The organism is Amycolatopsis pretoriensis, assembly GCF_900107925.1.
Classification (GTDB): Bacteria; Actinomycetota; Actinomycetes; order Mycobacteriales; family Pseudonocardiaceae; genus Amycolatopsis; species Amycolatopsis pretoriensis.
This window is the reverse complement of the sequence record NZ_FNUJ01000014.1, coordinates 1-55,353: the sequence shown is the minus strand read 5'-3', so window position 1 is coordinate 55,353 and position 55,353 is coordinate 1. Positions and strand designations below refer to the sequence as shown.

General features: G+C 72.0%; 55 protein-coding genes (1 of these 55 only partly in view). 27 read left to right on the top strand and 28 right to left on the bottom strand.

Annotated elements, in window-relative coordinates:
• The 3 genes from BLV96_RS43815 to BLV96_RS43805 form a co-directional block, all read left to right on the top strand.
• Positions 1–749, top strand: the 3' portion of a protein-coding gene (locus tag BLV96_RS43815) for an ArsR/SmtB family transcription factor (protein WP_086677201.1). It extends 76 nt beyond the left edge of the window; the window shows 749 of its 825 coding nt (coding positions 77–825); its start codon lies beyond the left edge, outside the window; it ends in the stop codon at positions 747–749.
• Between the two features lie 115 nt (positions 750–864).
• Entirely contained in the window at positions 865–1,239 is a 375-nt protein-coding gene (locus BLV96_RS43810) for a hypothetical protein (protein WP_086677200.1), read from the top strand.
• Between the two features lie 71 nt (positions 1,240–1,310).
• Positions 1,311–1,733 carry a hypothetical protein gene (locus tag BLV96_RS43805; protein ID WP_086677199.1) on the top strand — a complete coding sequence of 141 codons (423 nt, stop codon included), beginning with the start codon at positions 1,311–1,313 and terminating at the stop codon, positions 1,731–1,733.
• A 126-nt stretch (positions 1,734–1,859) separates the two neighbouring features.
• Here the strand turns inward: BLV96_RS43805 and BLV96_RS43800 are convergent, their stop codons facing one another.
• Positions 1,860–2,963, bottom strand: a complete 1,104-nt coding sequence (locus tag BLV96_RS43800; RefSeq protein ID WP_086677198.1) for a serine hydrolase domain-containing protein — start codon at positions 2,961–2,963, stop codon at positions 1,860–1,862.
• A gap of 358 nt (positions 2,964–3,321) precedes the next feature.
• Here BLV96_RS43800 and BLV96_RS43795 point away from each other — a divergent pair, with 358 nt between their 5' ends.
• Complete coding sequence (locus BLV96_RS43795; protein WP_086677197.1) at positions 3,322–3,741, top strand: hypothetical protein; 420 nt, start codon at positions 3,322–3,324, stop codon at positions 3,739–3,741.
• A gap of 6 nt (positions 3,742–3,747) precedes the next feature.
• Here the strand turns inward: BLV96_RS43795 and BLV96_RS43790 are convergent, their stop codons facing one another.
• Complete coding sequence (locus BLV96_RS43790; RefSeq protein ID WP_244180932.1) at positions 3,748–6,546, bottom strand: AfsR/SARP family transcriptional regulator; 2,799 nt, start codon at positions 6,544–6,546, stop codon at positions 3,748–3,750.
• Positions 6,547–6,641: 95 nt separating this feature from the next.
• On the opposite strand from BLV96_RS43790, the gene BLV96_RS43785 reads away from it, so the two are divergent.
• Complete coding sequence (locus BLV96_RS43785; protein WP_086677195.1) at positions 6,642–7,115, top strand: hypothetical protein; 474 nt, start codon at positions 6,642–6,644, stop codon at positions 7,113–7,115.
• 155 nt (positions 7,116–7,270) lie between these two features.
• Positions 7,271–7,420 (top strand): hypothetical protein, encoded by a 150-nt coding sequence (locus tag BLV96_RS50135; protein ID WP_158104154.1) that lies wholly within the window; start codon positions 7,271–7,273, stop codon positions 7,418–7,420.
• On the opposite strand, the gene BLV96_RS43780 is transcribed toward BLV96_RS50135, so the two are convergent.
• Positions 7,409–8,359, bottom strand: coding sequence for an oxidoreductase (locus BLV96_RS43780; protein ID WP_086677194.1), 951 nt, complete (start codon positions 8,357–8,359; stop codon positions 7,409–7,411). The genes BLV96_RS50135 and BLV96_RS43780 overlap by 12 nt on opposite strands.
• 133 nt (positions 8,360–8,492) lie before the next feature.
• Between BLV96_RS43780 and BLV96_RS43775 the strand changes: the two genes are divergently transcribed.
• Positions 8,493–9,359 carry a helix-turn-helix transcriptional regulator gene (locus tag BLV96_RS43775; protein WP_086677193.1) on the top strand — a complete coding sequence of 289 codons (867 nt, stop codon included), beginning with the start codon at positions 8,493–8,495 and terminating at the stop codon, positions 9,357–9,359.
• Here the strand turns inward: BLV96_RS43775 and BLV96_RS43770 are convergent.
• On the bottom strand, positions 9,356–10,096 hold the full coding sequence (locus BLV96_RS43770; RefSeq protein ID WP_244180931.1) for a hypothetical protein: 741 nt from the start codon (positions 10,094–10,096) through the stop codon (positions 9,356–9,358). The genes BLV96_RS43775 and BLV96_RS43770 overlap by 4 nt on opposite strands.
• 79 nt (positions 10,097–10,175) lie before the next feature.
• Positions 10,176–10,961: an RICIN domain-containing protein gene (locus BLV96_RS43765; protein ID WP_143051119.1), complete on the bottom strand. Its 786-nt coding sequence runs from the start codon at positions 10,959–10,961 to the stop codon at positions 10,176–10,178.
• 65 nt (positions 10,962–11,026) lie between these two features.
• On the opposite strand from BLV96_RS43765, the gene BLV96_RS43760 reads away from it, so the two are divergent.
• Complete coding sequence (locus tag BLV96_RS43760) at positions 11,027–14,083, top strand: tetratricopeptide repeat protein (protein WP_086677191.1); 3,057 nt, start codon at positions 11,027–11,029, stop codon at positions 14,081–14,083.
• Positions 14,084–14,089: 6 nt separating this feature from the next.
• On the opposite strand, the gene BLV96_RS43755 is transcribed toward BLV96_RS43760, so the two are convergent.
• Positions 14,090–14,929 carry a dienelactone hydrolase family protein gene (locus tag BLV96_RS43755; RefSeq protein ID WP_086677190.1) on the bottom strand — a complete coding sequence of 280 codons (840 nt, stop codon included), beginning with the start codon at positions 14,927–14,929 and terminating at the stop codon, positions 14,090–14,092.
• A 35-nt stretch (positions 14,930–14,964) separates the two neighbouring features.
• Here BLV96_RS43755 and BLV96_RS43750 point away from each other — a divergent pair, with 35 nt between their 5' ends.
• Positions 14,965–16,002, top strand: coding sequence for a GlxA family transcriptional regulator (locus tag BLV96_RS43750; protein ID WP_244180930.1), 1,038 nt, complete (start codon positions 14,965–14,967; stop codon positions 16,000–16,002).
• Between the two features lie 55 nt (positions 16,003–16,057).
• On the opposite strand, the gene BLV96_RS43745 is transcribed toward BLV96_RS43750, so the two are convergent.
• Positions 16,058–17,017 carry a ketopantoate reductase family protein gene (locus tag BLV96_RS43745; protein ID WP_086677208.1) on the bottom strand — a complete coding sequence of 320 codons (960 nt, stop codon included), beginning with the start codon at positions 17,015–17,017 and terminating at the stop codon, positions 16,058–16,060.
• A 69-nt stretch (positions 17,018–17,086) separates the two neighbouring features.
• Between BLV96_RS43745 and BLV96_RS43740 the strand changes: the two genes are divergently transcribed.
• Positions 17,087–17,659: a TetR/AcrR family transcriptional regulator gene (locus tag BLV96_RS43740; protein ID WP_086677189.1), complete on the top strand. Its 573-nt coding sequence runs from the start codon at positions 17,087–17,089 to the stop codon at positions 17,657–17,659.
• A 201-nt stretch (positions 17,660–17,860) separates the two neighbouring features.
• On the opposite strand, the gene BLV96_RS43735 is transcribed toward BLV96_RS43740, so the two are convergent.
• From BLV96_RS43735 to BLV96_RS43725, 3 genes are all read right to left on the bottom strand, one after another.
• Positions 17,861–19,279 (bottom strand): M1 family metallopeptidase, encoded by a 1,419-nt coding sequence (locus BLV96_RS43735; RefSeq protein WP_244180929.1) that lies wholly within the window; start codon positions 19,277–19,279, stop codon positions 17,861–17,863.
• A gap of 55 nt (positions 19,280–19,334) precedes the next feature.
• The gene (locus BLV96_RS43730; RefSeq protein WP_086677188.1) at positions 19,335–20,042 is read right to left on the bottom strand and encodes an NAD(P)-dependent oxidoreductase; all 708 of its coding nucleotides are present in this window, start codon (positions 20,040–20,042) and stop codon (positions 19,335–19,337) included.
• Positions 20,043–20,142: 100 nt separating this feature from the next.
• On the bottom strand, positions 20,143–21,306 hold the full coding sequence (locus BLV96_RS43725; protein WP_086677187.1) for an epoxide hydrolase family protein: 1,164 nt from the start codon (positions 21,304–21,306) through the stop codon (positions 20,143–20,145).
• Positions 21,307–21,388: 82 nt separating this feature from the next.
• Between BLV96_RS43725 and BLV96_RS43720 the strand changes: the two genes are divergently transcribed.
• The gene (locus BLV96_RS43720; RefSeq protein WP_086677186.1) at positions 21,389–21,964 is read left to right on the top strand and encodes a CGNR zinc finger domain-containing protein; all 576 of its coding nucleotides are present in this window, start codon (positions 21,389–21,391) and stop codon (positions 21,962–21,964) included.
• Here the strand turns inward: BLV96_RS43720 and BLV96_RS43715 are convergent.
• Positions 21,948–23,051 carry an FAD-dependent oxidoreductase gene (locus tag BLV96_RS43715; protein WP_244180928.1) on the bottom strand — a complete coding sequence of 368 codons (1,104 nt, stop codon included), beginning with the start codon at positions 23,049–23,051 and terminating at the stop codon, positions 21,948–21,950. The genes BLV96_RS43720 and BLV96_RS43715 overlap by 17 nt on opposite strands.
• A gap of 76 nt (positions 23,052–23,127) precedes the next feature.
• On the opposite strand from BLV96_RS43715, the gene BLV96_RS43710 reads away from it, so the two are divergent.
• Complete coding sequence (locus BLV96_RS43710; protein WP_086677185.1) at positions 23,128–23,850, top strand: TetR/AcrR family transcriptional regulator; 723 nt, start codon at positions 23,128–23,130, stop codon at positions 23,848–23,850.
• A gap of 64 nt (positions 23,851–23,914) precedes the next feature.
• Positions 23,915–24,328 (top strand): hypothetical protein, encoded by a 414-nt coding sequence (locus BLV96_RS43705; RefSeq protein WP_244180927.1) that lies wholly within the window; start codon positions 23,915–23,917, stop codon positions 24,326–24,328.
• On the opposite strand, the gene BLV96_RS43700 is transcribed toward BLV96_RS43705, so the two are convergent.
• Positions 24,325–25,491 carry an MFS transporter gene (locus BLV96_RS43700; protein WP_086677204.1) on the bottom strand — a complete coding sequence of 389 codons (1,167 nt, stop codon included), beginning with the start codon at positions 25,489–25,491 and terminating at the stop codon, positions 24,325–24,327. The two genes, BLV96_RS43705 and BLV96_RS43700, sit on opposite strands and share 4 nt — an antisense overlap.
• Positions 25,492–25,590: 99 nt before the next feature.
• On the opposite strand from BLV96_RS43700, the gene BLV96_RS43695 reads away from it, so the two are divergent.
• Both BLV96_RS43695 and BLV96_RS43690 read left to right on the top strand, forming a co-directional pair.
• Complete coding sequence (locus tag BLV96_RS43695) at positions 25,591–26,658, top strand: DUF5937 family protein (RefSeq protein ID WP_086677203.1); 1,068 nt, start codon at positions 25,591–25,593, stop codon at positions 26,656–26,658.
• Complete coding sequence (locus BLV96_RS43690) at positions 26,655–27,233, top strand: hypothetical protein (RefSeq protein ID WP_086677184.1); 579 nt, start codon at positions 26,655–26,657, stop codon at positions 27,231–27,233. Before BLV96_RS43695 ends, BLV96_RS43690 begins: the two co-directional genes overlap by 4 nt.
• Position 27,234: 1 nt before the next feature.
• Here BLV96_RS43690 and BLV96_RS43685 read toward each other — a convergent pair whose 3' ends face one another.
• From BLV96_RS43685 to BLV96_RS43655, 7 genes are read right to left on the bottom strand one after another with little or no spacing between them, the layout of a single operon-like run.
• Positions 27,235–28,719: an FAD-dependent oxidoreductase gene (locus BLV96_RS43685; protein WP_086677183.1), complete on the bottom strand. Its 1,485-nt coding sequence runs from the start codon at positions 28,717–28,719 to the stop codon at positions 27,235–27,237.
• Positions 28,716–29,417 carry a class I SAM-dependent methyltransferase gene (locus tag BLV96_RS43680; protein WP_086677182.1) on the bottom strand — a complete coding sequence of 234 codons (702 nt, stop codon included), beginning with the start codon at positions 29,415–29,417 and terminating at the stop codon, positions 28,716–28,718. The genes BLV96_RS43685 and BLV96_RS43680 overlap by 4 nt, the downstream gene beginning before the upstream one ends.
• Positions 29,414–29,731: a lycopene cyclase domain-containing protein gene (locus tag BLV96_RS43675; protein ID WP_086677181.1), complete on the bottom strand. Its 318-nt coding sequence runs from the start codon at positions 29,729–29,731 to the stop codon at positions 29,414–29,416. The genes BLV96_RS43680 and BLV96_RS43675 overlap by 4 nt, the downstream gene beginning before the upstream one ends.
• A complete protein-coding gene (locus tag BLV96_RS43670) occupies positions 29,731–30,087 on the bottom strand; it encodes a lycopene cyclase domain-containing protein (protein ID WP_086677180.1) in 357 nt (118 codons plus the stop codon). The genes BLV96_RS43675 and BLV96_RS43670 overlap by 1 nt, the downstream gene beginning before the upstream one ends.
• Position 30,088: 1 nt before the next feature.
• On the bottom strand, positions 30,089–31,033 hold the full coding sequence (locus tag BLV96_RS43665) for a phytoene/squalene synthase family protein (protein ID WP_086677179.1): 945 nt from the start codon (positions 31,031–31,033) through the stop codon (positions 30,089–30,091).
• Positions 31,030–32,502: a phytoene desaturase family protein gene (crtI, locus tag BLV96_RS43660; protein WP_086677178.1), complete on the bottom strand. Its 1,473-nt coding sequence runs from the start codon at positions 32,500–32,502 to the stop codon at positions 31,030–31,032. Before crtI ends, BLV96_RS43665 begins: the two co-directional genes overlap by 4 nt.
• Positions 32,499–33,581 (bottom strand): polyprenyl synthetase family protein, encoded by a 1,083-nt coding sequence (locus BLV96_RS43655; protein ID WP_086677177.1) that lies wholly within the window; start codon positions 33,579–33,581, stop codon positions 32,499–32,501. The genes crtI and BLV96_RS43655 overlap by 4 nt, the downstream gene beginning before the upstream one ends.
• A 179-nt stretch (positions 33,582–33,760) precedes the next feature.
• Between BLV96_RS43655 and BLV96_RS43650 the strand changes: the two genes are divergently transcribed.
• Positions 33,761–34,771, top strand: coding sequence for a Rieske (2Fe-2S) protein (locus BLV96_RS43650; RefSeq protein WP_086677176.1), 1,011 nt, complete (start codon positions 33,761–33,763; stop codon positions 34,769–34,771).
• Positions 34,772–34,984: 213 nt separating this feature from the next.
• Here BLV96_RS43650 and BLV96_RS43645 read toward each other — a convergent pair whose 3' ends face one another.
• Positions 34,985–35,512 (bottom strand): MarR family winged helix-turn-helix transcriptional regulator, encoded by a 528-nt coding sequence (locus tag BLV96_RS43645; RefSeq protein ID WP_086677175.1) that lies wholly within the window; start codon positions 35,510–35,512, stop codon positions 34,985–34,987.
• Positions 35,513–35,677: 165 nt separating this feature from the next.
• Between BLV96_RS43645 and BLV96_RS43640 the strand changes: the two genes are divergently transcribed.
• Positions 35,678–37,690: a phosphocholine-specific phospholipase C gene (locus tag BLV96_RS43640; protein ID WP_086677174.1), complete on the top strand. Its 2,013-nt coding sequence runs from the start codon at positions 35,678–35,680 to the stop codon at positions 37,688–37,690.
• On the opposite strand, the gene BLV96_RS43635 is transcribed toward BLV96_RS43640, so the two are convergent.
• Positions 37,680–38,606, bottom strand: coding sequence for an AraC family transcriptional regulator (locus BLV96_RS43635; RefSeq protein ID WP_086677173.1), 927 nt, complete (start codon positions 38,604–38,606; stop codon positions 37,680–37,682). The genes BLV96_RS43640 and BLV96_RS43635 overlap by 11 nt on opposite strands.
• Positions 38,607–38,686: 80 nt before the next feature.
• Between BLV96_RS43635 and BLV96_RS43630 the strand changes: the two genes are divergently transcribed.
• Positions 38,687–39,463, top strand: a complete 777-nt coding sequence (locus tag BLV96_RS43630; protein ID WP_086677172.1) for a Rossmann-fold NAD(P)-binding domain-containing protein — start codon at positions 38,687–38,689, stop codon at positions 39,461–39,463.
• 70 nt (positions 39,464–39,533) lie between these two features.
• The gene (locus BLV96_RS43625; protein WP_091390332.1) at positions 39,534–40,859 is read left to right on the top strand and encodes an MFS transporter; all 1,326 of its coding nucleotides are present in this window, start codon (positions 39,534–39,536) and stop codon (positions 40,857–40,859) included.
• Here BLV96_RS43625 and BLV96_RS43620 read toward each other — a convergent pair.
• Positions 40,811–42,307: a DUF2235 domain-containing protein gene (locus BLV96_RS43620; RefSeq protein ID WP_086676852.1), complete on the bottom strand. Its 1,497-nt coding sequence runs from the start codon at positions 42,305–42,307 to the stop codon at positions 40,811–40,813. The two genes, BLV96_RS43625 and BLV96_RS43620, sit on opposite strands and share 49 nt — an antisense overlap.
• Before the next feature lie 111 nt (positions 42,308–42,418).
• Positions 42,419–43,117, bottom strand: a complete 699-nt coding sequence (locus BLV96_RS43615) for an ArsR/SmtB family transcription factor (protein WP_244180947.1) — start codon at positions 43,115–43,117, stop codon at positions 42,419–42,421.
• Positions 43,118–43,197: 80 nt separating this feature from the next.
• On the opposite strand from BLV96_RS43615, the gene BLV96_RS43610 reads away from it, so the two are divergent.
• Both BLV96_RS43610 and BLV96_RS43605 read left to right on the top strand, forming a co-directional pair.
• Positions 43,198–44,394 (top strand): MFS transporter, encoded by a 1,197-nt coding sequence (locus BLV96_RS43610; protein ID WP_086676850.1) that lies wholly within the window; start codon positions 43,198–43,200, stop codon positions 44,392–44,394.
• A complete protein-coding gene (locus tag BLV96_RS43605; protein ID WP_086676849.1) occupies positions 44,384–45,334 on the top strand; it encodes a threonine ammonia-lyase in 951 nt (316 codons plus the stop codon). The genes BLV96_RS43610 and BLV96_RS43605 overlap by 11 nt, the downstream gene beginning before the upstream one ends.
• On the opposite strand, the gene BLV96_RS43600 is transcribed toward BLV96_RS43605, so the two are convergent.
• The gene (locus tag BLV96_RS43600) at positions 45,324–45,818 is read right to left on the bottom strand and encodes a hypothetical protein (RefSeq protein ID WP_086676848.1); all 495 of its coding nucleotides are present in this window, start codon (positions 45,816–45,818) and stop codon (positions 45,324–45,326) included. The two genes, BLV96_RS43605 and BLV96_RS43600, sit on opposite strands and share 11 nt — an antisense overlap.
• Positions 45,819–45,922: 104 nt before the next feature.
• Here BLV96_RS43600 and BLV96_RS43595 point away from each other — a divergent pair, with 104 nt between their 5' ends.
• Genes BLV96_RS43595 through BLV96_RS43570 form a run of 6 tightly spaced genes read left to right on the top strand, consistent with a single transcriptional unit; the run spans position 45,923 to position 51,230 of the window.
• Positions 45,923–46,567 carry a helix-turn-helix domain-containing protein gene (locus tag BLV96_RS43595; protein WP_086676847.1) on the top strand — a complete coding sequence of 215 codons (645 nt, stop codon included), beginning with the start codon at positions 45,923–45,925 and terminating at the stop codon, positions 46,565–46,567.
• Between the two features lie 37 nt (positions 46,568–46,604).
• Entirely contained in the window at positions 46,605–47,750 is a 1,146-nt protein-coding gene (locus BLV96_RS43590; RefSeq protein WP_086676846.1) for an NAD(P)/FAD-dependent oxidoreductase, read from the top strand.
• A complete protein-coding gene (locus BLV96_RS43585) occupies positions 47,750–48,001 on the top strand; it encodes a (2Fe-2S)-binding protein (RefSeq protein WP_208608498.1) in 252 nt (83 codons plus the stop codon). The genes BLV96_RS43590 and BLV96_RS43585 overlap by 1 nt, the downstream gene beginning before the upstream one ends.
• The gene (locus tag BLV96_RS43580; protein WP_086676844.1) at positions 47,998–49,320 is read left to right on the top strand and encodes an FAD/NAD(P)-dependent oxidoreductase; all 1,323 of its coding nucleotides are present in this window, start codon (positions 47,998–48,000) and stop codon (positions 49,318–49,320) included. Before BLV96_RS43585 ends, BLV96_RS43580 begins: the two co-directional genes overlap by 4 nt.
• The gene (locus tag BLV96_RS43575; RefSeq protein WP_086676843.1) at positions 49,317–50,228 is read left to right on the top strand and encodes a dihydrodipicolinate synthase family protein; all 912 of its coding nucleotides are present in this window, start codon (positions 49,317–49,319) and stop codon (positions 50,226–50,228) included. Before BLV96_RS43580 ends, BLV96_RS43575 begins: the two co-directional genes overlap by 4 nt.
• Positions 50,229–51,230 carry a proline racemase family protein gene (locus BLV96_RS43570; protein WP_086676842.1) on the top strand — a complete coding sequence of 334 codons (1,002 nt, stop codon included), beginning with the start codon at positions 50,229–50,231 and terminating at the stop codon, positions 51,228–51,230.
• On the opposite strand, the gene BLV96_RS43565 is transcribed toward BLV96_RS43570, so the two are convergent.
• The 4 genes from BLV96_RS43565 to BLV96_RS43550 all read right to left on the bottom strand — a co-directional run.
• Entirely contained in the window at positions 51,227–51,577 is a 351-nt protein-coding gene (locus tag BLV96_RS43565) for a darcynin family protein (RefSeq protein WP_279627573.1), read from the bottom strand. The genes BLV96_RS43570 and BLV96_RS43565 overlap by 4 nt on opposite strands.
• On the bottom strand, positions 51,574–52,464 hold the full coding sequence (locus BLV96_RS43560) for an NAD-dependent epimerase/dehydratase family protein (protein ID WP_086676841.1): 891 nt from the start codon (positions 52,462–52,464) through the stop codon (positions 51,574–51,576). Before BLV96_RS43560 ends, BLV96_RS43565 begins: the two co-directional genes overlap by 4 nt.
• A 95-nt stretch (positions 52,465–52,559) precedes the next feature.
• On the bottom strand, positions 52,560–54,251 hold the full coding sequence (locus BLV96_RS43555; protein ID WP_425266218.1) for a glucuronyl esterase domain-containing protein: 1,692 nt from the start codon (positions 54,249–54,251) through the stop codon (positions 52,560–52,562).
• A gap of 124 nt (positions 54,252–54,375) precedes the next feature.
• Positions 54,376–55,353: family 2B encapsulin nanocompartment shell protein (locus BLV96_RS43550; RefSeq protein WP_091390330.1), on the bottom strand; the 978-nt coding region annotated here is incomplete at its 5' end.

Sequence of the window (55,353 nt, the reverse complement as noted above, 5' to 3'; positions counted from 1 at the left end):
CTGGGCTGGTCACCGATTTCGACGCCGGCTGTGAAGCGTTGACGCACACCTCGCAGGAACGCGTCACCGCGGACGTCATCGCGGCGTTCCGCAAGCGCTCGCCGCAGCTCTGGGTGCGAACGCTGGCAGCCGGCGACCGCGATGCCGTCAAGGTGATGTTGCGCGCGGTCCGCGCCGCACACGACCTGCTCCTCGCGCCGTACTGGGTCGAGGTGCAGGAGGTGGTCGCGGCGGAACGGGAGCGGCAGGCCGGAGTTCTGGCGGACCACGGGCTGGGTGGGGTGCTGCGGCGCATCCCCGGGGTGCTCGGCTGGGACGGAGGGGTGCTCCGGGTGCGGTATCCCGAAACGCGGACGGTGCACCTGGCGGGCCGGGGACTGGTTCTGCTGCCGTCCTACTTCTGCTGGTGCAGCCCGGTGACGTGGATCGATCCAGGACTGCCGCCCGTGCTGGTGTACCAGGCGAGGAGAGTGACCACCTCGGAAAAGGTGGGCGTGAAGCTGTCCGACGCGGTGATGACGCTGCTCGGCTGTACTTGCGCGGAATGTCTGCGGCTGTCGCTGACGCCGCGCAGCACCAGTGAAATCGCCGAACAGCTGGGTACTTCCGCGGGCACGGTGAGCAAGCAGACGGCCGTGTTGCGGGATGCCGGTCTGATCACCAGCACGCGCCGGGGCACGAGCGTGCTGCACGCCATCACCCCGCTCGGAACCGCTCTTCTGTGCGGTCGGATGCGAACGCCGTACTAAGTGGTGTGTTTGCCTCCCACGGAAAAGGCATCGCCTGGCGGGGTGTTTACCGGTGAGATTCCAAGCGTCGTCGAAGAAGTGTCACTGGCTGGCACTGCTCGGAAAGGATCAGTCGATGCTGGCGAAGATGGAACCGACGAGATCGGCTCTCCGCGTCGCCGCGGTGGCGAGCGCGCTGGTCGCAGCGACCGCCCTGGTACCGGCGCAAGCCGCACAGGCGATCGGGAACAACCGCGATGTCTCGCGCAGCTGCGGAGTGAACCACGTCGCCAGCGGCCGGTACTCCAACATGACGGCGTGGGCGCAGACCACGCGGGTCAGCGGCAACTGCTCGGGCACGTTGGGCGCCGGTCTGCGCGCGAGCGACGGCTACACCTGGCCGCGGGTGAACGGTACCCGGGACAGCGCGTACACCGAGCGGACCGACTCGGCGGGGTTCGGCTCCGGCATGCACTGGGGCTGCCTCGACTGCAACGTCACCTACAGCTGATCGATGAGCACCAGGGCGCCGCCCCGCAGTCGTATCCGGCAGCCCAGGCATGGGCCCTGAACGACGGCGTGGTGACCGAAACCGAGTACCGCACCTCGATCGACGGCTTCGTGTCGTGCATGCGGAACGCCGGGTACGCGGTGACGGATCCCGTGCTCAGCCCGATAGACGGGCTCACACTGCTGTACGACCTGCACCCGTCGGGTGATCCGGATGCGTGGAACAAGAAGGTCGACGAGTGCGACAGCGGCTTCGTCTCGCAGATAGAGCCGGCATACGTGGAATCCCGCGAACAGGTGATGGCACCGGTACTCCGGTCGGCGACCGCCACCTGCCTGACCGACGGGGGAATCCGGCTGAGCGGATCCGAACACAACGTCAAGGACTTCGTCGACGCCGCGGAAGGCGCCGGGGACAAGGTGATGCGCTGCATTTCGACGGCCATGAAGCGGCTTTTCCCGGACTATCCCGGTTTTCTGAAGGTTCGTTGGTGAGCGAGCCGGCTGGTCGTTCAGCCGGGCGCTCGCCGGGAAACTCATGCCCTGGGCACTCGCGAGGCAGTAGCGGAACCGACTTGCGGATGGTCGGCTCCGGCCATGGCAGCGTCCGGTTCGAGGTGTTCAGTCGGCGAGCTGGGCCCGCTCGGTGGAGAACACCGCCGTGATGAGCCCGCCCAACGCCGAGGGGAACACTCCTGCCGGGTCGACGTCGCCGGTGGTCAGCGTGGCGGTCAACGTCTTGCTGCCGTCGGGCGTGCTGATCATCAGCGCGCCGTAGCCTCCCGGGGCGCCACCGTTGTGGTGGACGATGGTGCCGGCGTCGGGGCCCAGTTCCTGCACCCAGAGTCCCAAGCCGAGCCCGAGCTTGCCGTGCGGCGTGCGCATTTCGTCCAGCAGGGCGGCGGGCAGGAGCCGGCCACCCAGCAGCGCGGCGATGAAGGTGCCGAGGTCCTCGGCCGTCGAGATGAGGTCGCCGGCGCCGGCGAGCAGGGACGGGTTCTGGCGGCTGACGTCGACCACCTTCCACTCGCCGGCGTCCTCGTAGCGGTAGTAGCCGTGGGCGTGCGGGCCGGGCAGCTGCGACGAGGTGGCCGACACGATGGTGTCGGCCAAGCCCAGCGGCCCGAGGATCCGCCGCTGCGCCTGCTCGGCGTAGGAGAGGCCGGTGACCCTCTCGATCAGCAGCATGGCCACCGTGTAGTTGGTGTTGGCGTAGCTCTGGTCGGTCCCCGGCTCGAACCGCGCCGGCTGGGACAACGCGAACCGCACGAGCTCCTCGGGACGGTACGTGTGGAACCGGTTGTCCACCCACGCTTTGCCGTGGGAGGGGAGTCCCATCTTGAACGCTCCGTCGGTGTCGAGTTCGCCGGTGTAGTTGTACAGCCCGCTGGTGTGCTGCAGCAGCATGCGCACCGTGATCCGGTCGTCCAGGCCGAGTTCGGGCAGGTGCCCGGCGACCGGGTCGTCCAGCCCGATCTTGCCCTCGGCCACCAGTTGCAGTACCAGGGTCGCGGTGAAGGTCTTGGCGACGCTGCCGGCCCAGGCCCGCCCGTCGGCGGGCGGCTCGGCGCTTCCGCCCAGCTCGCTGACCCCGGCGGTCCCGGTCCAGTCGCCGTGCTGGTCGTGCACGTGAACCTGCGCGCCGGCGAACCCGGCGTCGACGAACGCCTGGACGGCTTGCTGCAGCTCGGGGCGGGTCTCGGCGGGGGTGTCGAACTTCTGCATCGTGCTCTCCGAAGAGTCAGGCGTCCCCGCGGGTGGTGACGCATCCGGTGGCTGTGATCGATGACCTGATCACGAGAACCACGATGGCGTCCGGTCCTGACACCGGACGGCCACTGCACTGACACGGCCCCTGACACCAGTGACGGGTAGTCGCCCACGGCGGTCTCGAAGACTTTGCCGGCTATGCGCCGCGCCGCGGGCGTAGCGCCGTTGAGCGGGTTAACGGACGTCGCCGACGAAAATGGCGGCCAGAGCGACGACGGGCACTGCAGAAGTTCGGATGTAGTTCACAAGGGCAACGCCGCACGATGGTCGCCGGTCATGACGGAAGCGCCGTCACAGGCCGCGGGAGGAACTCATGCGCATCAGCAAGATCAGCGCCGTTGCCGCCGTTGCCGCTGCCACGATCACTACGGGCGTCCTCGCGCCCGCCGACGCCGCACCAGTGTCCGGCGTCCCGACGATGACGGTCACCCAGACCCCCGGGACAACGGCGCGGCCGGCCGCCGGCCCGGGGACGTGCTCGGGATCCTGGATCTACGTGGACACTTTGGGCGGCGAGATCGGGGCTCGCAGCCGGCCGGACGCGGACGCGGGCAGTACGATCGTCTTCATCGTGAAGGGCACCGGGTTGCTCCCGTGCCGCAAGGGAGTCACCAGCGGCCTGGCCAACGCGTGTGGAGTGACGGGATCGCATGCATGGGTCCTCGTCCAAAACGTCGCGAAGCCCGGATGGTCGGGATACATCCCGGCTGTGTGCACGTCCGACTATTCCTGACGCCAGTTACGAAACGTCCTTTTGGGCGGCCAACCGCTCGCGAATCCGCTTCTCCTCGTCGTGACGGCCCTGTAGTTCGTACCGGGCCAACGCCTCTTGCCACGCAATCCGGGCCTCGGCGACCTGGCCCGTGGCGAGGTACGAGTGACCGAGGGACTCCAGGGTGCTTGCCTCCTGGTACGTCTCGCCCAGGCGGCGGAACAGATGCAGCGCTTCTTCGTAGTGCTCGGCGGCGGTCCGGGGTTGGCCGGCTTGGTGGGCGATGTAGCCGAGGCTGTCCAGGGTGTGGGCCTCGGCTTCGGGGTCGGCGTTGGCCCGGTGCAGGGCCAACGCCGCCTCGCAGTGCGCGCGGGCTGTCTCGTGGTCACCGAGGCGGGCGCTGTACCAGCCGACCTGGTTCAGGGAACGCGCTACCCACACGGTGTCACCGACAGCGCGGTGCAGTCGCAGCGCGTGTTTCGCATGGGTCAACGCCTTCGCGTCGCCTTGCAACTGTTCCCAGACCCGGGCCAGTTCGTAGTGCGCGCGGGCCTGGTTCGTGCGGTCGCCGTGTTGTTCTGCCAGGTCGGCCGCCCGATTCAGGTGGTCGACGGCTTCGTCGTGGCGCTGGAGGTTCGTATACGCGCGCCCGAGCAGCCGGTGGGTACGGCCGGCAATCTCCGGATCGTCCAGGTGCTCGGCGGCGGCCAGCCCCGTCAGCCACGCCGCCAGCCGCTCGTGGACGTGTCCGCGACGCTGCTGATACGCCGTCAGCACCCACGCGAACTGCCACGTTGCCCGGTGCCACCCACGCTGTGCTGCCGCACGCTGCGCGGCCATCAAGTTCGCGTGTTCGGCGTCGAACCAGGCCAGTGCATCAGGCAAGATCGGCACGTCGACCTCGACCGGGTCGAACGCGATGCCCGGACGAAGCGGATTGAGCTGCAGGTCGGCCTTGCGAGCTGTGTGCAGGTAGAAGTCCACGAGTCGACGGAGGGCGGTGTCACGGACTTGGTCCGGCAGCTCGCGCGCGAGGTCGGCGGCGTGCCGGCGGACGACGTCGTGCATCCGGTACCGCCGCGGAGCGTGCTCGACGACCAGCGACGCCCTGGTCAGCCGCGCCAGCACCGCGTCGACGGGAAACCCGATGAGATGAGTGACGGCCGGCACGCCCAAGTCGGGCCCGGGCGCGATTCCGAGCAACGCGAACGCCGTGACGTCCGCCTGCGTGAAGGAGCGGTACGACCACGAAAGCACGGCCGGCAGGCTCGCGCCGGGGTCGTCGTCGGCGAGCGCGGCCGGTCCGCGTTCGTCCAGCTCGTCGGCCAGGACGTCCAGCGAGAGCTCGGGGCGGATGCTGGCGTTGGCCGCGACCAAGCTCAGAGCCAGCGGCAACCCGCCGCACAGGGCGACCATCCGGGCCACCGCCGGTGCCTCGGCAACCACCCGGGCTGGGCCGAGCCGGGCGGTGAGCAAAGCACGTGCTTCGGCGGCGGACAGCACGTCCAGCGACAGGTGCCGGGCGGCGTGCCTCGCGACCAATCCCGGCAGCCGGTTGCGGCTGGTGACCAGGACGGTGCACGTACCGCCGCCGGGGAGCAGCGGTGCGACATGGTCGGTGTCGACCGCGTTGTCCAGCACGAGCAACATCCGTTTTCCGGCGACCAGGCTGCGGAACAGCGCTGCCCGGCTGTGCAGGGCGACCGGCACGCGGCGGGGCTCGACGCCGAGTGCTTCGAGGAAGTCGCGGATGGCCTCGGCCGAGTCCATGGGCTGGTCGTCGGCCGCGAACCCCCGCAGGTCTACGAACAATTGCCCGTCGGGAAACCGGTCGGCGTGCTGGGCGGCCCAGCGCAGCGCGAGCCAGGTCTTGCCGATCCCGCCGGCACCGGCGACACACCAGACGCCGGCGGTGGCGTCGAGCTGGGCGAGTTCGCTGTCGCGGCCGACGAAAGACGCCGGCGCGGCGGGTAGTTGACGAGGCACCGCAGCCGACCCGGTAGGCGTTGGCGGCACCGGGTCCGCGAGCAACTGCCGGTGGATCTCTTGCAGGGCGTCGCCCGGCTCGGTGCCGAGCTCGTCGACCAGCCGTGCGCGGACGCGACCGTAGTGCTCGAGCGCTTCCGCGCCTCGGCCGGCCTGGCTCAGGGCGAGCAGGTATTGACCGGCGACCCGCTCGTCCAGCGGATGTTCGGCAGTCCGCGAGGCCAGGTCCGGCACGAGGTCCGGGCCGTGGCCCGAACGCAGCCGGATATCGGTCAGGTCGTGTTCGGCGGTCAGCCGTTCGCGTCCTAGCCGTTCCCGCTCGGATTCCGCCCATTCGCCGGGCAGACCGGACAGCGCGTCACCACGCCAGAGCGCCAGTGCCTCGGTCAGCTGCCGGGCGGACTCGACATCGTCGGGCTCGGCGCGGGCTTGGGCGACGAGGTCTCGGAAGAGTCGCAGGTCTACGTCTCCGGCCGAGCGCGTTTCCAGAACGTAGCCGCCGGCTCGCCGTGCGATGGTCAATCCATCGGCGGCCGCGAGGACCCGCCGCAGTCGGGAGATGTAACTGTGCACGGTGGCCCGCGCTCGGACCGGCAGATCGGCGCCCCATACCCGGACGGCGAGGCGATCCAGCGGTACCGGCCGGTTCGCGTCCACGGCGAGGGCGGCGAGAACACACCGCTGCTTGGCCGCCCCCAGGTCCAAGCCTCCGCTGTCGCCGTCCGCGCTCACCTCTCCCAGCAGGCGCAACACCCACCTCACCCCTCCCCAGAGCAACGCAGGTTCGGCCGGTTGGTCCACCGGCACGACCGACACCAGGCATAGCGCCTTGACCAGCACTGTGCAGGAACTCTGCAAGCAATTCACACGATCGGACCTGACAGTGGCATCCAAGGGCCGTCGGGCTCATCGCCGCAGATCACCGAGGAGGGACCGTGAACTACATCCGAAGCCTGCTGGTCGCACTGGGATTGATGACGATCGCCGTGACCATGTCCGCACCCGCGCAGGCACAGACGTCCGACACACGCGGCGCCGCGCCGGCCGTCGGTGCCGCGGCCGTTACCACCGAGTCGGCGCCGGCCACCACCACGTGCGAGACAGCCGGCGCGGGCTCGGTGACCCACTTCACCCTGTACTACTTCACCGGTTACGTCGGACGATGCATCACCTTCTACGGCTTCCAATCCTGCACGTCCGGCTACACCGACAACGAAGGTCTCTACGACCTCCGTCTCTACGACGGATGGGACAACGAAACCATGTCGGTACACACCTACCACTTGTGCGACGTCCGCTTCTACGACTCGTACAACTGTCCGAGCCAGGGTGTGCAGACGGGCTGGATCGACAACAGTGCCGACCTCGGCTCTTGGAGCAACCGGGCGAGCTGTGTCCTGGTCAGTTGAGCGACACCGATGTCCGGGTGAGGTCGCACTGCACGCGAGCTGAACGCCGGAGGCCGCTGATCCGGTAGCGGCCTCCGGCGGGACTTGCCAAGCCGCCCTCGAGCCGGCGCCGCCCAATGGGGACCGGACCTCGACCCCGGCGTGGCGGGGACCGGGTGGGCAAGCGCGACGACGGCTTCGCGATCATCGAGCGGTCAGCCCGCCAAGATCCCACTTCCCACGCCGCCTCCGGTAATGAGCAGGAACCAACCGATTGCACCGAGCGCATGATCCTGCGGCGCGGCGTCGCCCGCTCATCGGCATGAAAGTCCTTTCGGAGCGACGCCGTCGCCGGGTTCAGAGAGGTAACTGACCCCGGTCAGTCCCTGGGCCGCCGCCCAAAGCCGCCGGCCGAGGGACGGGTCGGCCGCTTTCGGGCTGAGCCGAGCCTCCGTGACGCGGCCGCGGGTCTCCGCGAGGCCGGCCGGTCCGAAGAACCCGCCGCTCCGCACCCCGGCCGCGGTGGCGGCGTACAACTGCGGCAGCGCGCCCCGTTCCACCGATTGGGTCGCCAGCAGACCGAGCCGTGCGATCACCCGCCCGAACCGGCCACGGTGTTCCCACGCGCGCGGGGTCAGGTTGGTGCGGGTGAGACCGGGGTGGGCCAGCACGCTCGTGATCGGCAGTCCCGCGGTGCGCAGACGGCGGTCCAGCTCGAGACCGAAGATCGTCGTGGCGAGCTTCGATCGGCCGTACGCGGTGGTGGCCCGGTAGCCGCGTTCGAACATCAGGTCGTCGAAGTCCAGGTCGGCCGTCTTGTGGGTGATGGAGCTGAGGTTGACCACCCGCGCTTCCCGCGCCGCGGCCAGGTTGTCCAGCAGCAGGCCGGTCAGGGCGAAGTGGCCCAGCATGTTGGTGGCCAGCTGCAGCTCGAAACCGTCGGCCGAGGTGCGGCGCGGGCCGAGCAGGACCACCCCGGCGTTGTTGACCAGCAGGTCCAGCGCCGGGTGGTCGACGGCCAGCTTGGCGGCGAAGGCGCGGACCGAGCCGAGGGAGGCCAGGTCCAGCTCGCGCACCTCGGTGTCGCCGTCGATCCGGCGGGCGGCCCGCTCGCCGGCGGCCGGGTCGCGGACGGCGAGGACGACGTGGGCGCCGTGGCGAGCCAGTTCCGCGGCGGTGACCAGGCCGAGGCCCGAGTTCGCGCCGGTCACGACGGCGACGCGGCCGTGCTGGTCGGGGATGCGGTCGGCGGTCCATCCGGTCATCTGCTGCTCCTGGAGGAGGTCGGGGTCGCTGTGCCGACGACGTTAGGAGCGGTCCGGGCGGACTCGGTCGGTCTCGGTTGCCTGGGTCTGCGCGACCTACCCTGGGCCCACGCGAAGCGGCCACACTGGGGGCATGAGCAGTCCGCATCCCTTCGCTCGCGAACTCGGGGAGTTCGTGCGTGCCCGGCGCACCCGGTTGCGTCCCCACGACGTCGGCCTGGAGCCGGGCGGCAGGCGCAAGGTCACCGGGCTGCGGCGGGAAGAGATCGCGCTGCTGGCCGGGCTGAGCACCGACTACTACCAGCGGATCGAGCAGGGCCGCGACGTCCGCCCGTCCGACGACGTCCTGGCGGCGCTCGCCGGCGCGCTCGGCCTCGGCGACGAGGAACGCCGGCACCTGTTCGCCCTGGGCCACGCCGCCCGCCGTCCGGCGCCCGCCCCGGTGACCCGCGAGCCGGAGCGCGTGCCGGAGCGCACCCGCCGGCTGCTGCGGGTGATCGACACCCCGGCGGTCGTCCTCGGCCGGCACCTCGACCTGCTCGACTGGAACCCGATGGCCGAGGCGCTGCTCGGCGACCCGGACACCTACCCGCCGGACCGGCTCAACATGCTCCTGCTGCTGTTCGACGATGTGCTGACCGCGCAGCGGAGCTGCCCGGACTGGGAGAAGCAGGCGCTGGACTACATCGGCATGATGCGTGCCGCCGTCGCCACCGATCCCACCCATCCCCGCGCGACCGCGATCGTCGGCGAGCTGAGCATCCGCAGCGCGGAGTTCCGCCGGTTGTGGGTCCGCCACGACGTCCGCGAGTCGGTGCGCGGCACCAAGACCTTCCGGGTGCCCGCGGTGGGCGACATCCGCCTGGACTGGGACACCTACCCGCTACCCGGCGACCCCGGACCGGTCATGCTGGTGTTCACCGCCGAGCCGGGCAGCCCCGACGCGGACCGGCTGGGGCTCTTGGCGTCGTGGCACGCGTCCCGCTCTGCACCCGCCTAGCCGCGTCGAAGATCGGCTGCGATGGCCCGTCGGTATTCCTGGTTCAGCCGGGCGAACCTCACCTCGTCGACCGCCGCCGGGTCGGTCAGCAACGCGATCACCGTTGCGCCACCGGGAGATCGGCGGACGTCGGCGTCCAGACCCGCGGTGACGGGCGCGAGCAACCGGTGGTGGTCGGCGTCGAAGTAGGTCCACCAGCTCAGCCAGTCCGGCCAGGCACCCCAAGCCGGCGGGGTGTTGCCCGCGAGCGGATCGGGTAGCTCGTTCCAGATCTGCTCCAGCGACCATTCGTCCTCGACGCGGCCGAACAGCGCGCCGGTCTCGTCCGCGATCGTGATCCACAGTTCGGTCAGCAGCCGGTGCAGCTGCCGGAACGGTTCGGCCCGGGCGTCGGGAGTCCGCCGGCAGTAGCACGCGTCCAACGACAGGTCCAGGGAGTCCCAGCCGTTTCCGCTGCCGGGTTTGGTGGACAGCCGGATGTCGTCTTCGGCCCTGGTCCACAGATTGGTCGACCACGACCCTTCGGCAAGGGCCTGCACCAGCTGCCCGCGGTCGAGCACCCGGTGTTCGCCTTCGCGGCCCGGCGTGTTGTCGAATCCGTTGATCCCGCCGTCCGGCCGGTGCGGCGACAGCCCGAACCCGCCGGCCACGGCCAGCAGCAGTTCGATCGTCGTGGGGGTCACCGTTCCGCCGGGCAGTGCCAACGTCCACGACCAGTCCGAGCCCATGATCGGCATCTTCGCACGGAACGCGGCACCGCCGAACCGAATAGGTGCCGGCCACTGGAGCAGCCCGCGGCCGCGTTGAGCCGTTGACTCAACCGACTTCCGCCATGCGGCCTTGGGGCAGCAACAGCATCCATTGTTGTGAGCTGCGCGAATGGCGGTCTTCGAACCACGGCCCCCACCCTCGCGCGGCGTCGTGACCGATCGTGAGGTAACGACAGCTGTGCACGGACTGGATCAGGTACCCGTTGCCGTCCGGGCTGTCTTCCAAACGCCAACGCTGCCGCGGTTCCCCGGTGTTCTCCGACGTCACCGGATGAACGTCGCCGGAAACTTCGAAGGTGGCGTCGAGGACCAGACCGTTGGCCATGGACACGATCAGCACCTCGTCCTTTTTGCCGCCCGCCTCCAACCGCCAGAGTTGATGCCGCTGGCCATGCGGTGTCCACACGGTCACGTCCCCGCCGGGCTCGGTGCCGATGGGGGTGTCGAGAGCGAAGCCGCACGCTCTGTTGACCAAAAGGAAAGGACCGTTCTTCGACACCTTCGCTCCCTTGAACCGAGCCTGAAAACCGCGATGTGAGAAGTCGGGTTCGCGTTGCGTCCGCCGTGACTGCAACGGCTGTGCCAGGACGGCGATGGCCAGCGCGCCGATTCCGGCGACCCAGCTCGCTCCTTCGACGATGGGGCGCCAGGGGTGCTGCGTGTCTCCGAGCCAGTTCAACAACCCGAAGCGGATCACCGCCCACGTCACGATTCCGCCGGCGACCAGCCACCCCATGCGACCAATTCGACCAGCCAAAATCGACTCCCACCCGACGACGACGTTCGTGTATTGCTCTAACAGATCGCGGGCGGCGGCCGATTCGCTACACACCGGCGGGAACCCCCCGCCCGGGCGGGACGTTGTCCGGTCTGACGCCGGCTGGAGGGGGTCGTCGCTTGACCGATGTCGTCGCCGTGGGTGGGGTGGCCGAGCCGCGCCTGCTGGATGTCGTTTTCCTGCACGGCCTCGACGGGGACGCGCGGGGTACGTGGACCGGCGGAGACGCGGGCACCTTCTGGCCTCGATGGCTGTCCGACGATTTCGACGGCGTCGCAGTGTGGTCGGTGGGCTTCGACGCCTGGTCGACGCAGTGGCGGGGCTCCGCGATGCCGATGCAGGACCGCGCCGTCAACTTGATGGCCGCGTTGCAGCTTCGCGGGATCGGGCAGCGGCCGTTGTGCTTCGTCACCCACAGCATGGGCGGCTTGCTGGCCAAGGAAATCCTCCTGCACGCCGCCCAGGGGCAGACCGAATACGCCGTCTTCGCGAAGGCCGCCAAAGGCGTCGTCTTCCTGGGAACACCGCACACCGGTTCGGCCTTGACCGGCTTCGTCGAGCGGCTGGGCGCCCTCTACCGGGCGACCGCCGCCGTGAAGGACCTCAGACACAACGCCGCTCACCTGCGGCACCTCAACGACTCCTACCGCGACTGGGCGGTCTCCGCCGAGGTCGGCAACCTGGTCTTCTTCGAGGCGCGCCCGACGAAGGGCGTGCAGGTGGTCGACGCGGCCTCGGCCAATCCCGGGCTCCCGCACGTCCGGCCCATCCCGGTCGACGCCGATCACATCGGGATCTGCAAGCCGGCCGACCGCGATTCGCTGGTGTACGGAAAGGTCAAACAGTTCGTCGGGCAGATCCTCGACGCGCGGAAGCGGCCGGCAGGCGAGAACGCGTTGCCCCTTCCCTCCAGCCACTTCACCGGCCGCGACGACGTCGCCGACGCGGTCGTGGACCTGGTGGAGCAGCGGCGATCGGCCGGTGTCCCCCTGGGTGTCCACGTGTTCGACGGCATGGCCGGGGTCGGCAAGACCGAGCTGGTCGTGCAGATCGGCCACCGGATCGCGGGCGGTTTCCCGGACGGCGTGCTGTTCCTGGACCTCGCCGGATACCGGCCGGACATGGAGCCGATCCCGCCGGCGCAGGCGTTGCGCCTGCTGCTGGCGCAGTGCGGTGTCGTGCCCGACGAGACGCAGCAGGCCGAGTCCTTCCTGCGCGCCCTGTGGCGCGATGCGTGCGCCGGGCGGCGGATGCTGGTCGTCCTCGACAACGCCCGTGACCAGGACCAGGTGACGCCGTTGCTGCCCGACGCCCGGGACTGCCTCGTGCTGGTCACCAGCCGAACCGCGTTGATCGGGCTGCGGGCCTGCACTCCTCGGAAGCTGGAAGAGCTCACGGCCGAGGCGGCGGAAGGACTGCTGCGGTCGATCGCGGATCTGCCGGCAGACCGGGCCGAAACCGAAGTCGCCGAGGTGGTCCACCAATGCGGCAGGCTGCCGCTCGCGATCGTCATCGCCGGGTCCATGCTCGTCCACCGGCCGGGGTACCGTCCGGGCGAGCTGGCCGAGGACCTGCGGCGCGAACGCGCCTTCCTGGACGACCTGGCCGAGGACGACGGTTCGCTGCACATCGCGGTGCACGCCTCGCTGCGCCTTTCGTACCGGTGCCTGCCGAAGAGCCTCATGACGGCGTTCCGGCTGTGCGCCTGGCACCCCGGTCCCGAGGTCACCGAGCCCGTCCTGGCCGCGATGCTCATCGTGCCGACGGACCACGACCACCCGGTCCGGGTCTCCGACCGCACGATCGCCGACGCACGCCGGCGTCTGCTCGCCCTCGCCGACCGCAACCTGCTGCGCCCGCACTCGGACACCCACCGGTTCCGCCTCCACGACCTGGTCCGCGCGTCGGGCAGGCTGCTCCCCGAAGACGGCACCGGATACGACCGCGAGCACGTGCTCAAGCACCTCCACCGGGCCTACTGGGCCACCCTCCAACGCGTCGAACTGTGGCGGTACGGCGGCCGGCAGCTCGGCGGGACCTTCACCGCACCCGACGGCGACCTGCCGCTCGTCCCGATCCCCGATGTGGACACGGGCGACGCCTGGGTGCTCCGGGAGCGCGAGAACCTCATGGCGTTCGTCGAAGCCCTCGGGGACCGGCCGTTCTTCGGCGCGTCGATGCTGGCCGCGCAGCTGCGAGACCTCGGGATGGCCGCCGACGCCGAGCGTTGCTACCTGTCGGCCGAGCGGTCCTCCGCCGCCATCGGCTTCGAAGACGGGCGCGCGCTCGCGGTTCGCGGATGTGCGGAGCTGGCCGCGAGAAGGGGCGACTACGCCACCGCGCGCCGGGAATACCAGCGGGCCAGGAAGATCAGCCGCCGGGCGGACGACACCATGGGGATCGCGCTGGCCTGGCGCGGTCTCGGAAGCCTCGCGTTCCTCGTCGACGACCTCGACGCGGCCGAGGACCACCTGCGCCGGGCGTCGTCGCTGCTCGCCGACCACCCGCGGACGCGAGAAGGTCATCCCGTCGCGGTGCGGGACCACGCGAACACCCTGGCCGCCCTCGGCGAGGTCGAGCACGCCCGGGGCCACCACCGGTCCGCGTTCGAGCTGATCGCACGCGCCCAGTTGAACCTCGTCCACGTCGGTGACCTGCGAGGAGAGCAGTCGCTGGCGATCCGGCTCGCCGAAGTGCAGCAGAACCTCGGCGACTTCGACGGCGCGCGACGCCGGCTCGACCTGCTCCTGCGCGAGCACCGGTTGCCCGCCGACAAACAAGCCGAGGCGTGGTGGCAGCTGGGCCAGATCGAGAAGGAGATCGGCGATCCGGTCGAGGCCGTCGCCTTGTTCGAGCAAGTCCTTCGCGTGCAAGAAAAACGCGAGGAACCTCTCGGCCTGGCGAGAGCGCTGCTCGGCTTGGCCGACGCGAAGCGGTTGGCCGGACGCCTGACCGCCGCGGCGGCCGACTTCGAGTGCGCCCTGGCGCGCAGTACCGAGCTGAGCGATTTCAGCGGCGTCGCCGACGCCACGCTGGGCCTGGGCGACGTCGCCCAGGCCACCGGCGATCATCCGCGGGCCTGCCGGCTTTGGTGGGAAGCGCTCGTCCTCGCCACGGAAGTCGACGCGGCCAAGGTCGCCTTCAAGGCCCGCGTACGCCTGGGTTCCGCGCGGTAGGGGCGGTCATCCCGGGCCTGGCTCGTCGCGGCCGAGCCGCTCGGTGAGGAAGGCCAGGATCTCGTCCCTGGCGCGCGTGGTGGGATGTCCCCGCTGATCGACGAGGTGGGCCGTGACGACGCTGTGCGGGCAGGCGACGACATCGCGGAAGAACGGGGGAGGGGCGGGGTTGGCCGTCTCGCCCGGGATGACGCGGCCGTCGAACGCGTCGCCCAGGAGCGCTCGGTAGGCGGCGAACCGCCGGCCGGTGCACCAGCGGTCGTCGTCGAAGCGGTAGGCGAGCACTTTCAGCCCGTCGCGCTCGATGCGCTCGCGGACCTTCGCCGCGTCCTCGGCGCTGATTTCCAGTCCGCCGGGGTCGTCCAGCGGCAGTGAGGGATGGTTGACGACGGGCGCGATGACGGCTGGTTCGAGGGTCATGGTGAGCGCGAAGTTGCCGGTGAAGCAGAGCCCGATCGCCCCGACGCCCGGTCCGCCGCACTCGGCCAGCGCCGTCCTCGCCAGGCCTCGCAGCCAGGTCACGACGGGGCTCGTACCGCCGCCGGCGAAGGCCCGGAACTCGGCGCTGACGCAGGCGCGGCGGACGATTTCCCGCCCCTCCTCGGTGGTGGGGAAGGTGCCGTCGACGCCGAAGAGCGACGGGAGGTAGACCGTGAACCCCGCGTCGCGTATCCAGCGCGCGAAGCGCAGGACGTCGGGGCTGATGCCGGGCATCTCCGGCATCAGCACGACGGCCGGCCCGGACCCGCCGACGTAGACGGTCTTGCCGACACCCCCGGTGTCGACAAGCCGTTTCGAGAAGTCCGCGAGCATGTCGTCGTCCGCCTGCGGTCCGGTGATCGCCATTGCGGCATCGTCCGGCGCGGCGCCCGGTCCTGACCATGGGCGAGATCGCCACGTACCCGGGTAATCTCGCCACCATGGTGCCCCCGCTGCGTGTCGGAGTGCTCGCCTATCCCGGCTGTTTCGCGTCGGAGGTGTTCGGGGTTCCCGACCTCCTCACGATGGCCTCGCACATCTCCGCGGGCGGGGATCCGTCCTACGAGGTCTCGATCTTGTCTTCGCGCCGGCGCGTGGTGGCTGCGGGCGGCGCGGTGGTCACCGTCGTCCCGGTGCGGCCCGTGGATGTTCTCGTCGTCCCGGGGTTCGAGCTGTTCCCCGGGCTGGACCTCGATGCGAAGCTCGCGTCGCTCCGGCCGGAAATCGAGACCATCAGGTCCGGTTCGGGATCGGGGGTCGCGCTGGTGTCGATCTGCGTCGGCGCGTTCCTGCTGGCCGACGCCGGCCTGCTGGACGGGCGGCAGTCGACGACCGCCTGGTTGTTCGCCGACCGGTTGGCCGACCGCTGCCCGGGCACGGACGTCCGGCCGGAGAAGCTCGTGGTCACCGACAGCGGGGTGACCACGACGGGCGCGTTCAGCGCGATGTACGACTTCGCCCTCGGCCTCGTCCGGGAACACAGCGGCAGCCGGGTGGCTCGCGCCACCGCGCGGGTCGCACTCCTCGACGACGCCCGGCCGAGCCAGGCGCCGTACGTCGACGCGGAACTGCTGCCGGCCACCGGCCGGGAGTTCTCCCAGGGCATCCGGCGCTGGCTGGACCAGAACATGGGCGAGCGTTACGACCTCGGGCTGCTCGCCGGGACGTTCCACGTCAGCACGCGGACGCTGCTGCGGCGGTTTCGCGGCGAGACCGGCCAGACGCCGCTCGCGTACCTGCAGAAGGCGCGGGTGCGCCGGGCGAAGCACCTGCTCGAGACCACCGGACGAACAGTCGCGAGCATCGCGGTGGAGGTCGGCTACCGCGACCCCGGCGCCTTCAGCGCGGTCTTCACCCGGCTGACCGGCCGGCGGCCACGGGACTACCGGACGACGTTCGGACGAGACCCCGGGACGACTTCCCGGCCGACCGCGCCCTAGCGTCCGACATTCGCCAGAAGTTTCAACCGAACGCGTTGCCGCCGAGCGTCGGTGCTCAGGTGTTTCCCTGCCCGGCGAAGCTCGGTTCCGCCGCTTCCAGCCGGGGTACCGCGATGCCCAGCCGCCGGGCTTCGGCCAGGGTGTCGCGGCAGACCTCCCTCGGCTCCTCGGCCGCGGGGTCGTCGTGGGACTCGAGACCCCTGCGTGCCATCGGGACGTGAGCGGTCAGCCACGCGAACGCGCGGGCGGTCAGCCACGTCGGTGCCCGGAAACCCAGCGTGCCGATCCGGTGGCGGCGCAGGTCGACGCCGCGCGCCTCGAGCACCGGTAGCAGCTCGCGGGAGGTCAGCAGCGCCTCGCGCAGATCGGCCGTCGCCCCTGCCAGTTCGGACAGCGTTCCCCGGCGCAGGCCCTGCGAATGCAGGCCGGCGTCCGCCACGAAGTGGAGCCACAGCCAGCCGCGGAAATCGCGTTTCTCCCGCACCCGGAGCCCGGCCTCGCGAAACGCCCGCCGCGCGGCCAGCTCGCGTTCGGTCGGGGGCCGGTCCAAAGTTCCGAAGACGACCGTGGGCAGCAGCGACCCGCGGAGCACGCCGTCTTCGCCGAAGCCACCGCCGCCCTGCGGGAAACCCCACGCGACCCGATCGACCGGAAGCGCGCCGATCGCGGCCAGGGGCTCGGCCCAGATGTTGCCGAACACCAGCACCGTGGCGTCGCCGACGCGCGGTGCCAGGAAAGCGGCCGCTTCCGTGAGGCGGTGGTGCGAAACGCTCAGCACGATCAGGTCGAAGTCGTGGTCGGGCGCCAGCTGCTCGCGGTAGCGCACCGGCCACGTCTCGACGACGCGCTGCCCCCACACCCGCTGGCGCGCGTCGAACAGGTCGAGGTCCACTGTCTCCCCGTAAGCCGACGCGCGGCCCGGCCGAACGTAGAACTCGACGTCATGTCCGGCCCGTTCCAGGGCCCAGCCGTACACCGTGGCGATCACGCCCCGGCCGAACATGAGGATCTTCACGTGCACCTCGTCGGGTATGATGAAATTGGAGGTCATCTCCACTTATCAACGTAGGGAGGTGGACGCGGGTTGTCAACGGAAGGCAAGCCGCTGCGGGCCGACGCGCGGCGCAACCGCGACGCGGTGCTGGCCAAGGCGCGCGAAGTCTTCGACGACGGAACGTTCTTCGAGCTGCGCTTCGACGACTTCGCCCGCTTGGCCGGAGTGGGCACGGGCACCCTGTACCGCCACTTCCCGACGCGGGAGGCGCTGGCCGAGGCTGTCTACCGCGAGGAAGTCGCGACGTTGTGCGACCGCGCTCGCCAGTTGCGGGCCACGCTGCCGGCGGGGGATGCCTTGGCGAGTTTCCTGCGGGGCATGGTCGCCTACATCGACACCTACCGGGGCCTGGCCCGGACGCTGGCCACGCTCATGGCGACCGGGGCGGGGACGTTGGCCGAGGGCAGCCGGGAATTGGAGCAGGCCGTCAGCGACTTGGTGGCGGCCGCGGTGGCGGAGGGCTCGATCCGCGACGACGTGAGCGCCGGCGCGGTCTTGGTGGCACTGCACGGCATCGGCGCGGCGCACGACCGTCCCGACTGGCGAGCCGAGGCCGACGGCGTCATCACCCTGGTGCTGGACGGGCTGCGCCGGTCGCTGTGAGGCGACGACCGGCGGCGTCGAAGCACGCACGGCTTGGATCGCCGTGCGGCAACACCGGCCGGGCTTGGGTGTTCAGCGTCCGGTTCGGACAGTCGCTGATCGAGGACGCGCCACTGGCGAACGGTTCGCCGAGTGCGAGACCCCACTGCGAAGCGAGCCGCGCGGCGAGGGAGGGAACCTCGTCGAGCCACGTGCGCAAGTTCAGAGCGCCGGCTTGCCCGGCTGGTACAGCCAGGTGCGGAAGAACGAGTCCAGGTCGCGGCCGGTCAGCTGCTCGACGAACTGGATGAACTGGCGCGTCGAGACGTTGCCGTACCGGTGGGTCGCCGGCCACTGCGTCAGGACCCGGAAGAACGCGCGGTCGCCGATCTTCATGCGCAGCGCCTGCAGGGCCATCGCGCCGCGGTTGTACACCAGGTCGTCGAAGATGTGGTCACGGCCGGGATCGGCGACCTTTCCGCTCCAGTCCTTCTCGTCGGCGTACGTCTTCGCGAAGGTCTGTTGCACGGGAACGTTGTCGAACTTCTCCTGGTAGAGCCATTCCGAGTAGGTCGCGAAGCCTTCGTTGAGCCAGATGTCCGACCAGTGCACGGGAGTGAGGCTGTCGCCGAACCACTGGTGGCCGAGTTCGTGGGCGAGCAGGTCGCCGTCGACGTCGCTGGTGCTCTGGTCGTAGACCGGCCGGCTCTGCGTCTCGAGGGCGTAGTCGACGCCGACGTCGGCGATGATGCCGCCGGTCGAGTCGAACGGGTACGACCCGTACAGCGAGGATTCCCACTGGATGATTTGCGCCGTGGTCTGGTTGAACACCTTGCCCTGACCGGGTTTCGTGTCGATGGACTTGCCGATCGCGGTGATGTCCGGCAGTCCGCCGGGCGTCACGCCGCGGGTGACGTCGTAATCGCCGATCGCGAGCATGGCCAGTTCGCTGGCCATCGGCCGGTTCATGGACCAGCGGAAGGTGGTCCGGTGATCGCGCGTGGTCGTGGGCCCGGGTTCGCCGTTGGCCAGCACGGTGAGTCCGGCCGGGACGGTGACGGTCTGCGTGTAGGTCGCTTTGTCGTCGGTGGTGTCGTTCACCGGGTAGTAGGTCGCGGCGCCGATCGGCTGGTTGAGCGCGACCGCGCCGTCCTTCGTGGCGACCCAGCCGGAGACACCCAGCGCGGGGTCGTCGATCTTCCGCGGGACGCCGGAGTAGGTCACCGAGACGACGAACGGGCTGCCTTTCCGCAGCCCGTGCGGCGGGGTGATCACCAGCTCCTGGGCGCCGCTTCGGGTGTAGGCGGCGTGGCGGCCGTTCACCGAGAGATCGCTGATCTTCAGCGGTCCCTGGAAGTCCAGGTCGAACCGGGACAGATCCTGGGTGGCCGTGGCGAGGATCGTCGTGGTCGCGTCGATCGCCCCGGTGCCGGGGTGGAACTCCAGCCGGATGTCGTAGTGGCCGACGTCGTAGCCGCCGTTGCCCATGTCGGGGAAATAGGGATCTCCGGCGCCCGGCGCACCGGCGGAGTACCGCGGTTCGTCGGGCGCCGCCGCCGCTGCCGGGCTCGCCGCGGCCAGCAGACCGGCGGACAGTGCACAGGAGATGATCACCAGGTGACCACGGTTGACGCCACGCATCGGTCCTCCTCGGCAAGCATCGACGCTGAAGAGTAGGTCCGACCCGACTCGCGAATCAAGCCTGGTGCGGCGGCTTCGAAGTCCGTGCGTTGTCGCGGAGCCACCCGAGCACGGTGGGATTGCCGACTGTCGTGACGACACCGACTGTGGCACCTGCGAACCGTTTGCCTGTCATCAGGTCCAGCATGCTCGCGGCGAGGTCGGCGCGGGCGGTGAACCTCCCGTCGGCTTGAGCTTCGGTGAGTGTGTAGCTCGTCGCGGCCGGCAAGTCGTACAGCCCGCTCGGACGCACGATCGTCCATTCGAGGTCGCTGGCGCGGACGAGGGCTTCCATCCGCCTCATGTCGTCGTACAACGTCTTGCCGAGGACGCGCGTCACGTACGGCACCAGTACCCGGTTGAACAGGAACCCGCCGTCGGAATACCGGCGCGGGGCGACTCCGCTCGAACTCACCACGATGAGCCTGCGCACGCCGTGGCGGCGCATCGCGGTGATGATGTGGGCCGTGCCGTGGGAGTACGTCGTGATCGGCGCTTTCCCGGCGGGTACGCCCAAGGCCGATAACACCGCGTCCTGCCCGGTCACTGCCTTCTCGACCGCTTCCGGGTCGAACACGTCGGCGCCGATGGTGCGGAGCCCGTCGCGCGACGGCATCGAGGCGGGATGGCGGGTGATCGCCGTGACCCGGTGGCCCGCGGTGAGTGCCTGGTCGATGAGGAGGCGTCCGGTCGGGCCGCCGGCGCCGAAGATCGCGATGCGCATCGCGTCCGTCCTTCCTGTCTCGGGAGTGGACGACCACGAGATGCCGTCCACTCCGTCCCCGTGACAGCGGCTCGACGTGACGGGCAGCACACCGCAGACGTCACAAATCGGCCAGTACCGCCGTGAGCCCCTCCCGCAGATCCCCGACGAAGTCCCCGGGAACCTCCAACGACGGGAAGTGCCCTCCGGTCTCCGGTGTCGACCACCGGACGATCCGCCGGAACCGCTCCTGCGCCCACGGGCGCGGGCACTTCTCGATGTCGCGGGGGTACACGCTGATCGCCGCCGGGACCTCGACCCGGAGTTCCGGGTCGAGTGAGTCGTGGCTTTCGCTGTAGATGCGGGCCGCCGAGGCGCCCGTGCGTGTCAGCCAGTAAAGCGTTACGTCGTCGAGGATGCGGTCGCGGGGGATCGTCTCGAATGGACTGTCCGAAGTGTCCGTCCACTCCGCGAACTTGTCGAGGATCCAGGCCAGGAGCCCGACCGGGGAGTCGACGAGCGAGTAGCCGATGGTCTGCGGCCGGGTCGCCTGCTGCTTCGCGTACGCCGCGCGGTACTGCCAGAAATCGCGGGTTTCCTCCGTCCACTCGCGCTCGGCCGCCGTCAGCCCGTCCGTGGACAACCCGGGTGGTGCCTGCGGGGTCACCGTGTGGATGCCGAGGACGTGCGCCGGGAACCGGCCGCCGAGGATCGTCGTGATCACGCCTCCCCAGTCGCCGCCGTGGGCCAGGAACCGTTCGTAGCCGAGCTTTCCCATGAGCTTGACCCAGGCGGCCGCGATCTTTTCGGTGCCCCACCCCGTGTTCGCCGGCTTGTCGCTGTAGCCGAAGCCCGGCAACGACGGCGCCACGACGTGGAACGCCGGCGCCGCCGCGTCCGCCGGGTCCGCCAGGTCGTCGAGCACGTCGACGAACTCGGCGACGCTGCCGGGCCAGCCGTGCGTCAGGAGCAGGGGAGTGGCGTCCTCGCGCGGGGAACGGCGGTGCAGGAAGTGGATTCCCAGGCCGTCGACGGTCGTGCGGAACTGGCCGATCCGGTCGAGGCGCGCTTCGAACGCCCGCCAGTCGTACCCGGTGCGCCAGTACTCCACGACGTCGGCGAGGTCGGCGAGGGGGACGCCCTGGTCCCACCGGCGGCGGCCGGACGCGGTGCGGGGGACCGTCTCGGCTTCCGGCAGCCGCGCCACGGCCAGCCGCGCGCGCAGGTCGTCGAGGTCGGATTCGGGTGCACGGGCTTCGAACACCCGCACGTCGCTGGTGGGCATGAGGCCTCCTGGTCGTCGTGGAACCGGCTAAGACGGTTCTAACACGGCCCGACGACGAGAAGCAACCTGCTAAGGTGGTTCCATGGGTGCTGGGTTCCCCGACTTCCGGCTGGGCAGCGTGCTGGCGACCAGCTTCACGGGGACGCTGTCGGAACGCCGCGGCACTCCCGTGGAACGCATCCCGACACCGCAGCGGCTCGTCGACTGGCTGGTGGTGAACGGCCTCGCCGTGACGTCCTGCACCGACGCCCAGCTCGAACTCGCCCGGGAACTGCGGGAGGCGATCCACGCCGCCGCGACCGCGGCCGCGACCCAAGAGGCTCTCCCCGCCGACGCCGTCCGGGTCATCAACGACCGCAGCGCCCAGGGCCGGGCCGCCGCGGTTCTGACGCCCGACGGCACCCGGCAGTGGCAGCTCGGATCGGCATCCGAGGTGGAAGACGCCCTGGGCGTGATCGCCGCCGACGCGATCGGCATCCTCGCCGGCGAACGGGACGGAAAGCTGGCCCTGTGCGCGTCGCCGACCTGTCAGGCCGCTTTCTTCGACACCAGCCAAAGCCGCACCCGCAGGTGGTGTGACATGAACACGTGCGGCAACCGGCAGAAGAAAGCCCGGTTCCTCGCCAACCAGCGCAAGAACCTCACCCAGCGGGGTTGACCGGAACGAAGGCGGGAAGCGCCGCGAGGCTGTGGCGCACGGCTTCGGCGCCGTACTCGAACATCTGCCGCTCGTAGTCGCCGACCGCGTCGAGGAGATCCCGGCGGCCCTCGGTCAGGCAGCGGCGCAGCAGATCGGCGTCGCGCAGGGCGGTGTTGGCCCCGTTGCCGCCGGTCGGGGACGTGGCGTGGATGGCGTCGCCGAGCAGCGTGACCGGGCCGGGCGCCCAGCGTTCGCCGGGCTCGACCACCCGGATGGACAGCAACGCGCTGTTGTCCGCGTCGGACTGCTCGATGAGCGCGCGCAGGTCCGGGTGCCAGCCGTCCATTTCGGACAGCACGGCCTCGCGCGCGGTGCCGGCCGAGCCGTCCGGCGGCAGGATCATCGCCCAGCGCACGTAGTCGCCGATGTCGGGGAGGGCCACTTCGGGCGCCAGTTCTTCGGCCGCTTCCTTCGGCGGCGTGCGGAACCGCATCGCGCCGAGCAGCAGGCTCACGCGGTCTCCGGCGATCTTCGAGCCGAAAGCCCGCTCCAGTCCGGCGAACTGCCCGGTCAGCGGTGTGCGGCCGAGGACGAACCGGACACCGGTGTCGGTCGGCGTCGTCCGCGGCGACAGGACCGCGCGGACCGCGGAACCGACGCCGTCCGCCCCGACGAGCAGGTCGGCGACCGCCGGATCGCCGTGGGCGAACCGGGCTTCGACCTTGCCGTCGGCCCGCACGTCGTAGCCGGTCAGCGCGGCTGAAGTGTGGACGGTGAGCCCGGTCAGCAGCAGGTGGCGCAGGACCTGGCGGTCGACCACGATCCCGGGTCTGCCGGGGCCGAGCTCGCCGATCTTGTTCAGCAGCGGGTCGAGGACCAGCCGCTCGCCGTAGGCGTCGCCGACGACCGCGTCCAGCAGAGGGTGCCAGCGTTGCGGCAGGCAACCGTGCAGTGCCGCCAGCCCCGCCGGGTTGAGCACGAGCCGGTAGCCCTGGAACCGTGCGGTGATGGCCGGGTCGCGCTCGTACACGTCGGCCGCGATCCCGGCCTGGCGCAGGCCCTGCGCCAGGCACAGGCCGCCCAGGCCGGCTCCGGCGATGGCCACTCGAAACTCGGGTGAACTTAGTTCGTCTCTCACGAACTAAGTTCTAACACGCGAACTTAGTTCGTCACAAGCTATAGTGACCGACGTGCCTTCCGACCCCCGGCGACACCGGGCCGCCCGTCACGCCCCGCCCGCCGGAGACCCCGCTGTGTCGCCCGCGCCCCGGAGACCCCTCACGGTCGACCGGATCACCGACGCGGCCCTGCAGGTCGTGGCCACCGAGGGCTACGACGCGCTGACCATCCGCCGGGTCGCCGCGGTGCTCGGCACCGGGCCGTCTTCGCTGTACGCGCACATCGTCAACAAGGACGACATCGACGACCTGCTCGTCGGCCGGCTCTGCGCGCAGGTCGTGCTGCCCGAACCGGATCCGGCCACCTGGCGGACGCAGATCCTCGACGTGTACGCGCAGATCCGCGACCAGTACCTGGCCTACCCCGGGGTTTCCCGCGCCGCGCTGGGCATGGTCCCCACCAACCTCGCCGCCCTGCGGGTCCGCGAAGGGCTCTTCGCGATCCTGCGCGCCGGCGGGATCGAACCGCGGACCGCCGCCTGGGCCCTCGACGCGCTGTCGCTCTACGTCAGCGCCTACGCCCTGGAGCAGTCGCTGGTCCGGCAGCGGCGGGAACACCCGGACGACGAATGGGTCGTCGGCCGCGACGAGCTGCTGAGCCGGTTCGCCGCCTTGCCGGCCGAAACGTTTCCGCACACCCGCCGTCACGCCGCCGAGCTGACCTCCGGGAGCGGGCACGACCGGTTCGAGTTCACGCTCGGGTTGATGCTCGGCAACCTCGGCTGACCGGACTCCGGGGTTCTGCACCGAAAGCACCGCGCGGAGCGTGGCCGCCCCCTACGATCGCCGCATGACACCCCTTGTGTTGATGAGCATCCAGGCCATTCCGCGGGTGCTGATGCTCGTGGTCGGCGTGCTCGGCTTCGTCTTCTCGGTCAAGGGCCGCGCCAGGGGAGTCTCCGGCCTGATGACCGGCGCGTTCGTCGTCATGCTCGTCACCACGGCGGCGGGCATCGCGTGGCAGTTCATTTCCCTGGACGCGCCGTCGTGGGTCCGGTCCAGTCACCTGAGCGTCGACGAGCTCAACGTGATCTTCCTTGCGGTGGCCGTCCCGCTGGACATCGCCGCGGTGCTGTCGTGGCTCTTGGTCGCGATCGGGGTCGTCAAGAGCGGCCGCCCGCGCCCCGGTTTCGCGCCGTACCCGGGGCCGGCCGGCTATCCGATGGCCCCGCCGCCCGGTTATCCCCAGTACCCGCCGAACTAACTCTCCTTCTCGGCGGCGACAGCGGAAGCGGAGACGAGCGTCGCCGCGGCGAGACCGCCCCAGAGGACAGCCGGGCCGCGGGCGGCGAGCGTGGTGATGACCGCCGGCGAGACGGCGAGCCCGAAGCCCGTGGAGAGCTGGAAACGGGCGAGCGCGCGGCCCAGGACGTGGGCCGGGGCGACGGCGGTGACGAGCGCGGTCGCGCTGCCCGCGTAGACGATCTCGCCGAAGGTGCAGACCACCGACACCGCGACGACGGCCGGCGCGCCCCACGATGTGGCCGCGAGGAAACCGAGGTAGGACACGGCGAGCACGACACCGCCGAGAGCCAGCGCGGTCCGCCGGGCGAAGCGGGACATCAGGACGGTGACCGGCACCTGCAGCGCGACCACCAGCACCGTGTTCGCCACGAAGACGGCCGCCGCCCACACCGGCGACGCGTGCAGCTGGGTCACCAGGACCAGGGGGAGCGCGACCTCGGGGACGTTGAGGCAGAAGACGTAGACGACGTTGGCGGCCAGCAGCGCGCCCAGCCTCGGTGCGGGTCCACCGGCCAGGGTGGTGACGGGCTGCGCGCGGAGGCGGACCGACCACGCCAACGCCGCCGCGACGAGGTAGGCGAGCCCGGTGCCGACGGCCAGCGCCCGCAACGCGGTGGTGCCGCCCGCCAGGCAAGCGGTCGCGAGGAGCCCGCCCACACCGAGGCCGGCGTTGCGCAGAGCACGGCCGCCGGCGAGCGCGGCGTCGCGCTCACGTCCGTGGGCGACCGTGGCGACGAGCGCCGCGTGGGCGGCCGGCCACGCCTGGTTGCCGATCCCGAGGAAGAGCGCCGCCGTCGCGAACAGCCCGACGTGCCCCGCGGGCGCGGCGAGCAGCAGCGCGACACCCACCACGCGCACCAGCATCGACGCGGCCACGGCCGTGCTGCGCGCGCCCCGGTCCAGCCAGCGGCCCACCGCGGGCATGCACACCAGCCCGGCGACGATGCCGGCCGTCATGGCGATGCCGGTGGCCGCCGCGGACAGGCCGAGCACCAGCACCCCGTAGAGCAGCAGGAAAGGCCGGAGCAGGCCGGTGCCGAGCGCGTCCACGGTCAGGGCGACGGCGTAGCGGGGCCCGCCGGAAGCCCGGACGAGGGCCCGCGGCCGGATCTTGGTCGTCATGGCGTCCACGATGGATTCGGCCGCCGGGATCGCCGCGTCGATTGACCGGCTCCGTCAACCGACGTGGTCGCCGGGCGGGTGACCGGCGAGAATGGCGGGATGACGGTGCGCATCGACATCGGCGGCCTGCCTGCCGGGCGGCTGCGGTTCGCGGCCTCCCCGCTGGCCGAGCTGACGGCGATGCTGCACGTCCTGGCCGAACCCGGGCACCACCCGCAGCTCGCCGGCTGGGCCGGGGACGTCTGGGCGGGGCTGCCGCCGGAGCTGGCCGAGCGGCTGCGGGAGGCGGAGTTCCTCTGGCGTTCGTCGCGAGCGGACTTCCTGGTGCCCGCCCGTCCCCGGCCGACGCTCGCCGAAGAGCTGGACGACGTGGACCGGATCGACGACGAAACCTACGTGACCGCCGCGCTCATCACGACGTGCGGCAGCAACCGCGTCCACTTCGGAGCACCGTCACCGCTCGCCGACGCCACGGCTCGCGAACGGGCGCTGGACCTCGCCCAGGCGCGTGGTGCGCTGCAGGAGGCGTTCGCGGAACGGCTGCTCGCGGACCCGTCGGCCGTGCGGGCGCGGGTCCGCCGGACGCTCGAGGAGTGCGCGGAGGCGTTCTTCGACGCCGCTTGGACGCGCATCGCCGGCCGGCTCGCTTCGGACATCCGGCTGAAGAACGACTTGCTGAAGCGTCGCGGCATCGGGGCGGCGCTCGCGTCGATCTCCGGCGCGGTCGTCTTGGACGGTACCTGCATCGTCGTGGACAAGCTGCAGGACAACGCGACGGCCGCCCGCGACGGCGTCACGTTCCTGCCGAGCGTGTTCGGCCGCCCGCACCTGGTGGCGGTCCACGCCCCGGGGTGGCGGCCGGTGCTGCAGTACCCGATCGCCGCACCGGAGCCGGTATCGCTGGAGACGGTCACGCTGCGGTTGGAGGCGCTGGCCCACCCGGTCCGGTTGAGGCTGCTGCGGACGTTGGCCCGAGGTCCGCACACGACCGGCGAGCTGGCCCACGCTTGGGGGCTGTCGGCGCCGGAGGTGTCCCGCCATTTGGCAGTGTTGCGCCGCGCGGGGTTGCTCACCGGTCGGCGGGAGGGGCGGTACGTCCGGTACACCGTCAACTTGCCCGATCTGACGGCGCTGGGGTCCGATCTGGTGGGGGCCGTGCTGCGATGAGCAGTTTCCCCGCCTCCGCCGACCGGGTTCGTGACGCCGGCCTCGCGTCCCGCGACCGGCTGCTCGCGCTGCGGGAATGCGTCCTCTGCTTCCAGCCGTACGGTTTCCGGGCCACCTGGCACCACCTGATCGTCAGCGCGGACGTCCCGCGGAACCTCGACGACGACCCGCGGTCCCTGACGCGCGCGGTGGACGAACTCGAGGAGGCGCGGCTCGTGTGGCGCGCGCAGAGCGAGGACTACGAGGCCCGTCGCCGGCGGGAAAAGGCCGCCGGCCGGAGGGACGCGAGCCGGGCCGACAACTGGCGCACTTGGGCCGGCCTCGTCGCCTACTGTCCCGACCTCGAAAAGCACCCCACCGAACGGCTGGTCGTCGTCGTCCGGCGGGTGATCGCCGCTTACGAATCCGGCGTCGATCCGTTGAAAACGTGCCGTGCTTGTGGGACGCAGGTGACCGCCGACACCCCCTGTCCGGACTGTGGGGTGGATCCCGCCGGCCCCACCGCGAACCGGCCCGAAATCCGCGTGCGCACCTCGTTCCGCTGGCGCGCGGTGTGGCGGCGGACCGCGCGCTGACTCACGTCAGGCGGTCGAGCAGGCGGAGCCGGCCGCGGTTGGGGACCGAGCGCAGCGGGTGCCCCGCCACGCCCCACCCGGTCAGCAGCTCGTTCGCCGCCGTCCAGCCGGTGGTCGCCGCTCTCTCCATCAACGCCACCGGCAGGTCCACGCGGATCGCGTCGCCCGCCAGGACCAGACCCGGCTCCGGTGTCACCACGCTCGGACGGTTGGCGAATCCGCCGACCGGGAACAGCGGGCAGTCCTGCCGCGTCACCGTGATCTCGCCCAGCACCCGCGCCGCCGCCGTCTCCGGGTACAGCTCGTGCAGGCGCTCGTCCAGGCCCGCGCCGTCCGGCGACGCGTACGCGTGCGTCTCCACCACCGAGCCGCCCGTGCGCGCGGCCCAGCGGCGGGCTTCGCCCTCGTACCGGTCCAGCACGCTGATGTTGTCCAGCGGCGGCAACCCGCCCGTGCCCAGGAACGCCGGCCGGTCGGCACGCACCGGCCGGTCGAGCCACAGCCGGCGGACCACGAACGGCGGTGCCGTGCGCAGCCCTTCGACCGCCGCCCGCCACGACGGCGTGCCCAGCCCGGGCGAAGCCGCGACGATCCGGCGCAGCCCCGCGACGTCGCACGCGAGCACCACCGCGTCGAAACGCGTTCCCTCGACGACGAACCCGGAGGACTCCCGCGCGACGCCGCGCACCGCCGTCCCGAGCCGGAGGTCCGCGCCGCGTCCGGAAAGGTAGTCGCCGAGCGGGTTCCACAGCGCCTGCGGGAACGGCTCGGCCGGCACGTCGAACAGCAGTCCTTCCGACGAGCCCAGGAAGTACAGGTGGAACATCGTCGCCAGCTCGGCCGCGGAGAGCTCGCCCGGGTCGGCGAAGAAGCTGCGCGAGAACACCTCGAACGCCAAATGCCTTGCCGCCGCCGGGAAGTTGATCGCGCTGAGGAATGACGCCGCGTCGAGGTGGTCGAGCTGCTCGTAGACGCGGGGAACGCTGACGGTCGCCAGCGGCAGGGCCCGCCGTCCGTCCAGCCGCACCAGGTCACGCGCCCGGAACGTCGGGCTGCGCAAGGCGAACGCCAGCGCGTTCAACGGCGGGGTCAGCGGCAGGCCGGCGAACGTGTCGGTGCGCCCGTGCGGGTCGATGAGCGGGTAGTCGGGCACCGGGACCAGCCGCTCCAGGCCGGGATCGGTGCGCATGAGCAACGCCCGCAAGTTGTAGTACTGGCGGAAGAACGCGTGGAATCCCCGGCTCATCGTGACTTCGGTCCCGTCCGGCAGCCGCTCGGGCCAGCCGCCCGCGCGGCCGCCCAAAAAGGACTCGCGCTCGAACACCGTCACCTCGACCCCGCGCTCGGCGAGCCCGGTCGCCGCCGTCAGCCCGGCGATGCCGCCTCCGACGACGGCCGCGCGCGGACGGCGGCCGAGCCGTCCGGCGTCGGGCAGCCCGCCGGGTGCGGGGTGGGTCTCCGCCCGGCGGTCGCGACCCGCGATCACGGTGCCGTGCCCAGGACCGTGTGGACGATCCCGCGGGACCAGCCCGGCATCGTGCCGGTGCGGACGTCGGTGAACCCGGCGGCGGACAGGCGCGCGCACAGCTCGGTGACGCCGTCGAACGCCACGACGCTGCGGCGGAGGTGCCGGTAGAGCGTGGCGTCGCCGGTGGTGACCCGGCCGAGCGGGATGACGATCGCGCCGCACACCGCGTTCCACACCCACCGCGCGCGGCGGGAGTCGCGCACGGAGTACTCGTGCAGCGCCAGCTGACCGCCGGGTCGCAGCAGCCCGCGCAGCGCCCGCAGAGTGCTGTCGGGGTCGTCGACGTTGCGCAGCAGGTAGGCGGCGAAGACCGCGTCGAACGGGCCCGCGGGCGGCTCCTCGACCGGGGTGTGCCGGAATTCCACTGTGGACGGCCAGGACTTGGCCCGGGCGCGGGCGAGCATCGCGCCCGACGCGTCGATCGCGGTGACGCGCGCGTCGGGGGCGATCGCCAGCAGCGCCGCCGTCGACGCGCCCGTGCCGCAGCCCGCGTCGAGGATCCGCAGCCCCTGGTGCCCCGGCCGGACGAGCCGCCGCGCCGAAAGCCGCAGGTCGCGGTGGTAGCCGGGGTTCAGCCCGACGAGCCGGTCGTAGGCCGCCGCGCCCGCGTCGAACGCCGCCGGCACCTCGGCGCGGGGCAGGCCGTTGCCTTTCATGCACTGTCCTTTCGCGACTTACCGCGTTCCCACAGGAGCAGGACCGCGGTGACGAGGGCGTAGCCGAACAGGAAGTCCTCCACCGGGATGTCCCACGGGAACCGCCAGCCGGTGATGCCGCCGGGGGAGTAGCGGACGATCGGTGCCGACAGCTTCGTCAGCCACCCGTCCACCGGGATCTGGAACGCGACGACGATCACCATGGTGACCCAGTACGTGGTCCGCCGGAACAGCCCGGTGCGCAGGAGGAAGACCTCGGCCGCGACCACCGCCAGCACGGCGGCGACGGCGGGAACCGTGTAACCCCAGGGCATCAGCGCCGCACCCGCCGCCGGTCGAGCAGCGGCCGGACGAGCCGGCGCAGCAGGTTCCCGGTCAGCTCGACGGCCTCGTACGTCAGGACCCCGCACACCGGGATCACGACGAAGAACAGCACTTCTTCGAGCGGAACCCCGAACGGCACGCGCAGCCCCGTGACGAACGCCGGGTCGAAGTCCCAGACGCCGGCCGCGATCGCCAGCACGTCCCACACCAGGAACACCGCCGCGACCGGCAGCACCGCGCGCGCCAGCCGCCGGGGCCGGCGCCACGCGCGGGCGCCGGCCAGCTCCAGCGGCAACGTCACCAGCACGCACGCGCCGAGGACGAGCAGGTACTCCCACCGGCCCACCTCACGTCACCGCCGGGTGCCGGCGCCGCGCCCACTGCGCCCGGACGAGCGCGTCGCAGGCCGCGGCCAGGCGGCGGTGCCTGGGCACGCGAGCGCGGCCGGCGAACACGTTGTAGTCTAAGGCTTCGATGCGGTCGAGGATCCCTCCGTAAAGGACGTACGCGGTCCGCACGCACGGCCGCGACGCCGGGTGCAGCATGGCGATCCCCGGCCGGGCTTCGGCGTAGACGCGGCGGGTGGCCGCGACCTGCTCGATCAGCGCCCGCCGGACCGCCGCGTCGAGCCGGTGCGTCGCGACGCACCAGCGCAGCCGGTCGCGGTCGACGCCGGCCGCGGCCAGCTCGTCGGCGGGCAGGTAGACGCGCCCGCGTTCGAGGTCCTCGGCGACGTCACGCAGGAAGTTGGTCAGCTGGAACGCCTTGCCCAGCGCGGCGGCCCGCGGCGCGGCCTCGTCGCGGGGGACGACGGTGCCGAGGATCGGCAGCACCTGCAGCCCGATGACCTCGGCTGAGCCGTGCACGTACTCGTCGAGCGCCGCGCGGTTCGGGTAGCCGGTCACGGTCAGGTCCATCCGCATCGAGGCGAAGAACGCGCGGAAGTACGGCTCCGGGATGGCGTACCGGGTCGCGGTGTCGATGACGGCGGTGCGCAGAGGATCGTCGCTGGTCCCGGCGGCCAGCTCTTTCAGGAACCCCTCTTCGGCCTCGAGCAGGGTCGCCGCGATCGAGTCCGGGGTGGCGCCGGGCTCGGGCTCGTCGACGAGGTCGTCGAGGCGCCGGGCGAACCCGTAGAGCGCGTGGACGGCGGGGCGCTGCGCGGGCGCGAGCATGCGGGTGGCGAGGAAGTACGTGCGGCCGTGCCGCGCGTTGAGCTCCCGGCAGTGCCGGTAGGCCTCGCGCAGCCCGGGCCCGGTGATGCCGGCGGCGTCGAGTTCGCGGCGGGTCATCCGCCTCCTTCCCCGGTGATCCGGTCGGCGGCGAGCCGCCCGGAGAGCAGCACGGTCGGGACGCCGACCCCCGGCACGGTCCCGCCGCCCGCGAGCACGACGTTTTCCACGCCCGGTGGCAGGTTGCGCGGCCGGAACGGTCCCGTTTGGACGAACGAGTGCGCGTAGCTGAACGGCGTGCCCGCGACCATCCCGCGCCGCGCCCAGTCGGCCGGGCCGAGGACGTGCCACGCCTCCGGTTCGAAGCCGGGCAGCAGGCCGGCGCGGACGTGGTCGAGGATCTCCTTGGCGTACGGCTCCGCTTCGCCGTCCCAGTCGCGCGGGCCCCGCTGGAGGTTCGGCACCGGCGCGAGGATCGAGAACAGCTGCCGCCCGGCGGGCGCCAGCCCGGGGTCGGTCGCCGTCGGCCGGGTGATCAGCAGGGACGGGTCGCTCATCGGGCTGCCGTCGGTGATGAGCTCGCGGAAGGTCGACGCCCAGCCGCGGCCGAAGGAGATCGTGTGGTGCCCGACCGGCCAGTCCCCGGGACCGCCGGTGTGCAGGACCAGCGCGGACGGCGCCGGGCGCAGCGGCACCGGCCGGCGGGGCGTGCGGCCCAGCAGCCGGTAGGACTCGTGCGGTTCCGTCGTCAGGACGACGGCGTCGCACGGGATCCGGCCTTCGGACGTGCGGACGGCCGTGACGCGCGCGCCCTGGCGTTCGAGCGCCGTGACCGGTTCGCCGAACCGGAACTCCGCGCCGGCCCGTTCCGCGACGCGGGCCATCGCCCGGGGCACGGCGGCCATCCCGCCCTCGGGGAAGTACACGCCGCCGACGGTGTCCATGTAGGAGATGACCGCGTACAGCGCGAGCGCCCGCATCGGCGACTCGCCCGCGTACAGCGCTTGGAAGGTGAAGACGCGCTTGAGGCGTTCGTCGCGCAGGAACGCGCCGATCTTCCGGTCCAGCCGCCGGAAACCGCCGAGCGCGACGAGCCGGGCGAGGTCGGCCGACACGAGCCCGAGCGGCGAATCGATGTTGCTCGCCACGAACCGGTCGAACTCCGCCGCGTACAGCCGGGTCAGCCAGGTGCGCAGCCGGCGGTACCCGGCCGCTTCGTCCGGGCCGGCGAACTCGCGGACGGCGTCGGTCATCCGGTCGGCGTCGGAGTGGACCGGCAGGACGGACCCGTCGGCGAAGCGCGCGGTGTAGGCCGGGTCGAGCCGCGTCAGCCGGAGCTCCGAAGCCAGGTCCGCGCCCGCGGCGGCGAACGTATCGGCGAGGATCGAAGGCATGGTCAGCACCGTCGGCCCGGTGTCGAGGTGGTAGCCGCCGGTCTCGACGCGGCCGGTGCGCCCGCCCGGGCCGGGATCGCGTTCGACGACGGTGACCCGCCGGCCCCGGCCCGCCAGGTGCAGCGCCGCGGACAGCCCGGCGAGACCGGCCCCGACGACCACGACGTGGTCCGTGCGCCCGGTGACCGTCCTCATCGGACGCGCTCGGTGCAGCGGGTGGCCAGGACCGTGAGCGCGTCGGCCGCCTGCCGGGGCAGGGAAACCAGGTCGATCGCTTCGAGCGCGCGGCGGACGCGTTCGTCGACGAGCTTCTCCAGCTGGTCGCGGGCGCCGGTCGCGGTGATCAGCTCCCGCCAGCGGGCGACGGCTTCGTCGTCGACCTCGTCGAGGGCGAGCAGGCCGGTCAGGTCGGCGCGCTGACCGCGGTCGGCCAGGTCCCGGGCGAGCACGACGACACTGGACGCCTTGCGCTCGCGCAGGTCGTCGCCCGCGGGCTTGCCGGTGACCGCCGGGTCGCCGAACACCCCCAGCAGGTCGTCGCGGAACTGGAAGGCTTCGCCCAGCAGACCGCCGTAGGTGCCGAGTGCGGCGACGACGTCCTCGGGGCAGCCGGCCAGCGCCGCGCCGAACTCCAGGGGCCGGCGGACGGTGTAGTTGCCGGACTTGCGGCGGATGACGTCCAGGACGTCGGCCCAGGACGGCAGCGTGCGCGCGTCGTTGACCAGGTCGCCGAGCTGACCGACGGCCAGCTCCGACCGCAACCGGTCGTAGCCGGGCCGGCCGCGGGCGAGGGCCTGGGCGTCGAGCCCGCTTTCGTGCAGCAGCTGCTCGGACCAGACGAGGAACAGGTCGCCCATGAGCACCGCGGCCGACTCGCCGAACCGGGCCGCCGAACCGCTCAGGCCCTGCTCTTCGTGCCAGCGGGCGAAGCGGACGTGCATCGACGGACGGCCGCGCCGCCGCGCCGAGCCGTCCATGACGTCGTCCTGGACGAGGGCGAAGCAGTGCAGGAGCTCCAGGCTCGCGGCGGCGCGCAAGGCCGCCGCGGTTTCGGGTCCGCCGCAGCGCCAGCCGGTGTAGGCGAACATCGGCCGGAGGAACTTGCCGCCGGTGACGAACTCCGGCAGCGCGCCGACGGCGGGGGTGTCCGCCGCGCGTCCGGTGAAGTGCTCGCGCACGCGCTCGGTAACGAAGGCGTGGACGTCGGTGCCGCAGCGCCGGCGCAGCGCGTCGAGCCACGCCACCGATCCGGCGGCCGTGGAAGTCGCGGTCATCCGGGCTCCTCTCTCGCCGTCTTGCGATGCAAAATCGATGCACGCTCAGCGAGCATCAAGGGGCACGTCGGATGGTGAGACTGTTACCCCGGTTCTACCGTGATAAACGGGAATGCGCTCGCTGGGCAGCCGAATTCGGTGACGTTGCGAGCCCGATGCGGATCGGCCACGATGGACCGATGAACGTCAGCCGCCGGATCGCCGCGCGGTGGCCGCGGCGATGGCCCGTCCAGCCCTTCGCCGAACCCCGCTGGGCGAAGCAGGAGCCGACCTACCGCGACTGCCCGCCCGCCCTGATCGAAGCGGCGGGCAAGCGCGCCTCGGCCCGCCCGTCGGGGAACTGGTTCGTCGTCGCGGCCGGCCGGGAGGTGCGCGCGGACCGCCCGTTCGGGGTGACCGTCGGCGGCCGCGAGCTGGTCGCGTGGCGCGGGCCGGAGGGAGACGTCCGGATCGGCCCCGGCGCGTGCCCGCACCTGGGCGCCCCCTTGGCCGACGCGCGGGTGGACGCCGGCGGCTTGGTCTGCCGGTGGCACGGCCTGCGGATCGACGGCTCCCGCTGCGGAACGTGGTCCCCGGTGCCGGCGCACGACGACGGCGTGCTCGTCTGGGCGCGCCTGGACAGCCTGGGCGGCGAGCAGCCGACGGACGCCCCGGTGGTGCCGGCCCGCCCGGCCGACGCGGCCCGCATCGACGCCGTGGCGACGTTGACCGGGACCTGTGAGCCCGAGGACGTGGTGGCGAACCGCCTCGACCCGTGGCACGGCGCGTGGTTCCACCCGTATTCGTTCAGCCGCCTGCGGGTGCTCGAAGCGCCGCAGGGGATCGACGTGCCCGACTCCGAAGACCGGTTCCTCGTCGAGGTGACGTTCCGCCTCGCGGGCCGCTGGGGCGTGCCGGTGCTGGCGGAGTTCACCTGCCCCGAGCCGCGCACGGTGGTGATGCGGATCGTCGAAGGCGAAGGGGTGGGCAGTTTGGTGGAGACGCACGCGACCCCGCTCGGCCCGGGCCCGGACGGCCGCCCCCGCACGGCGGTCATCGAGGCGACGATCGCCGCGTCGGAGCGGCCGGGGTTCGCGGTGGCGGCGAAGCTGGCGCCGGCGATCCGCCCGCTGATGCGCCACACCGCGGCGCGGTTGTGGCGCGACGATCTCGCTTACGCCGAACGCCGTTACGCCTTGCGCTCCGGCTGACGTTTGTGCCCTGTGGGCCCGGGTATACGGCTCCCGGCGGTGCCCGCCCGTGTTCGAGCTCAGCCCGTGACCTCTATGATCCGGGCAGTCGGGCGGGCACCGCTGCCACCTTCCGGGTGGCTGAAGGGCACCTTCCTCACATGAGATGCGAGGAAGGTGCCCTTCAGCGCGTCGGATGCGAGGAAGGGCACCTTCGGCCGCGCGGCCCGGTCGTCATCGGTTCCCGAGGTGCTCGGACAGGGCGTGCTGGTTCTCCACCAGCCGCAGGCAGAGGTGGCGCAGCCGGGTCGTCTCGGCGTCGGTGAACCCGCGGAAGAGCGCCGCCATCGCCAGCTGGGACGGCCGCCGGAAGTCCTCGAGCCAGCTCCGGCCCTCGTCGGTGATGCGGACCAGGACCGACCGGCGGTCGCGGGGATCGGGGACGCGCACCGCGTGCCCGGCGCGTTCCAGCGTGTCGACCAGGCCGGTGACGTTGCGCGAGCTGACCCCGGCCGACGCGGCGAGGTCCTTGATGTTCGCTTCGGCCGAGCTGAGCCGGATCAGGATGTCGAGGGCGCCGGGGCTGAGGCCGCGGCTGTCGGTGCCGTGCGAGCGCAGGGCGTCCAGGCTGCGGGCGGCCGCGCGGACGGCGGCCGCCGCTTCGAGGGCGCCGGTGTCCTCGCCGTGGGTGAAACCGGCGAGTGCGCTTCGGACATCGGGGGAGTAGAGGGAGTCGTCGGGGTCGTTCGAGAGGTCGTTCATTGTGAAGTACTACATTAGTACGTGCTTCCGTATTTGTGTCAAGAGCTCGTCCGCCCGAAGGCGTTTACCGGAGTTTCGCCCGGAGTTAGCCTCGGGCCCGGCACAGGTTCTCGTAGGCCCACGCACAATGGCCCGGCTCTCCACCACGACACCCCCGGAGTCCTCATGACGGACGTCAACCGACGGCGTTTCCTGCAGCTGGCCGGCGGCACCGCCGCCCTTTCCGCGCTCTCGACGAGCATCGCCCGCGCGGCCGAGATCCCCGCCGGCCGGCGCACCGGCACGCTGCGGGACGTCGAGCACATCGTCGTCCTCATGCAGGAGAACCGGTCGTTCGACCACTACTTCGGCACGCTGCGCGGCGTACGCGGCTTCGGCGACCCGCGGCCGGCGACCCTGGCGTCGGGCAAGTCGGTCTGGGCGCAGTCCGACGGCAAGCGCGACATCCTGCCCTTCCGCCCCGAAGCGGACAACCTGGGCCTGCAGTTCATCCAGGACCTGCCGCACGGCTGGAACGACACGCACGCGGCCTGGAACGGCGGCAAGTACGACAAGTGGGTGCCCGCCAAGGGCTCGACCACGATGGCGTACCTGACGCGCGAGGACATCCCGTTCCACTACGCGCTGGCCGACGCGTTCACCATCTGCGACGCCTACCACTGCTCGTTCATGGGCTCGACCGACCCGAACCGCTACTACATGTGGACCGGGTACACGGGCAACGACGGCAAGGGCGGCGGCCCGGTCCTCGGCAACGACGAAAAGGGCTACTCCTGGACGACCTACCCCGAGCGGCTCGAGCAGGCCGGGGTGTCGTGGAAGATCTACCAGGACATCGGCGACGGCCTCGACGCCGCCGGCGGCTGGGGCTGGATCGACGACGCCTACCGCGGCAACTACGGCGACAACTCGTTGCTGTACTTCAACTCCTACCGCAACGCCCAGCCCGGCGACGCCCTGTACGAGAAGGCCCGCACCGGCACGAACGCGAAGGCCGGCGAAGGCTACTTCGACCGGTTGCGCGCCGACGTCAAGGCCGGGAAGCTGCCGCAGGTCTCGTGGATCACCGCGCCGGAAGCGTTCTGCGAGCACCCGAACTGGCCGGTCAACTACGGCGCCTGGTACATCGCGCAGGTGCTCGACGCGCTGACCGCGAACCCGGAGGTGTGGAGCAAGACCGCGCTGTTCATCACCTACGACGAGAACGACGGCTTCTTCGACCACGTCGTCCCGCCGTACGCCTCGGCCGGGCAGTCCACTGTGGACACCGCGGGTGAGATCTTCGCGGGGTCGGCGGCGAACCCGGCCGGGCCGTACGGGCTCGGCCAGCGCGTCCCGATGATCGTGGTGTCGCCGTGGAGCAAGGGCGGGTACGTCTGCTCCGAGACGTTCGACCACACCTCGATCATCCGGTTCATCGAACGCCGCTTCGGTGTGCGGGAGCCGAACATCACGCCGTGGCGCCGCTCGGTCTGCGGCGACCTGACCTCGGCGTTCGACTTCGCGCGCACCGACGAGCGGGTGCCGGCGCTGCCGGACACGGCGGGCTACGAGCCGCCGGACCGCGTGCGGCACCCGGACTACGTGCCCGCCGTCCCGGCGCACGCCGTGCTGCCCAAGCAGGAACGCGGGGTGCGCAAGGCCCGGGCGCTCCCGTACGACCTGTCGGCCGACGCCCGCCTGGCGGACGGCAAGCTGACGGTGACGTTCGCGAACCACGGCCGCGCGGGAGCGGCGTTCTACGTGGTGACGCCGTCGGGTGAGCCGCGCACGTACACGGCCGGCGCGGGCAAGTCCCTGACCGCCGCGTTGCCCGCCACCGGCGCGTACGACTACACGGCCTACGGGCCCAACGGGTTCGTGCGGCAGTTCCGCGGCGGCGCCGCCGGTCCCGAGGTGAGCCTCCGCCAGGAGGGCGGCGACCTCGCGCTGGTCCTGACCAACAGCGGGACGACGACGGTGCAGCTGACGGTGGCGGACGCCTACGGCCACTGTTCGACGACGCGCCGGCTCCGCCCGGGAGCGCGGGTCGTCGAGCACGTAGACACCCGCCGCAGCGGCAACTGGTACGACGTGTCGGTGACGTCGGACCGCGACCCGGAGTTCGTGCGCCGCTTGGCGGGCCACGTCGAGAACGGCCGGCCGAGCACCAGCGACCCGGCCACGCTCACGGACTGACGTCCACCCGGCCGCGGCGCCAGTCCGACGGGCTGGCGCCGCGGTGGCGCTTGAAGGCCACGCTGAACGCGAACGGGTCTTCGTCGCCGACCGCTTTCGCGACCGCGGCGACGGTGTCTTCGGTGTCGCGCAACAGATCCGCGGCGAGCGTCATCCGCCAGCCGGTGAGGTAGGTCAGCGGCGGCTCGCCGACGAGGTGGGCGAACCGCGCGGCGAACGCGGCCCGCGACAACCCGGCCCGCGCGGCCAGCGAGGCGACCGTCCACCGGTGCGCGGGCTCGGCGTGCAACAGCCGCAGGGCTTCCCCGACGCCCTCGTCGTCCAGCGCCCGGTACCAGGCCGGGGGCGTGTCCGTCGTCGCGCACCACGCGCGCAGCGCCAGCACGAGGACCAGGTCCAGCAGTCGGCGGAGCACCGCGTCCTGCCCCGGTTCGTCCCGGGCGATCTCGCCGGCCAGCAGATCGAGAGCGGCTCGCGTCCGGGGCCCGGCGGGCACGACCGCCAGCGGCGGGAGCGTCCCGAGGAGCCGTTCGGCGGCGACGCCGTGGAGTTCGTACGCACCGCGCAGCATCGTCGTCGCGCCGGGTGCGCCGTCGCCGTAGGTGCGCGGCGCCCGCGGTTGCGCGTCGGCGGTGACCGGGTACTTCTTCGCGCCCCGGATCACGACCTGGGGTGCGGTGGCCGGGTCGTCCGCGATCGTGTGGCCGGTCGCCGAGATCAGGGCGATGTCGCCGGCGGCGAGGCGGACGGGGGCGGCGTCGCGGAGGCTGACGAACGCGTGCCCGCCCAGCGTGGCGACCAGGGTGAGCGGCGGGGCGTCGGCGAAGGCCATCGACCACGGCGGCCGCTGGATCAGCTGCCGGACGAGCGCGTCCGCGGCGCGGGCCCGGTGGAGCAGATCGCTCAGGACGTCCATGGCCCGACGGTAGACGATCACAAAGGAAGTCTCGACGTTTTCCCATGGATCGTCTCGCTCGTTCGCGATTGCCTGAAGGCATGACCACTTTGATCCTCGGCGGCACCGGCAAGACCGGCCGCCGCGTCGCCCAGCGGGTCGCCCACGCCCGGATCGCCTCCCGCGCGAACGGGTTCGACCTCAGCGACCCGGCGAGCTGGGCGCTGGCCGGCGTCACGGCCGTCTACCTCGTGGAACCCGATCTGCGGGCCGGCCCGCGGCTCCCGCGGTTCATTGCCGACGCGGTCGCGGCGGGCGTGTCCCGGCTGGTCCTGCTGTCCGCGCCGCGGGCGGGGGAGGAGGGGCATCCGCTGCACTCCGCGGAGCAGGCCGTCCGCGGGTCGGGCGTCGGCTGGACCATCCTGCACCCGAACTGGTTCGCGCAGAACTTCAGCGAAGGCCCGTGGGCGCCGGGAATCCGCGAGGGCGTGCTGACCCTGCCGGCCGGCGCCGGGGGAGCGCCCTTCATCGACGCCGAAGACATCGCCGACGTCGCCGCCTCGGCGCTGACCGGCGACCGGCACCACGGCGAGGTCTACGAGCTGACCGGCCCGCGGGTGGTGGGCTTCGGGGAGGCGGTGGACCTGATCGCCCGGGCGGCCGGCCGCGAGATCGAGTACGTCGACGTCGAGCCCGAGGCGTTCATCGGGCGGCAAATCGCTTACGGCGTACCGGAAACCGTGGCGCGGCTGCTCACCGGCTTGCTCTCGGGCCTGCGCGACGGCCGGGGCATCGAGCTCGGGGACGGCGTCGAGCGGGCGCTGGGCCGGCCGCCCCGGTCGTTCGAGGAGTTCGTCGCGGCCGCGTCCTGGACCTGACGGGGTTGCCGATCATATCGGAAACCATATACGATCCGCGCCACCAATCGCGGACACCGAAGGAGCCGTCATGGCGAGAGGGATCGATCGTGAGCACCGCCGGGTCGTCCTCGCCGCGATGGCCGGCACGACCATCGAGTGGTACGACTTCTTCGTCTACGCCATTTCGGCCGGGCTGGTCTTCGCCACGCAGTACTTCTCCGCGCTGGGGAAGGACGCCCTGATCCTCTCGTTCGCCACCGTCGGGATCAGCTTCTTCTTCCGGCCGATCGGCGCCGTCGTCGCCGGGCACCTCGGCGACCGGTTCGGCCGCCGGGCGGTGCTCATCGCGACGCTGCTGCTCATGGGCGTCTCGACGGTGCTGATCGGCCTGGTGCCCACCACCGCGTCGATCGGGGTCGCGGCCCCGATCCTGCTGGTGCTGCTGCGGATCGTGCAGGGACTGTCGGCCGGGGGCGAATGGGGCGGTGCGGCCCTGCTGGCCGTCGAGCACGCCCCGGCCGGCCGGCGCGGGCTGTACGGCGCCTTCCCGCAGATCGGTGTCCCCATCGGGCTCCTGCTGGCCAACGGCGCGCTCGCGCTGGCCGCCGCGGTGACGACGCCGGCGCAGTTCCTCGTGTGGGGCTGGCGCATCCCGTTCCTGCTGAGCTTCGTGCTCATCGTCCTCGGGTTCGTGATCCGCAGCCGCGTCGCGGAAAGCCCGGTGTTCGAAGAGGTCCGCCGGACGCGCAGCCGGTCGAGCCTGCCGCTGGTGCCGCTGCTGCGCCACCACGGCCTGCTGGTCGTGCTGGGGGCGCTGCTGTTCGCGGCCAACAACGCGGTCGGCTACATGACGACCGGCGGGTACGTGCAGTCGTACGCGACGAAGACCCTGCACCTGGACCGGTCGGTCGTCCTGGTGGCCGTGATGATCTCGGCGGTGGCGTGGCTGGTGAGCACCCTCGTCGGCGGCTGGCTCGCCGACCGCGTCGGCCGGATCACCGTGTACCGCATCGGGTTCGCCGTCCAGCTGGTGTGGATGGTCCCGTTCTTCGCCCTGCTGGACACGGCGAACGCGGGCTTGCTGGTGCTCGCGCTGGTGCTGTTCTCGGTCGGCTTGGGCTTCACGTACGGCCCGCAGGCGGCGCTGTACGCCGAGATGTACCCGACGCGGGTCCGCTACAGCGGCGCGGCGTTGTCGTACGCGATCGGCGCGGTGCTGGGCGGCGCGTTCGCGCCGACGATCGCCGAGGCACTGCAGTCGAGCACGGGCACGGTCTACTCGGTCTGCGCGTACCTCGCGGGCATGACGCTGATCGGGTTGGTGGCGACCTTCTTCGTCCGCGACCGCCGGGACGTTCCCCTGGGTCAGAGCCGCGAGACGGTCAGCCTCAGCGAACCCCGGTTGCTGGAGTAGCCCAGCCAGCTGTCGTTGGCGTAGGCGTAGAAGTAGCCCGCCGTCCTGTTCGTCCACCGGTCGACCCGGCCGCCGATCGGAACGGCGTCGTAGGGCTGCTGGACGTCGTGGGCGTCGAGTTTCGGGGCCGCCACCGCGCCGATCAGGGCCATCCACTTCGCGTCTTCGCAGCGGCGGCCGCCGAACGAGCGGGCGTCCGCCTCGTTGAGGCGCGCCAGCTGGGTCTGGAGCCAGGCGGACGTCGTGGCCAGCGTGTGCAGGACGTCCTGGAAGTCCAGCCGCGCGTCGGCTTCGGTGCCGTCGGGGTGGTGCGCGACCTTCCCGTTCAGCCAGGTGCCCTCGGCGGTGAACGCGTACTCGCCGGGCTCGAGGTAGAGACCGGTCCAGTTCCACGGCTTTCCCGCGTAGACGTCGACGGTCGCGGACTTGCCCACCTCGAGCCGCCGGCCGGGGCGGTACGGGCCGGTCGTGATCGGCGGCGTCGCCTGCCGGTCCACAGTGGACGCGGCGATGGCGGGGGAGTCCTTGGTGATGAACGGGAAGGCCCGCGGCGCCGGGCACAGGACCGTGTAGACGCTGTGGAGCGAGTTGTGCAGCACGTCCTGGGCGTCCGGCGCGATCTGGTGGTACATCGCGTCGTCGAAGACCAGGTCCGGGACGGCGGCGCGGCACTCGTCGATCATCCACCGCAGCGCGGCGTCGGAGAGGCCGGTGCGGTCGTGGCCGCCGCCGACGTCGCAGTGGTCGCCGGGGAACCAGACCTGCTCGACATCGCGTTCTTTGTCCACATTGGACCACAGCGTCGGCATGAACGGGCCGCGCATCTCGTCGATGGCGAGCGCCTGGCGGGCGTGGACGACGTGGTCGCCGAGCTTCGTGTCGTGGAACCGGGGGAGGTGCCCGACGTGGTCCTCGACGAGCTTCAGCGGGCCGAGCCAGTCCGGGATGCCGAGCGAGCCGACGGTGTCCCAGACCCCGAGGAACTCGATCGGGACCGCCTTGGCCGCTTCGCCGGACTCCGCCCGGTAGACGTCGGTGAAGAGCCGGTCGACCTCGGCCCAGAACTCGGTGGAGCCGGCCGTTTTGAGCGCCGCGGGCAGGCCGCAGCGCTTGAGCATGCCGGAGAGGCTGCGGACGGTGAACGCGCCGCGGCTGAACCCGAACAGGTGAATGGCGTCGCCGGGCTCGTAGGTGCGGGCGAGCCAGCCGTAGGCGCTCTTGATGTTCTCGGACAGTCCTTTGCCGACCAGTCCGCCTTCGAGGTGGTCGAGCAACCCGGGCCCCGTCCCGACGCCGGGGTGGTAGTACCGCAGCTGGTTGCCGCGCTCGGCCACGGTGTGGTGGAGCCGGGCGACGTTCGTCGGGGCCGGGCGGCCCTGTTGCTGCTGGTCCGGCGTGTTCCAGGTGCCGTCGCAGCAGACGACCAGGTGTCGTCGTTCCTCGCTCATCCGATCCACCTTCGCTCCACTCGGGATGCTTGGGAGTCGCTTCGATCTCGCCCGCGGTTACAGTCCCGAGGACTGTAGGAGGCGGAACGGGGCCCGCCGGATACGGCCGGCTCAGAAGCCGGGCAGCAGGGCGCCGAGCTCCCGGCGGCCGAGCGAGGTGATGATGAGCTCGCGGCCGGCGTCCCCGCGCCGGACGAACTTCGCGTCGAGCAGCGCCGCCAGCACCCGCCCGCCGAGGATGCCGCCGAGGTGCGGGACGCGGTTGGTCCGGTCGAGGCACGCCGTCGCCCAGCGGCGGCGGCCCGGGTCCACCGCGGCCGGGTCGACGCCGAGGTCGTGGAACGCCGAGACGTCGGCGCCCAGGGTGAGGTCGGCCGCCGAGCCGTCCGGGGGCCGCAGCGCGCCGCGGTCGACCAGCATGGCGAACACCGCCACGCCGAGCCGTCCCGCCGCGTGGTCGTAGCACGTGTGCGCGATGTCCACAGTGGACTCCACCGGGCGCGGCGGCGCGAGGGAGTCGTTGCCGCCGTAGCGGGCGAGCGCCGTCAGCACCGGCAAGAGGTCGTCGCGGCCGACGCGGTAGAGCGCGTGACGCCCCGAGTGCTCGACCGTCACCAGCCCGGCCGCCCGCAGCCGCGCCAGGTGGTTGCCCAGCCGCGGCGCGGTGACGCCGAGCGCGTCGGCCAGCTGCACCATCGTGTGCGGGCCCTCGGCCGCCAGCAGCTGCACCGCCGTCAGCCGCACGGGGTCCGACAGCTCCCGCGTCAGCCCGACGATCGCGGCTTGGACCGCGCTGTCCGGTTCGACCATTCCGCTCACCCCGCGATCCTAACACCCTTCACGAGAGCCTGAATGATGCTACCGTTCAGGCTCTCGTGAAGGGTGGTTGCATGAGAAGTCTCCTGTGGGGCCGCGGCGTCTCCGCGCTCGGCGACGGCCTGTGGTTCACCATCTGGGCGCTCTACTTCACCCGGATCCTCGGGCTGCCGGTGGTGACGGTCGGCGCGGGCATGGCCGTGGCGAGCGCCGTGGGCATGGCCGCCGCGGTGCCGCTGGGCTCGTTCGCCGACCGCGCCGGCCCCCGGGCGGTGCTGGTGGCGGTGACGCTCGTGCGGGCCGCCGCGATGGCGGGCTACCTGGCGGTGGACGGCACGGTCTCGTTCCTGGCCGTGACCGTGCCCTTCACCGCGCTGGCCACCGGCGGGACGGCGATCCGGACGGCGCTGGTCACCGGCCTGGTCGCCGACCCCACGCGCCGGCTGCGCGTGCTGGCGCAGCAGCGCGTCGCCCAGCACGTCGGGTACGCCGCCGGCGCGGGCCTCGGGGCGCTCGTCCTGACCGCCGACGCACCCTGGGCGTACACGCTGGCCATCGTCGGCAACGTGCTGAGCTTCCTCGTCCTGGCCGGCTCGACGCTGCTGGTGCCCGCGCCGGCCGCGGCCACACAACGGCGGGAGGGCGCCCGCGCGGTCCTGCGCGACCGGCCGTACCTGTGCGTCGCCGGCGTGACGGCGGTGCTTTCCCTGTGCTGGGCGATGTTGTCTGCCGGGTTGCCGCTGTGGCTGTCCGGCTCGACGCGGCTGCCGCTGGGGCTCGGCGGCGTCGTGGTCGTGCTCAGCTCGGTGGGCATCGCGGTGTTCCAGGTGCCCTTCGCCCGCTTCGGCCGCACGGCGCGCCAGGCGGCCCGGACGGCGGTCGTGTCCGGGGTGGTGCTGGCCGCGAGCTGCCTGCTGCTGGCGACCACCGCCGGTGGTGGGGGAGCGGGCGCGGTGACGGTGGTCGTCCTGGCCGCGGTGCTGCACGTCGTGGGCGAACTGAGTTACGTGGCCGCGAACTGGGGACTGTCGGTGCGGCTCATGCGCGAGGAGGCGAAGGGGGCCTACCAAGGGGCGAGCGAAGCGGCCACGGCGACGGTCCAGATGGTCGGGCCCGGGGTGTTCACCCTCGCGGTCGGCGGCCTCGGCGCGCTGGGGTGGGTGCTGGTCGCCGCCGTGTTCCTGGTCGCCGTCGCGCCGATCCCGCGGCTGACCCGCTGGGCGCTCCGGACCCGGGAACCGGCGGCTATGCTCGCGGACCGTGCGTCTTGACCTCGACCGGATCCGGGCCGCCCGCCGGGTCATCGACCCGGTCTACCTCGACAGCCCGCTCTACCGCTGCGAACCCCTCGAACGCGCGCTCGGCTGCCGGATCGGTGTCAAGCTCGAAACCGCCAACCCGGTCCGCAGCTTCAAGGGCCGCGGCACCGAACTCGTCGTCCACGGTCTCGCCGAGCGCGGTGAGCGCGCCGCCGTGTGCGCCAGCGCCGGCAACCTCGGGCAAGCCCTCGCGCTGTCCGGACGGCCGCGCGGAATCGACGTCACCGTCGTGGCGTCGCGGTCCGCGCCCGCCGCGAAGCTCGACCGCATCCAGGCCTTCGGCGCCCGCTTGGAGCTGGTCGACGGCGACTTCGAGCTGGCCCGCTCCCACGCGGCGGAGCTCGCGAAGCAGCGGGGTGTCCGGCTCGTCGAGGACAGCCTGGACGTCGAAACCTGCGAAGGCGCGGCGACCATCGGCCTCGAACTGGCCGAGTCCGGCCCCTTCGACGCGGTCCTCATCGCCCTCGGCGGCGGCGCGCTCGCGACCGGGGTCGGGCACGTCCTGAAGTCCCTCGCGCCCGGTACCGAGGTGATCGCCATCCAGCCCGAGCGCGCGCCGGCGATGGCGCGGTCGTGGCGTGAACGCCGGGTCGTCACCACGGACTCGGCCGACACGATCGCCGACGGCGTCGCGGGCCGGTTCCCCATCCCGGAAGTGCTCGACGACCTGCTGCAGGTCGTCGACGACGCGGTCCTCGTGCGGGAGACGTCGATCATCGCCGGGATGCGGCTGTTCCTGGAGCAGGCGGGGCTGGTCGTCGAGCCGTCCGCGGCGCTCGGCCTGGCGGCGATCCTCGAAGACCGCGACCGCTTCGCCGGGCGGCACGTGGCGACCATCGTCTGCGGGAGCAACGTCGACCTGGCCGCCTACCGCGGCTGGCTCAGCGCTTGAGCAGGCCCTTGTCCCGCATGGCCGCCTGGAAAGCTTCGTTCTGCGCGGCGTCGAGCACGCTCGCCGGGAACGCCAGGGTGCCCTCGGACTCGGTCTTCAGCACCCAGAACCCCCGCACCAGCGCGGCGCTCTTGAAGGTCGGCCACAGCCGGCTGGTCGTCCGCCCCGGGGCTTCAGCCGCGTAGCCCGCGTCCGTCAGCTCGAGCCGGATGGTCCCGGGTTCGGTGAGGGGCCGCAGCGCCCGGGCGACGCGCCGCGCGTAGAAGACCGGCCAGCCGAGGCCGAGCAGGAGGACCACGACGCCGACGGCGAGCCCGACCGGGTCCACCCGCGCGCCCCGGAGGGCTTCGGCCAGCGCCAGGATCCCGAGCACCACGTAGATCCCGGCCGGCAGCCACCGGGCCAGCGGGCTGCGCGGGTGGCAGGCGCGGAACGACTGCCGGGCCAGTTCGGGCGTGTAGACGAACGACGACGAGATGTCCACGGAAACGTTCCCCCAAGGTGGTGATCGTGCGCGGTCATTCTGGCACGGCGGTCCGGCGTGGCATCATAGGCCGCGATCGGCGAACCGAACGGAGACCGGACTCGATGGACGCTTTACCGAACGCTGCGACCGAGCCGTCGATCCGGGACATGCTCGCCGTCAACCTCCGCGCCGCCCGGGCCGCCCGGGGCCTGTCGCTGTCCGAGCTGTCGCGGCGGTCGGGCATCGGCAAGGCGACCCTTTCGCAGCTGGAGGCGGGCACCGGCAACCCGACGATCGAGACCGTCTTCAGCCTGTCGCGCGCTCTCGAGGTCGCCATCTCCGACCTGCTCGACCACCGGCCGCGCGGTGGCTTGACCGTGGTGCGCGGCGCCGACGTCGAGGTGCTCCGCGGCGAGGGCGTCGATCTCCGGCCGCTGCGCCGGATCGAGGACGGGACCAGCGTTTTCGAGGTCTACGACCAGGTCGTCCGCGGCGACGCGCCGCAGCGGTCGCAGGGGCACGTCGGGGTCGAGCACACCGTCGTGCAGACCGGCGAGCTGCGGGTCGAGGTGGCGGGGCGGACCGTCGACCTCGGGCCAGGCGACTACGTCGCCTTCGACGCCCGCGAGCCGCACAGCTACACGGCGCTGACGGCCCCCGTGCACTCGGTGCTGCTGCTGCAGTACCGCGACGGCGAGAAGCTCGACGGCCGGCCGCACCCGCTGACACCGTTGCCGCCGTTGACACCCCCGGCCCCGGCGACCTAACCTCCGATCGTTCGCTTTACCGAACACCGGAGGGTCGATGAACCGAACGCGGGTGGTGGTGATCGGGGCCGGCGTCGTCGGGGCGGCGTGCGCCCGGGAGCTGAGCCTCGCCGGGTTCGACGTCCTGGTCGTCGACCGCGGCGCGCCCGCCGGCGGCACCACCTCGCACGGCGAAGGCAACCTCCTCGTCTCGGACAAGGGCCCGGGCGCGGAGCTGCGGCTCGCGCAGCTGTCGGCGCGGCTGTGGCCGGAGATCGCGGCCGAACTCGGCGAGGCCTGCGAGTTCGACCCCAAGGGCGGCATCGTCGTGGCCACCACGGAAGCCGGCGCTGCCGCGCTGACGGCGTTCGCGGCGGCCCAGGCCTCGGCGGGGGTGCGCGTCGAACCGCTGTCCACAGTGGACCTTTTCGCGGCGGAGCCGTTGCTGACCCGCACCGTGACGGCGGCGGTCCGCTACCCGGAGGACGCCCAGGTCCAGCCGGCCGGCGCGACGCTCGCCCTGCTCGGCTCAGCCATCGCGCACGGCGCGCGCCTGCGTCCCGACACCGAGGTCATCGGCGCGGTCGTGGCCGGCGGCCGGATCACCGGGATCCGGGTCCCCGGCGAGGTCATCGAGGCGGACATCGTCGTCAACGCGGCCGGCCCGTGGGCGGGCGAGGTCTCGGCGCGCCTGGGTGCGCCGATCGCGGTCCGGCCCCGGCGCGGCGAGGTGCTGGTGACCACGCCGATGCCCGGGGCGATCCGGCACAAGGTGTACGACGCCGACTACGTGGGCGCGGTCGGCTCGGGCGACGGCGAGCTGCAGACGTCGGCGGTGGTCGAGTCGACGCGCGGCGGCACGGTGCTGATCGGCTCGTCACGCCGCCGCGTGGGGTTCGACGACAGAATCGTGCCGTCGGTCCTGAGCGCCATCGCGGCCACGGCGCTGCGGCTGTTCCCGTCGCTGGCGGACGCCGCGGTGATGCGCGCGTACGGGGGGTTCCGGCCCTATGTGGACGATCACCTCCCGGTCCTCGGCGAAGACCCGAGGCTCGCGAACCTGTGGCACGCGACGGGCCACGAAGGCGCGGGCATCGGGCTGAGCGTCGGCACGGCCCGGCTGGTGCGCGAGTTGGTGACGGGTTCGGCGTTGTCGATGCCGGTGGAGGAGTTCACGGTGGACCGCCCGGCGGTGGTGGCGTGATCGAGATCAGCGTCGACGGCGAGCCGATCGCCGGCACCGCGGGGCAGACGGTGGCCGGGATCCTGCTGGCGTCCGGGCGCACGTCGTGGCGCACAACGCGGTCGGGCGCGCCGCGCGGGGTGTTCTGCGGGATCGGAGCGTGCTTCGACTGCGTGGTGACGGTGAACGGGGTGCCGGACGTGCGCGCGTGCCGCCGCCGAGCCGCCGACGGGGACGAGATCCGCACCCAGTCCCGGCAGGAGGAGACGTGACCCGGGTGATGATCATCGGCGCCGGCCCCGCGGGACTGGCGGCCGCCGAGCACGCACTGAGGGCGGGGGCCGAGGTCACGGTGGTGGACCAGTCGGACGTGCCGGGCGGGCAATACCACCGGAAGTTCCACGCGGACCCGCACGGTTTCGGGGAAGTGCTGGACCGCTGCGAGTGGTGGCCGGAAAGCGCGGTGTGGGCGATCGAAGCCACCGCAGCGGCGGGTGATGGCGCTGTCGAGCCACCACCCACCCTCCGCATCCACGTCCTGCGCGGCCCAGCCGATGGCTCCGCCAGGCAACGCGTCACCCTCGAACCCGATGCCCTCGTCCTCGCCACCGGCGCACACGATCGGGTCCTCCCGTTTCCCGGCTGGCAGCTGCCCGGCGTCTACACCGCCGGCGCCGCCCAAGCCCTCGCCAAGGGCGAACACGTCGCCGTCGGCAAGCGCGTTCTCGTCGCCGGTGCCGGACCCTTCCTCCTCCCGGTCGCCGAATCGCTGCTGGCCGTCGGGGCCGAGGTGCTCGCCGTCCTCGAAGCCAACACCGCCGCGACCGTCCTCAACGGCTGGTCCGGCCGAGTCCACCTCGGCAAAGCCGCCGAACTCGTCCGCTACGCCGCCACCCTCGCCCGCCACCGCGTCCCCTACCGCTTCGGCCGCGTGGTCGTCGAAGCGCGCGGAGACGACCGGGTCCGCGAGGTCGTCACCGCCCGGGTCCGCGCCGACTGGTCGGTCGTCCCCGGCACCGAACGCACCCACTCCGTCGACGCCGTCTGCGTCGGGCACGGCTTCGTGCCGCAACCCGAGCTGGCCGTCGCGGCCGGCTGCCTGCTCGACGACGGCTTCGTCCGCATCGACGAAACCCAGCGCACCAGCGTCGCCAACGTCTTCGCCGCCGGGGAGATCACCGGCATCGGCGGAGTGGACGCCGCCCGCGCGGAAGGCGCGATCGCCGGCTGCGTCGCCGCCGGCGGCACGCCCGGTCGCGACCTGCTCCGGGAACGCGACCGCACCCGGGCGTTCGCGCACCGGTTGAAAGCCGCCCACCCGATCGGACGCAACTGGTCCGGCTGGCTCCGCGACGACACGATCGTCTGCCGCTGCGAGGAAACCACCTACGGCCGCCTGAAAGAAGCCGCCGCCGACACGCCCGGTCCGCATGCGTTCAAGCTCGGCACCCGCGCCGGCCTCGGGCCGTGCCAGGGCCGGATGTGCGGTCCGACCGTCGCCGAGCTCTGCGGCGGCGCCGAACGCCACCACCGACCCATCGCCCAGCCGATCCGCCTGGGCGAGCTCGCCGCACCCGAAGGAGACTCATGAGCACCCGCGATCTCGGCGGCGTGGTCGTCGCCGCCGCGCTGCCGTACAAAACGGACGACGCCGCCCCCGCCGGGCTGGCCGTCGACTACGACGCCTACGCCGAACACTGCCGGTGGCTGGTCGAAAACGGCTGCCGCGGGGTCGGCCCGAACGGCTCCCTCGGCGAGTACTCCTCGCTCACCGACGACGAACGCCGCCGCGTCGCGCGCACCGCGATCGATGCCGTCGCCGACGACGGGATCGTCGTCGTCGGCGTCCACGGACCCGGTGCGCACCAGGCCAGGTACTGGGCCGAGGCGGCGGCCGAAGACGGCGCGCACGGCGTGCTCTGCCTCCCGCCGACGCTCTACCGCGCCAACCGCGGCGAGGTCATCGCCCACTTCGAAGCCGTCGCTTCGGTCGGCCTGCCGGTGATGGTCTACAACAACCCCTTCGACACGAAGGTCGACCTCACGCCCGACCTCCTCGCCGAGATCGCGCGGATCGACAACGTCGTCGCCGTCAAGGAGTTCTCCGGCGACGTCCGGCGCGTGCTGGAGATCCGCGAACGGGCGCCGGAGCTCGCCGTGATCAGCGGCGCCGACGACGTCGTCGTGGAAAGCCTGCTGATGGGCGCCACCGGCTGGTTCGCCGGGTTCCCCAACGTGTTCCCGGCCGAGTCGGCGCGCCTGTTCGAGCTGGCCACGGCGGGCAAGCTCGACGAGGCCCGCGCGCTGTACGAGCCTTTGGTGGCCGCGTTCCGCTGGGACTCGCGCACCGAGTTCGTCCAGGCCATCAAGCTCGGGATGGACCTGGTGGGCCGCTACGGCGGGCCGTGCCGACCTCCGCGCGGGCCGCTTTCCGACGTCCACCGCGAGCAGGTCCGCGCCGACATGGGCCGGGCGCTGGCCGCGCTGGGGGTGGCGTAGATGCGGTCCGCACGCGCGATCACGGCGGTCGACTCGCACACCGAGGGCATGCCGACCCGGGTGGTGACCGGCGGCGTCGGCCCGATCCCCGGGGCCACGATGGCCGAGCGCCGCCGGTACTTCATGGCGCACCTCGACCACCTCCGGCAGTTCCTGATGCACGAGCCGCGCGGGCACTCGGCGATGAGCGGCGCGATCCTGCAGCCGCCGTGCCGCGACGACGCCGACTGGGGTGTCGTGTACATCGAAGTGTCCGGCTGCCTGCCGATGTGCGGCCACGGCACGATCGGCGTCGCGACGGTGCTGGTCGAGACGGGCATGGTCGAGGTGACCGAGCCGACGACCGTCGTGCGCCTGGACACCCCGGCCGGGCTCGTGCACGCGGAGGTGACGGTCCGCGACGGGCGCGCCGAACGGGTCAAGCTGCGGAACGTGGCGTCGTTCCTCGCCGAGCGGGACGCCGTCGTCGACGTGCCCGGCCTCGGCGAGGTCCGCTACGACCTGGCCTACGGCGGCAACTTCTACGCCATCCTCGAACTGTCCCGAGTGGACATCCCCTTCGAACGGTCCGAAAAGGACCGGATCCTGGCGGCCGGCCTGGACATCATGGGCGCGATCAACGAGCAGCGGCCGCCGAAGCACCCGGCCGACCCGCTGATCGACGGCTGCAAGCACGTCCAGTTCCTCGCGCCCGGCTCGGACGCGCGGAAGTCGCAGAATGCGATGGCCATCCACCCGGGCTGGTTCGACCGCTCGCCGTGCGGCACGGGCACGTCCGCCCGGATGGCCCAGCTGCACGCCCGGGGCGAGCTGCCGCTGCACACGCCGTTCGAGAACAGCTCGTTCATCGGCACGACGTTCACCGGCGAGCTGGTGGGCGAGACGGAGGTGGGCGGCGTGCCGGCGGTGATCCCCGAGTTCTCCGGCCGGGCGTGGATCACCGGGACCGCAACCTACCTGCTCGATCCCGATGACCCCTTCCCGACGGGCTTCGTGCTCTAGGAGGTGATGCTGGCGACCGCGTCGACGCCGTAGTTCCGGGCGTACCCGTTCTCGACGCCGACGAGGATCTCGGCGACCTCGAACCAGCGGTCCCAGAACGGCGTTTCGCGCAGGGCGTCGACGAGGAGCTGGTACGCCTCGTGGTCGGCGGCCTCCCACACCCAGACGTCGGTCACCCGCGCCGAGTAGAACTCGGTGTCGTAGAAGCGCGATCGGACGCCCTTCGTCTTCGCTTCGATCACCGGGACGATCCGGGTGCGGAACGCCTCGATCCGCTGCTCGACCGTCATGGCCAGCCATTCGGGGGTGGTCTTCACCAGCATGAACGCGGTCACCGTCGCCTTCACGCGTACGCACCCGCTTCGATGTCCTCGACCAGCGTCGGCCCGGACGGCGTCCAGCCGAGCAGTTCGCGGGTGGCCGTGCTCGACGCGGACATGTCCGTCGCGAAGAACCGGCCGACGAACCCGAAGTGCTCCGCCGCGTCCTCCGGCGCGATCGACGCCACGGGGAGGTCGAGCGTGCGGCCGATCGCCTCGGCGATCTCGCGGGTCGTCACGGCCTCCTCGGCGACCGCGTGCAGGCGCGACCCCGCCGGGGCGGCCTCGAGACCGAGCCGGACGAGCCGGGCCGCGGCCGGCCGGTGGACCGCCGACCAGGCCGCCGTGCCGTCGCCGACGTACGCGGACACGCCGTGCCGGCGGGCCGCCGCGGTGATGGCCGCGAGGAACCCGTGGTCGCCGGCGCCGTGCACCGACGGCGCGAAGCGGACGCTGACCACCCGGACACGCTTCTCGACGTACTCGAGGGCGAGGTTTTCGCCGCCGCCGCGCATCGAGTCCGGGCCGACCGCGGGGGAGACGTCGGTTTCGAGCGCGGGCCGGCCGCGGACCAGGCCGGCCAGCGCGCCGGCGAGCAGGAACGGCCGGTCGGTGCCCGCGAGCGCGCCGGCCAGGGTCTCGATGGCGGCCCGCTCGGTCCGGTTGTTCTCCGCGGGGTTCGCCCAGTCGTGCTTGTTGCCCAGGTGGACGACGGCGTGGGCGTCGATCGCGCCGTCGCGGAGACCGTCGAGGTCGTCGAGGTCGCCGCGGCGGACCCGGGCGCCCGTCTTGGCGAGCGCGAGGGCCGCGGTGTCCGAACGGGCGAGGCCGGTGACCTCGTGCCCGGCGCCGAGCAGTTCGCCGACGACGGCGGTGCCGATCCACCCCGTCGCTCCGGTGACGAACACGTGCATGGTGCTGCTCCTTCTTCGGGGAACTCCTTGTCCCGTCCGAAGTTAGGAGCCGCGGCGACACTCGCGCCACGCAACTTTGGCAATTGACAATTGCGTCAAACGCAAGTCACGGTCGTCCCGGTCCCGGTCCCGGTCCCGGTCCCGGTCCCGGTCCCGGTCCCGGTCCCGGTCCCGGTCCCGGTCCCGGTCCCGGTCCCGGTGCCGGTGCCGGTGCCGGTGCCGGTGCCGGTGCCGGTTCCCGTGCCCTGGTAGCCGAACTCCGTCGACTGGCCGGCGGCCACGGACCCGTTGAACCCGACGTTCGTGAACCGGACCGTGCCGGTGTCGCCGCTGCGCCCGGCGTTCCACGCCGACGTGACCGCCGCGCCCGCGGGCAGGACCGCGGTGACCGTCCAGCCGGTGATCGCGGTGGCTCCGGCCGTGACGCGGACCGTCGTCACGAACCCGCCCGTCCACTGGTTCACCGACACCGAAGCCGTGCAGGTGCCTGCCGGCGGCGGCGTGGTCGGCGTGGTGGGCGTGGTCGGCGTGGTGGGGGTCGTCGGGGTGGTCGTGCCCGGGCCGTCGGTGAGGACCGGCGTCGTCCAGTCGCGCCATTCGGCCAGGTTCCCGGCCTTCCTGCCCGAGATCCGGAACGTGCCGGCCGCGCTGCCGGTCTTCAGCAGGAACTTCTGGATGTTCTGCTGCAGCGGCGTCCGCCATTCGGGTCGCGACGCGCAGTGCGTGCCGTCCTGGACGTCGGACCAGTAGCTGATGTTGTCGCCCGCCCCGAGTGCTTTGTAGACCTCGGCGCCGGCCAGGGCCGCGACGCTGCCGGAGCGCGCGCCCAGCCAGTCGATGTGCGGGTTCTCCATGACGAACAGCCCGCGCGGCGCCACCATCGCGACCAGCTCGTGGGTGTCCACCGGCAGCGCGGCCGGGTTGCCGGTGTACGCGCTGAAGGCGTCGCCGAACCAGGGCTGCTCGCCGTAGGCGTTGCTCAGCGGCTGGGAGCCGCTTTCGCCCGGGATCCCGCGCAGGATCGGAACGCCGGCGGTGCCCGATTCGATCGGCATGGTGAGCGCGATCCGCTGGTCGAGCGCGCCGATCGCGAAGGCGCTCTTCCCGTAGCGCGAGCACCCGGTGACCCCCAGGGCATCGGGTTTGAGGAACCGCCCACCGGACTGCTCGACGACGTCGATGAGCCGGCTCACGCCCCACGCCCACGCGGCCAGCAGCCCGGTGCTGCTGGAGGCGCCGTAAATGCCGTAGAAGGCGCCTTGCTTGTTGGTGCGGGGCGTGCCTTCCTTGCCGACCGCGAGCGGGTCATAGCTGATGACGGCCGCGCCGGACGCTTTGATCGTGGCGGTGTCCGCGCCGAATCCGCCCACGACGAAGACGGCCGGGAACGGCCCGGTGCCGCTCGGCAGGTCGACACCCGCGGAAAAGCTCGCGCTGCGGCCGTTTTCGGTCACGTTCACGGTGATCCCGGTGGCCGACACGGTTCCCGTGACACTCGCCGGTTTCGCCGGCTTCGTGCCGTAGATGGTCCGCTCGATGAGCTTCTTGATCTCCTCCCGCCGGCACCGCCAGTCGGATCGGCTGGTGATGCGCGTGCCATCGATTCTCTTGAAGGGATCGGGAAGTTTGGCGGTGGAGGGCCACGAGCCGGGCACGGAGACTGCGCAGTCGGCGCCGTCGTCTTCGACCGCGGCGGCGGCGCCGGACGCCATGGTGACCACCCCGGCGAGCGCGAGCAACGTGACGGCCGCCAGGACGACGGCCGAACGGATCCGTGAACCGCGCACCGGGTGCTCCTTCCGGAAGGGAATTGTCTTCCGGAAAAACGGTAGGTCCGTTTCGTTGGAGCAGTCAATATGGCGGCTGCACCCGAAACTTTCGAATTCGAGGCAATTTCGAAAGTTTCGGGAATCAGGATCCCGTCTCGACGTGGTCCAGTACGCCGAGGGCGTCCGGCACCAGCACGGCGGCCGAGTGGTAGGCGCTGACGAGGTACGACGTCACCGCGCGGTCGCTGATGCCCATGAACCGGACGTTGAGTCCGGGCTGGTACTGGTCGGGAAGCTCCTTCGGGCGCAGGCCGATGACGCCGGCGTCGTCTTCGCCGGTGCGCATGGCGAGGATCGACGTGGTGCCGGTGTCGGTGATCGGGATCTTGTCGCAGGGCAGGATCGGCACCCCGCGCCAGGCCATGACGCGTTTGCCGTCGAGGAGGGTCGTGTCGGGGTAGACCCGGGTCCGCGTGCACTCACGTCCGAACGCGGCGATCGCGCGCGGGTGGGCGAGGAAGAACTTCGTCTTGCGGCGCCGGCAGAGCAGGTCGTCCAGGTCCAACGGTGTGGGCGGCCCGGACCGGGTGGTGAGCCGGTGTTTGAGGTCGGCGTTGTGCAGGAGCCCGAAGTCGGTGTTGTTGACCAGCTCGTGTTCTTGCCGTTCCCGCAACGCTTCCACGGTCAGCCGAAGCTGTTGTTCGAGCTGGTTCATGGGGTTGTTGTAAAGGTCGGCGACGCGGTTGTGGACGCGCAGCACGGTTTGCGCGACGGCCAGTTCGTATTCCCGCGGTGCCGGGTCGTAGTCGACGTACGTGCCGGACAGGATCGGTTCGCCGTCGTGGCCGGCGGACAGGTCGATGCTGGCTTCGCCCTTGCCGTTCTGCGGTTTGCGCGGCCGGCCGATCGCTTCGGCGACGTGGGCGCGCAGGGACTCGGACCGGCCGTTCAGGCGGGCGTAGGCGGCCGCGGGCAGGACGAGCGCGATGACGTGCGTGGCCGCGCGGGCGGTGAAGCGCCAGGTGGCGTCGTCGCGGGCGAGGAGTTCGGCGCCGAAGTGGTCGCCGTCGGTGACGGTGCCGAGGTGGGTTTCGTCGCCGTATTCGCCGCGGCCGTGCTG

Bases quoted from the DNA above. Each gene is read 5' to 3' on its own strand.
- BLV96_RS43810 (WP_086677200.1), top strand. From the start codon at position 865: ATGCTGGCGAAGATGGAACCGACGAGATCGGCTCTCCGCGTCGCCGCG.
- BLV96_RS43800 (WP_086677198.1), bottom strand. From the start codon at position 2,963: ATGCAGAAGTTCGACACCCCCGCCGAGACCCGCCCCGAGCTGCAGCAA.
- BLV96_RS43795 (WP_086677197.1), top strand. From the start codon at position 3,322: ATGCGCATCAGCAAGATCAGCGCCGTTGCCGCCGTTGCCGCTGCCACG.
- BLV96_RS43780 (WP_086677194.1), bottom strand. From the start codon at position 8,359: ATGACCGGATGGACCGCCGACCGCATCCCCGACCAGCACGGCCGCGTC.
- BLV96_RS43775 (WP_086677193.1), top strand. From the start codon at position 8,493: ATGAGCAGTCCGCATCCCTTCGCTCGCGAACTCGGGGAGTTCGTGCGT.
- BLV96_RS43770 (WP_244180931.1), bottom strand. From the start codon at position 10,096: ATGCCGATCATGGGCTCGGACTGGTCGTGGACGTTGGCACTGCCCGGC.
- BLV96_RS43755 (WP_086677190.1), bottom strand. From the start codon at position 14,929: ATGGCGATCACCGGACCGCAGGCGGACGACGACATGCTCGCGGACTTC.
- BLV96_RS43750 (WP_244180930.1), top strand. From the start codon at position 14,965: ATGGGCGAGATCGCCACGTACCCGGGTAATCTCGCCACCATGGTGCCC.
- BLV96_RS43735 (WP_244180929.1), bottom strand. From the start codon at position 19,279: ATGCGTGGCGTCAACCGTGGTCACCTGGTGATCATCTCCTGTGCACTG.
- BLV96_RS43730 (WP_086677188.1), bottom strand. From the start codon at position 20,042: ATGCGCATCGCGATCTTCGGCGCCGGCGGCCCGACCGGACGCCTCCTC.
- BLV96_RS43725 (WP_086677187.1), bottom strand. From the start codon at position 21,306: ATGCCCACCAGCGACGTGCGGGTGTTCGAAGCCCGTGCACCCGAATCC.
- BLV96_RS43720 (WP_086677186.1), top strand. From the start codon at position 21,389: ATGGGTGCTGGGTTCCCCGACTTCCGGCTGGGCAGCGTGCTGGCGACC.
- BLV96_RS43705 (WP_244180927.1), top strand. From the start codon at position 23,915: ATGACACCCCTTGTGTTGATGAGCATCCAGGCCATTCCGCGGGTGCTG.
- BLV96_RS43700 (WP_086677204.1), bottom strand. From the start codon at position 25,491: ATGACGACCAAGATCCGGCCGCGGGCCCTCGTCCGGGCTTCCGGCGGG.
- BLV96_RS43695 (WP_086677203.1), top strand. From the start codon at position 25,591: ATGACGGTGCGCATCGACATCGGCGGCCTGCCTGCCGGGCGGCTGCGG.
- BLV96_RS43690 (WP_086677184.1), top strand. From the start codon at position 26,655: ATGAGCAGTTTCCCCGCCTCCGCCGACCGGGTTCGTGACGCCGGCCTC.
- BLV96_RS43680 (WP_086677182.1), bottom strand. From the start codon at position 29,417: ATGAAAGGCAACGGCCTGCCCCGCGCCGAGGTGCCGGCGGCGTTCGAC.
- BLV96_RS43675 (WP_086677181.1), bottom strand. From the start codon at position 29,731: ATGCCCTGGGGTTACACGGTTCCCGCCGTCGCCGCCGTGCTGGCGGTG.
- BLV96_RS43665 (WP_086677179.1), bottom strand. From the start codon at position 31,033: ATGACCCGCCGCGAACTCGACGCCGCCGGCATCACCGGGCCCGGGCTG.
- crtI (WP_086677178.1), bottom strand. From the start codon at position 32,502: ATGAGGACGGTCACCGGGCGCACGGACCACGTCGTGGTCGTCGGGGCC.
- BLV96_RS43655 (WP_086677177.1), bottom strand. From the start codon at position 33,581: ATGACCGCGACTTCCACGGCCGCCGGATCGGTGGCGTGGCTCGACGCG.
- BLV96_RS43650 (WP_086677176.1), top strand. From the start codon at position 33,761: ATGAACGTCAGCCGCCGGATCGCCGCGCGGTGGCCGCGGCGATGGCCC.
- BLV96_RS43645 (WP_086677175.1), bottom strand. From the start codon at position 35,512: ATGAACGACCTCTCGAACGACCCCGACGACTCCCTCTACTCCCCCGAT.
- BLV96_RS43640 (WP_086677174.1), top strand. From the start codon at position 35,678: ATGACGGACGTCAACCGACGGCGTTTCCTGCAGCTGGCCGGCGGCACC.
- BLV96_RS43635 (WP_086677173.1), bottom strand. From the start codon at position 38,606: ATGGACGTCCTGAGCGATCTGCTCCACCGGGCCCGCGCCGCGGACGCG.
- BLV96_RS43630 (WP_086677172.1), top strand. From the start codon at position 38,687: ATGACCACTTTGATCCTCGGCGGCACCGGCAAGACCGGCCGCCGCGTC.
- BLV96_RS43625 (WP_091390332.1), top strand. From the start codon at position 39,534: ATGGCGAGAGGGATCGATCGTGAGCACCGCCGGGTCGTCCTCGCCGCG.
- BLV96_RS43620 (WP_086676852.1), bottom strand. From the start codon at position 42,307: ATGAGCGAGGAACGACGACACCTGGTCGTCTGCTGCGACGGCACCTGG.
- BLV96_RS43615 (WP_244180947.1), bottom strand. From the start codon at position 43,117: ATGGTCGAACCGGACAGCGCGGTCCAAGCCGCGATCGTCGGGCTGACG.
- BLV96_RS43610 (WP_086676850.1), top strand. From the start codon at position 43,198: ATGAGAAGTCTCCTGTGGGGCCGCGGCGTCTCCGCGCTCGGCGACGGC.
- BLV96_RS43595 (WP_086676847.1), top strand. From the start codon at position 45,923: ATGGACGCTTTACCGAACGCTGCGACCGAGCCGTCGATCCGGGACATG.
- BLV96_RS43590 (WP_086676846.1), top strand. From the start codon at position 46,605: ATGAACCGAACGCGGGTGGTGGTGATCGGGGCCGGCGTCGTCGGGGCG.
- BLV96_RS43575 (WP_086676843.1), top strand. From the start codon at position 49,317: ATGAGCACCCGCGATCTCGGCGGCGTGGTCGTCGCCGCCGCGCTGCCG.
- BLV96_RS43570 (WP_086676842.1), top strand. From the start codon at position 50,229: ATGCGGTCCGCACGCGCGATCACGGCGGTCGACTCGCACACCGAGGGC.
- BLV96_RS43560 (WP_086676841.1), bottom strand. From the start codon at position 52,464: ATGCACGTGTTCGTCACCGGAGCGACGGGGTGGATCGGCACCGCCGTC.